General features: G+C 64.1%; 47 protein-coding genes and 1 pseudogene (1 of these 48 cut by a window edge). 27 read left to right on the top strand and 21 right to left on the bottom strand.

Annotation, left to right across the window (positions count from 1 at the left end; all coding sequences use genetic code 11):
- Positions 1 to 1,779: the 3' portion of an acetyl-CoA hydrolase/transferase C-terminal domain-containing protein gene (locus OCX61_RS26545; RefSeq protein WP_261942036.1), read on the top strand. The gene continues 78 nt to the left of window position 1, outside the view; 1,779 of the gene's 1,857 nt are visible here — the last part of the coding sequence; its start codon lies beyond the left edge, outside the window; its stop codon occupies positions 1,777 to 1,779.
- Between the two features lie 114 nt (positions 1,780 to 1,893).
- On the opposite strand, the gene OCX61_RS26540 is transcribed toward OCX61_RS26545, so the two are convergent.
- Together OCX61_RS26540 and rep are read right to left on the bottom strand one after the other, a co-directional pair.
- The gene (locus OCX61_RS26540; RefSeq protein WP_003253535.1) at positions 1,894 to 2,466 is read right to left on the bottom strand and encodes a xanthine phosphoribosyltransferase; all 573 of its coding nucleotides are present in this window, start codon (positions 2,464 to 2,466) and stop codon (positions 1,894 to 1,896) included.
- Between the two features lie 65 nt (positions 2,467 to 2,531).
- Positions 2,532 to 4,541 (bottom strand): DNA helicase Rep, encoded by a 2,010-nt coding sequence (gene rep / locus OCX61_RS26535; protein WP_027917001.1) that lies wholly within the window; start codon positions 4,539 to 4,541, stop codon positions 2,532 to 2,534.
- Between the two features lie 299 nt (positions 4,542 to 4,840).
- Between rep and OCX61_RS26530 the strand changes: the two genes are divergently transcribed.
- On the top strand, positions 4,841 to 6,508 hold the full coding sequence (locus OCX61_RS26530; protein WP_261942035.1) for a putative bifunctional diguanylate cyclase/phosphodiesterase: 1,668 nt from the start codon (positions 4,841 to 4,843) through the stop codon (positions 6,506 to 6,508).
- A gap of 79 nt (positions 6,509 to 6,587) precedes the next feature.
- On the opposite strand, the gene OCX61_RS26525 is transcribed toward OCX61_RS26530, so the two are convergent.
- On the bottom strand, positions 6,588 to 7,970 hold the full coding sequence (locus OCX61_RS26525) for a NorM family multidrug efflux MATE transporter (protein ID WP_261942034.1): 1,383 nt from the start codon (positions 7,968 to 7,970) through the stop codon (positions 6,588 to 6,590).
- Positions 7,971 to 8,125: 155 nt separating this feature from the next.
- Between OCX61_RS26525 and OCX61_RS26520 the strand changes: the two genes are divergently transcribed.
- The 3 genes and pseudogenes from OCX61_RS26520 to OCX61_RS27455 all read left to right on the top strand — a co-directional run bounded on the left by OCX61_RS26520 (position 8,126) and on the right by OCX61_RS27455 (position 11,230).
- Positions 8,126 to 9,052 (top strand): LysR substrate-binding domain-containing protein, encoded by a 927-nt coding sequence (locus tag OCX61_RS26520; protein WP_261942033.1) that lies wholly within the window; start codon positions 8,126 to 8,128, stop codon positions 9,050 to 9,052.
- 279 nt (positions 9,053 to 9,331) lie between these two features.
- A pseudogene (locus OCX61_RS27460) lies at positions 9,332 to 10,327 on the top strand (Cache 3/Cache 2 fusion domain-containing protein); the annotation flags it as partial.
- Positions 10,328 to 10,369: 42 nt separating this feature from the next.
- A complete protein-coding gene (locus OCX61_RS27455) occupies positions 10,370 to 11,230 on the top strand; it encodes a methyl-accepting chemotaxis protein (protein ID WP_410011127.1) in 861 nt (286 codons plus the stop codon).
- Between the two features lie 135 nt (positions 11,231 to 11,365).
- Here OCX61_RS27455 and hglS read toward each other — a convergent pair whose 3' ends face one another.
- Positions 11,366 to 12,751, bottom strand: a complete 1,386-nt coding sequence (gene hglS, locus OCX61_RS26510) for a 2-oxoadipate dioxygenase/decarboxylase HglS (protein WP_261942031.1) — start codon at positions 12,749 to 12,751, stop codon at positions 11,366 to 11,368.
- 220 nt (positions 12,752 to 12,971) lie between these two features.
- Positions 12,972 to 13,862: a LysR family transcriptional regulator gene (locus tag OCX61_RS26505; protein WP_261942030.1), complete on the bottom strand. Its 891-nt coding sequence runs from the start codon at positions 13,860 to 13,862 to the stop codon at positions 12,972 to 12,974.
- A 136-nt stretch (positions 13,863 to 13,998) separates the two neighbouring features.
- On the opposite strand from OCX61_RS26505, the gene amaB reads away from it, so the two are divergent.
- Positions 13,999 to 15,489, top strand: a complete 1,491-nt coding sequence (gene amaB / locus OCX61_RS26500) for an L-piperidine-6-carboxylate dehydrogenase (RefSeq protein ID WP_315973263.1) — start codon at positions 13,999 to 14,001, stop codon at positions 15,487 to 15,489.
- 161 nt (positions 15,490 to 15,650) lie between these two features.
- On the top strand, positions 15,651 to 16,937 hold the full coding sequence (gene amaA / locus OCX61_RS26495) for an L-pipecolate oxidase (protein WP_261942029.1): 1,287 nt from the start codon (positions 15,651 to 15,653) through the stop codon (positions 16,935 to 16,937).
- A gap of 108 nt (positions 16,938 to 17,045) precedes the next feature.
- On the opposite strand, the gene OCX61_RS26490 is transcribed toward amaA, so the two are convergent.
- Entirely contained in the window at positions 17,046 to 18,473 is a 1,428-nt protein-coding gene (locus OCX61_RS26490) for a mechanosensitive ion channel family protein (RefSeq protein ID WP_261942028.1), read from the bottom strand.
- A 220-nt stretch (positions 18,474 to 18,693) separates the two neighbouring features.
- Here OCX61_RS26490 and ycaC (OCX61_RS26485) point away from each other — a divergent pair, with 220 nt between their 5' ends.
- From ycaC (OCX61_RS26485) to OCX61_RS26470, 4 genes are all read left to right on the top strand, one after another.
- Positions 18,694 to 19,323, top strand: coding sequence for an isochorismate family cysteine hydrolase YcaC (gene ycaC, locus OCX61_RS26485; protein ID WP_261942027.1), 630 nt, complete (start codon positions 18,694 to 18,696; stop codon positions 19,321 to 19,323).
- Positions 19,324 to 19,437: 114 nt separating this feature from the next.
- Positions 19,438 to 20,004 (top strand): antibiotic biosynthesis monooxygenase, encoded by a 567-nt coding sequence (locus tag OCX61_RS26480; protein ID WP_261942026.1) that lies wholly within the window; start codon positions 19,438 to 19,440, stop codon positions 20,002 to 20,004.
- A 39-nt stretch (positions 20,005 to 20,043) separates the two neighbouring features.
- Complete coding sequence (locus OCX61_RS26475; protein ID WP_261942025.1) at positions 20,044 to 20,862, top strand: alpha/beta fold hydrolase; 819 nt, start codon at positions 20,044 to 20,046, stop codon at positions 20,860 to 20,862.
- A gap of 350 nt (positions 20,863 to 21,212) precedes the next feature.
- Positions 21,213 to 23,054: an amidohydrolase gene (locus OCX61_RS26470; protein ID WP_261944369.1), complete on the top strand. Its 1,842-nt coding sequence runs from the start codon at positions 21,213 to 21,215 to the stop codon at positions 23,052 to 23,054.
- A 103-nt stretch (positions 23,055 to 23,157) separates the two neighbouring features.
- Here OCX61_RS26470 and OCX61_RS26465 read toward each other — a convergent pair whose 3' ends face one another.
- The 3 genes from OCX61_RS26465 to OCX61_RS26455 form a co-directional block, all read right to left on the bottom strand.
- A complete protein-coding gene (locus OCX61_RS26465) occupies positions 23,158 to 24,756 on the bottom strand; it encodes an MFS transporter (protein WP_261942024.1) in 1,599 nt (532 codons plus the stop codon).
- Position 24,757: 1 nt separating this feature from the next.
- Positions 24,758 to 26,020 (bottom strand): OprD family porin, encoded by a 1,263-nt coding sequence (locus OCX61_RS26460; protein ID WP_261942023.1) that lies wholly within the window; start codon positions 26,018 to 26,020, stop codon positions 24,758 to 24,760.
- Between the two features lie 80 nt (positions 26,021 to 26,100).
- Positions 26,101 to 26,958, bottom strand: coding sequence for a LysR family transcriptional regulator (locus OCX61_RS26455; RefSeq protein ID WP_261942022.1), 858 nt, complete (start codon positions 26,956 to 26,958; stop codon positions 26,101 to 26,103).
- Between the two features lie 129 nt (positions 26,959 to 27,087).
- Between OCX61_RS26455 and OCX61_RS26450 the strand changes: the two genes are divergently transcribed.
- Positions 27,088 to 28,284, top strand: coding sequence for a YbfB/YjiJ family MFS transporter (locus tag OCX61_RS26450; protein ID WP_261942021.1), 1,197 nt, complete (start codon positions 27,088 to 27,090; stop codon positions 28,282 to 28,284).
- Here the strand turns inward: OCX61_RS26450 and OCX61_RS26445 are convergent.
- Positions 28,245 to 29,156 carry a LysR substrate-binding domain-containing protein gene (locus OCX61_RS26445; RefSeq protein ID WP_085676447.1) on the bottom strand — a complete coding sequence of 304 codons (912 nt, stop codon included), beginning with the start codon at positions 29,154 to 29,156 and terminating at the stop codon, positions 28,245 to 28,247. The two genes, OCX61_RS26450 and OCX61_RS26445, sit on opposite strands and share 40 nt — an antisense overlap.
- 221 nt (positions 29,157 to 29,377) lie before the next feature.
- Between OCX61_RS26445 and ycaC (OCX61_RS26440) the strand changes: the two genes are divergently transcribed.
- Positions 29,378 to 30,007, top strand: a complete 630-nt coding sequence (ycaC, locus tag OCX61_RS26440; protein WP_060485146.1) for an isochorismate family cysteine hydrolase YcaC — start codon at positions 29,378 to 29,380, stop codon at positions 30,005 to 30,007.
- Between the two features lie 637 nt (positions 30,008 to 30,644).
- Here ycaC (OCX61_RS26440) and OCX61_RS26435 read toward each other — a convergent pair.
- Both OCX61_RS26435 and OCX61_RS26430 read right to left on the bottom strand, forming a co-directional pair.
- Positions 30,645 to 32,432, bottom strand: a complete 1,788-nt coding sequence (locus tag OCX61_RS26435; RefSeq protein ID WP_261942020.1) for a monovalent cation:proton antiporter-2 (CPA2) family protein — start codon at positions 32,430 to 32,432, stop codon at positions 30,645 to 30,647.
- 124 nt (positions 32,433 to 32,556) lie between these two features.
- Positions 32,557 to 33,531, bottom strand: coding sequence for a GlxA family transcriptional regulator (locus OCX61_RS26430; protein WP_261942019.1), 975 nt, complete (start codon positions 33,529 to 33,531; stop codon positions 32,557 to 32,559).
- 180 nt (positions 33,532 to 33,711) lie between these two features.
- Between OCX61_RS26430 and OCX61_RS26425 the strand changes: the two genes are divergently transcribed.
- Both OCX61_RS26425 and ycaC (OCX61_RS26420) read left to right on the top strand, forming a co-directional pair.
- The gene (locus tag OCX61_RS26425; protein ID WP_261942018.1) at positions 33,712 to 34,074 is read left to right on the top strand and encodes a helix-turn-helix domain-containing protein; all 363 of its coding nucleotides are present in this window, start codon (positions 33,712 to 33,714) and stop codon (positions 34,072 to 34,074) included.
- 85 nt (positions 34,075 to 34,159) lie between these two features.
- Positions 34,160 to 34,783 (top strand): isochorismate family cysteine hydrolase YcaC, encoded by a 624-nt coding sequence (gene ycaC, locus OCX61_RS26420; protein ID WP_261942017.1) that lies wholly within the window; start codon positions 34,160 to 34,162, stop codon positions 34,781 to 34,783.
- Between the two features lie 130 nt (positions 34,784 to 34,913).
- Here ycaC (OCX61_RS26420) and OCX61_RS26415 read toward each other — a convergent pair whose 3' ends face one another.
- Positions 34,914 to 39,962: a trifunctional serine/threonine-protein kinase/ATP-binding protein/sensor histidine kinase gene (locus OCX61_RS26415; RefSeq protein ID WP_261942016.1), complete on the bottom strand. Its 5,049-nt coding sequence runs from the start codon at positions 39,960 to 39,962 to the stop codon at positions 34,914 to 34,916.
- Positions 39,963 to 40,202: 240 nt separating this feature from the next.
- Here OCX61_RS26415 and OCX61_RS26410 point away from each other — a divergent pair, with 240 nt between their 5' ends.
- The 3 genes from OCX61_RS26410 to OCX61_RS26400 all read left to right on the top strand — a co-directional run bounded on the left by OCX61_RS26410 (position 40,203) and on the right by OCX61_RS26400 (position 42,047).
- Positions 40,203 to 41,183 carry a response regulator gene (locus OCX61_RS26410; protein WP_261942015.1) on the top strand — a complete coding sequence of 327 codons (981 nt, stop codon included), beginning with the start codon at positions 40,203 to 40,205 and terminating at the stop codon, positions 41,181 to 41,183.
- Entirely contained in the window at positions 41,180 to 41,545 is a 366-nt protein-coding gene (locus OCX61_RS26405; RefSeq protein ID WP_261942014.1) for a response regulator transcription factor, read from the top strand. Before OCX61_RS26410 ends, OCX61_RS26405 begins: the two co-directional genes overlap by 4 nt.
- A gap of 73 nt (positions 41,546 to 41,618) precedes the next feature.
- Complete coding sequence (locus tag OCX61_RS26400) at positions 41,619 to 42,047, top strand: DoxX family protein (RefSeq protein ID WP_261942013.1); 429 nt, start codon at positions 41,619 to 41,621, stop codon at positions 42,045 to 42,047.
- A gap of 135 nt (positions 42,048 to 42,182) precedes the next feature.
- Here OCX61_RS26400 and OCX61_RS26395 read toward each other — a convergent pair whose 3' ends face one another.
- Positions 42,183 to 43,673, bottom strand: coding sequence for a YifB family Mg chelatase-like AAA ATPase (locus OCX61_RS26395; RefSeq protein ID WP_261942012.1), 1,491 nt, complete (start codon positions 43,671 to 43,673; stop codon positions 42,183 to 42,185).
- Between the two features lie 253 nt (positions 43,674 to 43,926).
- On the opposite strand from OCX61_RS26395, the gene OCX61_RS26390 reads away from it, so the two are divergent.
- Positions 43,927 to 45,939: a DUF4034 domain-containing protein gene (locus OCX61_RS26390; protein ID WP_261942011.1), complete on the top strand. Its 2,013-nt coding sequence runs from the start codon at positions 43,927 to 43,929 to the stop codon at positions 45,937 to 45,939.
- Positions 45,940 to 46,007: 68 nt separating this feature from the next.
- On the opposite strand, the gene OCX61_RS26385 is transcribed toward OCX61_RS26390, so the two are convergent.
- A complete protein-coding gene (locus OCX61_RS26385; protein WP_008091866.1) occupies positions 46,008 to 46,271 on the bottom strand; it encodes an accessory factor UbiK family protein in 264 nt (87 codons plus the stop codon).
- Positions 46,272 to 46,646: 375 nt separating this feature from the next.
- On the opposite strand from OCX61_RS26385, the gene glnK reads away from it, so the two are divergent.
- The 5 genes from glnK (at position 46,647) to OCX61_RS26360 (ending at position 50,406) form a co-directional block, all read left to right on the top strand.
- Positions 46,647 to 46,985, top strand: coding sequence for a P-II family nitrogen regulator (gene glnK / locus OCX61_RS26380; protein WP_002555808.1), 339 nt, complete (start codon positions 46,647 to 46,649; stop codon positions 46,983 to 46,985).
- 47 nt (positions 46,986 to 47,032) lie between these two features.
- The gene (locus OCX61_RS26375; RefSeq protein ID WP_261942010.1) at positions 47,033 to 48,367 is read left to right on the top strand and encodes an ammonium transporter; all 1,335 of its coding nucleotides are present in this window, start codon (positions 47,033 to 47,035) and stop codon (positions 48,365 to 48,367) included.
- 427 nt (positions 48,368 to 48,794) lie between these two features.
- Positions 48,795 to 49,124 (top strand): dormancy-specific transcriptional regulator SutA, encoded by a 330-nt coding sequence (gene sutA / locus OCX61_RS26370; protein ID WP_261942009.1) that lies wholly within the window; start codon positions 48,795 to 48,797, stop codon positions 49,122 to 49,124.
- Between the two features lie 149 nt (positions 49,125 to 49,273).
- Positions 49,274 to 49,948, top strand: coding sequence for a hypothetical protein (locus OCX61_RS26365; RefSeq protein ID WP_261942008.1), 675 nt, complete (start codon positions 49,274 to 49,276; stop codon positions 49,946 to 49,948).
- On the top strand, positions 49,945 to 50,406 hold the full coding sequence (locus OCX61_RS26360; protein ID WP_261942007.1) for a hypothetical protein: 462 nt from the start codon (positions 49,945 to 49,947) through the stop codon (positions 50,404 to 50,406). The genes OCX61_RS26365 and OCX61_RS26360 overlap by 4 nt, the downstream gene beginning before the upstream one ends.
- A 78-nt stretch (positions 50,407 to 50,484) precedes the next feature.
- Here OCX61_RS26360 and OCX61_RS26355 read toward each other — a convergent pair whose 3' ends face one another.
- From OCX61_RS26355 to lptM, 6 genes are read right to left on the bottom strand one after another with little or no spacing between them, the layout of a single operon-like run.
- The gene (locus OCX61_RS26355; protein ID WP_261942006.1) at positions 50,485 to 51,180 is read right to left on the bottom strand and encodes an HAD family hydrolase; all 696 of its coding nucleotides are present in this window, start codon (positions 51,178 to 51,180) and stop codon (positions 50,485 to 50,487) included.
- The gene (xerC, locus tag OCX61_RS26350; protein ID WP_261942005.1) at positions 51,177 to 52,076 is read right to left on the bottom strand and encodes a tyrosine recombinase XerC; all 900 of its coding nucleotides are present in this window, start codon (positions 52,074 to 52,076) and stop codon (positions 51,177 to 51,179) included. The genes OCX61_RS26355 and xerC overlap by 4 nt, the downstream gene beginning before the upstream one ends.
- Positions 52,076 to 52,780: a DUF484 family protein gene (locus tag OCX61_RS26345; RefSeq protein ID WP_261942004.1), complete on the bottom strand. Its 705-nt coding sequence runs from the start codon at positions 52,778 to 52,780 to the stop codon at positions 52,076 to 52,078. Before OCX61_RS26345 ends, xerC begins: the two co-directional genes overlap by 1 nt.
- Positions 52,781 to 52,793: 13 nt before the next feature.
- Positions 52,794 to 53,624, bottom strand: coding sequence for a diaminopimelate epimerase (dapF, locus tag OCX61_RS26340; protein ID WP_261942003.1), 831 nt, complete (start codon positions 53,622 to 53,624; stop codon positions 52,794 to 52,796).
- Positions 53,625 to 53,628: 4 nt separating this feature from the next.
- Positions 53,629 to 54,876: a diaminopimelate decarboxylase gene (gene lysA, locus OCX61_RS26335; protein ID WP_261942002.1), complete on the bottom strand. Its 1,248-nt coding sequence runs from the start codon at positions 54,874 to 54,876 to the stop codon at positions 53,629 to 53,631.
- Between the two features lie 9 nt (positions 54,877 to 54,885).
- Positions 54,886 to 55,095, bottom strand: coding sequence for an LPS translocon maturation chaperone LptM (gene lptM, locus OCX61_RS26330; protein ID WP_261942001.1), 210 nt, complete (start codon positions 55,093 to 55,095; stop codon positions 54,886 to 54,888).
- Between the two features lie 218 nt (positions 55,096 to 55,313).
- Between lptM and cyaY the strand changes: the two genes are divergently transcribed.
- The 3 genes from cyaY to rnk all read left to right on the top strand — a co-directional run bounded on the left by cyaY (position 55,314) and on the right by rnk (position 56,403).
- The gene (gene cyaY / locus OCX61_RS26325; RefSeq protein ID WP_261942000.1) at positions 55,314 to 55,646 is read left to right on the top strand and encodes an iron donor protein CyaY; all 333 of its coding nucleotides are present in this window, start codon (positions 55,314 to 55,316) and stop codon (positions 55,644 to 55,646) included.
- A 1-nt stretch (position 55,647) separates the two neighbouring features.
- Entirely contained in the window at positions 55,648 to 55,860 is a 213-nt protein-coding gene (locus tag OCX61_RS26320; protein ID WP_261941999.1) for a DUF1289 domain-containing protein, read from the top strand.
- Positions 55,861 to 55,992: 132 nt separating this feature from the next.
- On the top strand, positions 55,993 to 56,403 hold the full coding sequence (gene rnk / locus OCX61_RS26315) for a nucleoside diphosphate kinase regulator (protein ID WP_261941998.1): 411 nt from the start codon (positions 55,993 to 55,995) through the stop codon (positions 56,401 to 56,403).
- Positions 56,404 to 56,498: the final 95 nt, after the last annotated feature.

The following is a 56,498-nucleotide window of genomic DNA, read 5'->3' as shown; positions in this document are numbered from 1 at the left end:
CTGGGCCTGGGCAAGCCCAACGCCTTCGTCAACGCGCTTTACGAGCGCGTGCGCGGGCTGCCCGAGCGACGGTTGACGATCTACACCGCGTTGTCGCTTGGCCGCCCACCCCTGGGCGACGGCCTGCAACGGCGTTTCCTCGAGCCCTTCGTCGAGCGCGTGTTCGCCGACTACGAAGAACTCACCTACCTCGCCGACCTGCGCAACGACCGCCTGCCGCCGAACATCCGCGTCGAGCAGTTCTTCATGCAGCCCGGCAGCCTGCTGCACAGCGAAACCGCGCAGCAGGACTACATCAGCAGCAACTACAGCCACGCCGCGCGCGACATCAACGCCAAGGGGCTGAACCTGGTTGCCCAGCTGGTCGCGGCCACGCCGGAGAAGCCCGTCCACCTCAGCCTGGCCTGCAACCCCGACATCACCCTCGACCTGCAGCCGATGATCGCCAAGCGGCGTGCGGCAGGTGAAACCATCCTCATGCTCGGCCAGGTTCATACCGAACTGCCCTACATGCCGGGCGATGCGGAGTTGCCGATCGATGCGTTCGACCTGTTGATCGACGAAGCGGAGCAGCGCCGGCTGTTCTCTACCCCGAACATGCCGGTCAGCACCCAGGACCACTGCATCGGTTTGCACGCAAGTTCACTGGTGCGTGACGGTGGCACCCTGCAGATCGGCATCGGTGCCATGGGCGATGCGCTGGCGGCGGCATTGCTGGCGCGCCAGGGCGACAACCCAGGTTACCGCGCCTTGCTCGACGAACTGGACGTCAGCCCGTGGCAGGCGCTGATCGAGCGAGAGGGGGGCCTGGACGCCTTCGCCCAGGGCCTGTACGGCTGCAGCGAGATGTTCGTCAACGGCCTGTTGGCGCTGGCCGAGGCGGGTGTGGTGCGGCGCCCGGCGGACGAGCAGGGTGTGCTGGTGCATGGCGGCTTTTTTCTCGGCCCGCAGGCGTTCTACCAGCGTTTGCGCGAGATGCCGCTGGAGCAGCGCGCCCGTTTCTCGATGACCCGTATCAGCTTCATCAACGAACTGTACGGCCAGGAAGACCTCAAGCGCCGCCAGCGCCGCGATGCGCGCTTCGTCAACACGGTGTTCGGCATGACCCTGCTCGGTGCCGGGGTGGCCGATCAGCTGGAAGACGGCCGGGTGCTCAGCGGGGTAGGCGGGCAGTACAACTTCGTGGCCCAGGGCCATGCGCTTGAAGGCGGGCGCTCGATCCTGCTGCTGCGCAGCTGGCGCGAGGCGGGCGGGGAGGTTTCATCAAACCTGTTCTGGCGCTATGGCCACTGCACCATCCCGCGGCACCTGCGCGATATCGTGGTGACCGAGTACGGTATTGCCGACCTGCGGGGGCAGACCGACAGCGAAGTGATTGCGCGGTTGCTGGCGGTGAGCGATTCGCGGTTCCAGCAGGAGCTGATCGAGCAGGCAAAAGAGGCGGGCAAGCTGGCCAGGGATTTTCAGCTGGACGCGCGATTTACCGACAATACGCCACAGCGGTTGGAGGCGATCAGGGTTCGGCATGCGCGCTTGTTCCCGGAGTATCCGCTGGGAACGGACTTCACGGCTGAAGAGCGGGACTTGTTGCGGGCGCTGAACTGGTTGAAGAGCAAGTTCAAGCTGAGTGAGGTGCTGGAGCTGGGCAAGGCGGCATTGGAGGCGCCGGGGCCGCAGGGGTATGAGGCGCATCTGGCGCGGATGCAGCTGGATCGACCGCAGGGGCTCAGGGAAGAGCTGTACCAGCGCTTGCTGCTGGCGGGATTATCAGAAACCTGACAGATAGATGCTGGGGCCATTCGCGGGCAAGCCCGCTCCCACAGGAACTGCACAGCTTTCAAAACCTGTGCGGTACCTGTGGGAGCGGGCTTGCCCGCGAAGCAGGCGACGCGGTCACTCGATGAACGAAACCACACCACCTTCCAGCGACTTCACCCGGGCCAGCGATTCAACGCGGTAGCCCTGGCTGTCCAGCTCGGCACGGCCGCCCTGGAACGACTTCTCGATGACGATACCCAGGCCGGCAACGGTGGCGCCGGCTTGCTTGATGATCGAGATCAGTGCCTGCGACGCCTTGCCGTTGGCCAGGAAGTCGTCGATCACCAGCACGCGATCGCTGCTGTTGAGGTGGCGCGGCGAGATGGCCACGGTGTTCTCGGTCTGCTTGGTGAAGGAGTACACCGAGGCAGTCAGCAGGTTTTCGGTCAGGGTCAGCGACTGGTGCTTGCGCGCGAAGATTACCGGTACGCCCAGCTTCAGGCCGGTCATCACCGCCGGGGCAATGCCCGAGGCTTCGATGGTGACGATCTTGGTCACGCCGGCATCGGCGAACAGCCGGGCGAACTCGTCACCGATCAGCTGCATCAGCGCCGGGTCGATCTGGTGGTTGAGAAACGCGTCGACTTTGAGTACCTGGTCGGAAAGCACGATGCCTTCTTCGCGAATCTTCTGATGCAGTGCTTCCACTGTGGTATTCCTCGATGTAACAAAGGTGGCCGCTGAAAGCGGCAGATTTAAAGGATAAGGGTTGATCAGCGTTTGAGCATTGCCCGGATGTCGGCCAGGGCGTTGTTGCCGCGCGCGGCCTTCACCTCGACCGGCGCGTCGTCCAGGCCTTCCCAGGCCAGGTCGTCGGGTGGCAGTTCGTCGAGGAACCGGCTTGGCGTGCAGTCGATGATCTCGCCGTACTGCTTGCGCTTGGCGGCGAAGGTGAAGGCCAGGGTCTGGCGAGCGCGGGTGATGCCCACGTAGGCCAGGCGGCGCTCCTCTTCGATGGTGTCGGCCTCGATGCTGGAGCGGTGGGGGAGGATCTCCTCCTCCATGCCCATGATGAACACGTACGGGAATTCCAGGCCCTTGGAGGCGTGCAGGGTCATCATCTGCACACCTTCGGCGTTTTCTTCCTCTTCCTGCTGGCGCTCGAGCATGTCGCGCAGTACCAGCTTGCCGATGGCATCCTCGATGGTCATGTCACCCTCTTCATCCTTCTCGAGGGTGTTCTTCAGCGCTTCGACCAGGAACCAGACGTTGCTGATACGGAACTCTGCCGCCTTGTCGCTGGCGGTCTGCTGGCGGATCCAGTTCTCGTAGTCGATGTCGCGGATCATCTCGTGCAGCGCGGCGATCGGGTCCTCCAGGGCAACCTTGTGGCGTACCCCGTCGAGCCAGTGCTTGAAGCGCTGCAGGCGCTCGGTGTAGCGGGCATCCAGGTGCTCGCCCAAGCCCAGCTCCTCGCTGGCGGCGTACATCGAGATACCGCGCTCGGTGGAATAGTTGCCGAGCTTTTCCAGGGTGGTCGAGCCGATCTCGCGGCGCGGCACGTTGATCACCCGCAGGTAGGCGTTGTCGTCATCCGGGTTCACCAGCAGGCGCAGGTAGGCCATGAGGTCCTTGACCTCCTGGCGGCCGAAGAAGCTGTTGCCGCCCGACAGGCGATACGGCACCTGGTGGTGCTGCAACTTCAGTTCGATCAGCTTGGCCTGGTAGTTGCCGCGGTAGAGGATGGCGAAGTCGCTGTACGGGCGGTTGGTGCGCAGGTGCAAGGTGAGGATTTCCATGGCCACGCGTTCGGCCTCGGCTTCCTCGTTCTTGCAGCGGATCACGCGGATCTCGTCGCCCACACCCATCTCGCTCCACAGCTGCTTTTCGAAAGCGTGCGGGTTGTTGGCGATCAGCACGTTGGCGCAGCGCAGGATGCGGCTGGTGGAGCGGTAGTTCTGTTCGAGCATGACGATCTTCAGGGAGGGGTAGTCCTCCTTGAGCAGCATCAGGTTCTCTGGGCGCGCGCCACGCCAGGCGTAGATCGACTGGTCGTCATCGCCCACCACGGTGAACTGGTTGCGCATGCCGATCAGCATCTTCACCAGCAGGTACTGGCTGGCGTTGGTGTCCTGGTATTCGTCCACCAGCAGGTAGCGCACGCGGTTCTGCCAGCGTTCGAGCACGTCGGGGTGCTCCTGGAACAGCTTGACCGGCAGCAGGATCAGGTCGTCGAAGTCCACCGCGTTGAACGCCTTGAGCGTGCGCTGGTAGTGGGTGTAGACGATGGCGGCGGTCTGCTCGCGCGGGTTGCGCGCCTTTTCCAGGGCTTCGGCGGGCAGGATCAGGTCGTTTTTCCAGGCACCGATCATGTTCTTGATCTCGTCGATGCCGTCGTCGCCGGAGTATTCCTTCTGCATGATGTCCGACAGCAGCGCCTTGATGTCGGATTCGTCGAAGATCGAGAAGCCCGGCTTGTAGCCCAGGCGCTCGTGCTCCTTGCGGATGATGTTCAGGCCCAGGTTGTGGAACGTGCACACCGTCAGGCCGCGGCCTTCCCCCGGGCGCAGCAGGGTGGCGACCCGCTCCTTCATCTCGCGGGCGGCCTTGTTGGTGAAGGTCATCGCCACGATGTACTGGGCACGGATGCCGCAGTTCTGGATGAGGTGGGCAATCTTGCGTGTGATCACGCTGGTCTTGCCCGAGCCAGCACCGGCGAGCACCAATAGAGGGCCGCCGACGTAGTCACGGGCTTCCTGTTGCCGGGGATTGAGTCGGGACATGCTAGAAACCGGGGGTCACCAGAAAATAGCCGCGCATTCTAACAGGCATGGGCCACTTGTGGCGCGACCGTCTGACGTTTGAGTCAGACTTTTGTTCGGGGATAAGCATTAGTGAAACTAATGCTATTCATGGAAAAAATCGTAATTGCCGGTTTGACGACTTTCCCGCAGGATGCACGTCAAAATGCGACGGGAGGCACTGCGGGCAAAGGATATGTCTAAAAGTGAAAATCATTTTCATTTATGCAGTAGCATGTCCGCCATCCAACGCTAGACCTTTCAAGCTTTAAGGAGCCCGCTTGTCCACGCCTGTCGAACCTTTGCGTTTGCTGCTGTTGGCTGATGAGCCGGAATGGGCCGCCTTACTACGCGAATGCCTGCTGCCGCTGGACGGTACCGCAGCTTTGCTGACCGCGCCGAACTGGGCGGCGGTCGATACCCTGTTCAGCCATGACCGCCAGGCCGTGGTACTGGCCACGCCGGCATTGCAGCCAGCGCCCGGGCGCTGCGAACTGCCGACCATCCTGTTGCTCGACCACGAACCCGATACGCCGCCAACCGGCGTCAGTGACTGGCTGGTGCGCGACCAGCTCAATGCCGATACCCTGCGCCGCTCGTTGCGCCATGTGCGCGAGCGCGGTGTGCTGGTGGCCACCTTGCAGCGCCTGGCCGAGCAAGACCCACTGACCGGCATCGCCAACCGCCAGGGCTTTCAGGCCCTGCTGACCACGCGCCTGGCCGAGAACGAAGGCCGCGGCGTGGCTCTTGGTCATCTGGACCTGGACAACTTCCGCCACGTCAACGATGCCCTTGGCCACCAGTGCGGCGACCGCCTGATCCTGCAGGTGGTGTCGCGCCTCAAGCAGCAGCTGGAAGCCGGTGACCAGCTGGCGCGCCTGGGCAGCGACGAGTTCGCCCTGCTGATCGACACGCGCCGCGACGCCAACCGCGCCGAATGGATCGCCGAACGCATCGTCGAGGCCCTGGGCGAGCCCTACTGGATCGACGGCGAAAGCCTGTTGCTCGGCTGCAGCCTGGGCCTGGCCCATGCCCGCGCCCAGGGCGGGCCCGACCCGCTGATGTGGCATGCGCATATCGCCATGCGCCAGGCCAAGGGCAGCCAGGGCTGCACTTTCCATGTGTTCAATGAGCGCATCAACCGCAATGCGCGCAGCCTGGCCGATCTGGAAAGCGAGCTGCGCCGGGCGCTGCGTCGCGATGAACTGGAGCTGCACTACCAGCCGCGCTTGAACCTTGCCGATGGGCGCATCGTCGGCCTCGAGGCCCTGGTGCGCTGGCGCCATGCCGAGCGCGGCCTGCTGCCGCCCAGCGAGTTCGTGCCGCTGGCCGAACAGAGCGGGCTGATCGTGCCACTGGGTTACTGGGTTATTTCCCGTGCCCTGCGCGACATGCAGGCATTGCGCGAGCAGGGGCTTGCGCCGCTGCACATGGCGGTGAACCTGAGCTTCCGCCAGTTCCAGGACAGCCAGTTGCTGGCCACCCTGAGCCGGCTGATCATCGAGCATGGTGTGGATGCCCGTTGGCTGGAATTCGAACTGACCGAAACGGCGGTGATGCGCCGCAACGAGCTGGTGCGTCAGACCATGGATGCCCTGGGTCGCCTGGGTGTGCGTTTTTCGCTGGATGACTTTGGGACCGGCTTCTCGTCCTTTGTGCACCTGAACAGCCTGCCGATCACCTTGCTCAAGGTCGACCGCAGCTTCGTTGCCGAGATGGAGATGCGCGAAGAGAACCGCAAGCTGGTGCACGCCATGATCAACCTGGCGCACAACCTCAACCTGGAAGTGGTGGCCGAGGGCGTCGAGAGCCCGGAACAGATGGCTTTGCTGCGCGGCTTTGGCTGTGACCAGGTGCAAGGGTTCCTGGTCAGCAAGCCGCTGCCGGTGGGGGAGTTGATCGACTATCTGCTGCAGGCGTCCAATCGCCCCGTGGTTGCCGCCCTCTAGGCCCCTTCGCGGGTAAACCCGCTCCTACAGGTTCATACGATCCCTGTAGGAGCGGGTTTACCCGCGAAAGGGCCTCCAGTCAGGCCGATACAGTAGCGCCAACCCCGGCCTTGCCCAGCAACCGCTTCATCCGCCACTCGAAGCCAAGGGTCAGCGCCACTGCCGCACAGGCCAGCCCCAGTGCCAACCCCCACCAGACGCCCACGGCCCCGCCCCCCAGGGTAAAGGTGAACAGCCAGGCACTCGGCGCGCCCACCAGCCAGTAGCAGCACAGCCCGATCAGGAAGGTGGTCTTGGCGTCCTTCAAGCCACGGATCGAGCCCATGGCGATGGTCTGCATGCCATCGAACAGTTCAAACCATGCCGCCACCATCAGCAGTTGCACTGCCAACTGATAGATCGCGGTAAAACCGGGGTCATTCCGGTCGATGAACAGCCCCACCAGCGCCTCCGGCAGCAGCAGGAACAACGCCGCAAAGGCAAACATGATCGTCGCCCCAAAGCCGATCCCCACGCGCCCGGCACTGCGTGCCGCCAGCAGGTTGCCGGCGCCGTAGTACAGGCCCACACGCATGGTCACCGCATACGACAGCCCGGTCGGCACCATGAACGCGGTGGAGACGATCTGCAGGGCAATCTGGTGCGCCGCCAGTTGCGTGCTGCCCAGCACGCCCATGCACAGCGCGGCGAAAGCGAACAGCCCGACTTCCACCATGTAAGTGCCGCCAATCGGCAGGCCCAGCCGCCACAGCTCGCGCAGGGCTGGTAGCGAAGGGCGCGACAGCCCTTTGCGCAATGGATAGTCGGCATAGGCCGAGTGCCAGCGGATGTACAGCGCCAAGGCGATGGCCATGCCCATCGACACCACTGCAGTGACCAGGCCAATGCCCATCAGGCCCAGCTTGGGCAGGCCGAACATGCCTTCGATCAGGGCGACGTTGAACAGGTAGTTGAGCACCGTGCCGACCAGGCTGATGACCATCACCGGGGTCGAACGCCCCAGCGCACTGGTGAAGCCGCGCAGGGCCATGAAGGTCAGGTAGCCGGGCAGGGCCAGTGGTAGCAGGGTGAGGAATTCGGCTGCCGATTCGACGTTCTCCGGCTGCTGACCAAACATCAACAGCACCGGTTTCAGGTTCCACAGCACCAGTGCCGCCAGCAGCGCCAGGCCCCAGGCCAGCCACAGGCCGTTCTGCGCCAGGCGAGTAGCGCCCACGATGTCATTGGCACCCTTGCGAATCGCCACCAGGGTGCCGACAGCGGCGATCACGCCCAGGCAAAAGATCGACACGAACGAATAGCTCGCCGCGCCCAGGCCACCCCCAGCCAGGGCCTGCGGGCTGATGCGGGCCATCATCAGGGTGTCGGTCAGCACCATCAGCATGTGCGCCAACTGCGAGGCGATCAGCGGCCCGGCCAGGCGCAGCAGTGCCTTGAGTTCTTTAGTGGGCGCGACATGCATGGGTTAGTCCTTGTGCCTGATCCTGTGAGCGAGGGACGATTCTGAGGCTTCGGTCAACTTTGCACAAAAGGATAAAAACGATGGTTGGCATGAGTTGAACTCATGCATATATGATTCTGTGCATTCCTTGCCCACCCCCCGGATAACAGGTGCCTATGTCTCGCCAGCTGCCTCCCCTGTATGCACTGCGCGCATTCGAAGCGGCTGCGCGGCTGAGCTCGTTCACCCGCGCCGGTGAAGAGCTGTCGATCACCCAGAGCGCGGTCAGCCGGCATATCCGCACCTTGGAAGAGCACTTCGCCTGCCGCCTGTTCGTGCGCAGTGGCCGCAGCCTGCAGCTGACCGAGGCGGCGCGGGTGCTGCTGCCCGGCGTGCGTGAAGGCTTTGCTGCGCTGGAGCGGGCCTGCGATACCTTGCGCGGGGAAGATGACATTCTGCGCATGAAAGCGCCGTCGACCCTGACCATGCGCTGGCTGCTGGCGCGGCTCAGCCAATTTCGCCACTTGCAGCCGGGCAATGAGGTGCAGCTGACCAGTGCCTGGATGGACGTCGACCATGTGGACTTCAACCAGGAACCCTTCGATTGCGCGGTGCTGCTTAGTGACGGGGTGTTCCCGGCGGACTGGGAGGTGCGCCGGCTGTTTTCCGAGCTGTTGATCCCGGTGGGGGCGCCGGACCTGCTGAAGGACGGGCCGTGGGACGAGCGGCGGCTGGCCGGTATCGAGCTGCTGCACCCCACCCCCGACAAGCGTGACTGGCGCGAATGGCTGGAACGCATGGGGCTCAGCGACAAGGTGTCGCTCAAGGGTGGGCAGGTGTTCGATACCTTGGAGCTGGGCATGATCGCGGCAGCGCGGGGCTATGGCATCTCGATGGGCGACCTGCTGATGGTCGCCGAGGATGTGGCCCAGGGGCGCTTGAGTTTGCCTTGGCCGACGGCGGTGCCCAGTGGCATGGATTATTACCTGGTGTGGCCACGGACCCGGCCGGGCGGGGAGCGGTTGCGGCGCTTGAGTGTGTTTTTGCAAGAGGAAGCGGCGGCGGTGGACTTGCCCGCTGTGCAGATCCTGCCGGCCCTTTGACTGCCTCGACTGGCCTCTTCGCGGGGCAAGCCCGCTCCCACAGGATATGCGCATGTCTCAAGTCTGGCTGAGCACTTGTGGGAGCGGGCTTGCCCCGCGAAAGGGCCAGCACAGGAAAAAGAAAACGTTTGCGAATATCCCGGTCCGACACTCAAGTATTCGAGCGCGACGCCGATCTACTGGCACCAGCGTCCCGGAAGAGGGCGCGCTTTCCCGTCGATATCAAGCGGGTGGTCAGCGTGATCAGGACGATACCGGCCTCTTGCCAGGAGCTTCTACATGTCTCAACCGCGTGCCCGAATTGCCTCGCAACTCGGTGTCGCCCTCGCCATCGTGCTGGCGCTGGTGATTTCCGGCAGTACCTTGTTCGCCCTGCGTGCGCTGGACGACGCCAACCTCGCCACCCGCCAGGCCCATCTGGCCAGCGAAGCACGGCTGCTGGCCGACCAGCTCGATACGTTCCACGGTTCGCTCAAGGACAATACCCAGCGGCTGAGCGGCCTGTTCGAGCGCCGTTTCGCCTCGGGCCTGTCGTTGCATGCCGGCGAGACCGTGCAGGTCGCAGGCCAGAGCACGCCCGCCCTGTATCTGGGTGATCGACTGCTGAACAACGATTTCCAGGTGGTCGACGAATTCCAGCAGATGACTGCCGGCATCGCGACCCTGTTCGTACGCAGTGGCGATGACTTCGTGCGCATCAGCACCAACCTGAAGAAGCAGGACGGCACGCGCGCCATCGGCACCCAGCTCGACCGCCAGCACCCGGCCTACACCAAGCTGCTGGCCGGGCAGATGTACGTCGGCCGCGCCGTGCTGTTCGAGCGCAACTACATGACCCGCTACGTGCCGGTGCGCGACAGCAACGACCGGGTGATCGCGGTGCTGTTTGTCGGCTTTGACTACACCGACGCGCAGAACGCCCAGTTCGCCAACCTCAAGCGCTTCCGCATCGGCGCCACCGGTTCCCTGGCCATTCGCGATGAGCAGGGCCAATGGCTGGTGCCGCCGGCCAATGCCGACCAGGACCTGTTCAGTGCCAGTGCACCTTTCACCGAAGGCCCTTGGACCGTGGTTGCCAGCATGCCCAAGGCTGAAATCCGCGAGGTGACCTGGAGCGTCGGCCTGCGCCTGGCCATCGGCAGCCTGCTGGCGATGCTGCTGGCAGTGGCTGCCACCCTGTGGCTGCTGCGCCGCAAGCTGCGCCCGCTGGACGACCTGGTGCGCCAGGCCGAAGCACTGGGTGCCGGCGACCTGAATGCGCGCCTGAGCGTGACCAGCCATGACGAGATTGGCCAACTGGCGCGCAGCTTCAACCAGATGGGCGAGGCGTTGTCGACCATGGTCGAGCACATCCGCAGTGCCTCCGAGCAGGTCAGCAGCCGCGCGCGCTCGCTGTCCGGGCTGTCTGCCGGTGCCTGTGAAGGCATGGACCAGCAGTCCGGCGAGATCACCAGCATGGCCGGTGCGGTGGAAGAGTTCAGCGCAACCTCGATGAATATCGCCGACAACATGGCCGGGACTGAGCGCATGGCCCGCGACAACGCGCAGCAGACCCGCATCGGCCGCAATGCCATGGACGAAGCGTCCAGCTCGTTGCGCCAGATTGCCGAAGCGCTGGGTGGTACCGCCACGGTGATGGACAGCCTGGGCGCACGCTCGCAGGAGATCGGCGGCATCATCAGTGTGATCACCGCGATTGCCGAACAGACCAACCTGCTGGCGCTGAACGCCGCCATCGAGGCGGCCCGTGCCGGTGAGCAGGGCCGTGGCTTTGCCGTGGTCGCGGATGAAGTACGTGGGCTGGCGGCGCGCACGCGCCAGGCGACCGATGAAATTTCCGGGATGATCAACAACATCCAGCAGCAGACCGGGCACGCCATCAATACCCTGGAGCAGGGCAACCAGCTGATGCAGGAAGGGCTGGCGCGCAACGACAAAGTCGCCGAAGCGTTGGCGCGTATCGATGAGCAGAGCCGTGCGGCGGGTGAGCAGTTTGCCGTGATCAGCACGGCGACCCAGGAGCAGAGCAGCACCGCGACAGTGCTCAGCCGCAACCTGCAAAGCATTGCCCAGGCCAACAGCGAACAGCGTGATGTGGCCAATGAACTGGCCTTTACCGCGCGGGAGCTGGAAGGGCTGGCGGCGCAGCTGCGCCAGGAAGTGGACCGCTTCCGCTGAGACCGCATGGGGCCGCTTTGCGGCCCATTCGCGGGTAAACCCGCTCCCACAGGGTTACGACAGGCCCGAGGCCAGCGCTGTACCTGTAGGAGCGGGTTTACCCGCGAACGGGGCGCAAAGCGCCCCCGCTGTGTGTTACATCGAACCCAGGTCCAGCGCCTGGGCACAGGCCTGCAACGAGCGCCGCTCGCTCTGCGCATACAGCGCCAGCTCATCCTGCACCTGCAGCCCCAGCGCCGCTTCAAACGCTTCGCGGTTGGCATTGCTGCCATATTCGGCCTGGCCTTCATCCCCCAGGTTCGACTGGAAGATCCCCGCCGCACTCACCGGCAGGAAGTCCTCGTACACCAGCGCCTCGAAGTGCACATGGCCGGCCGCGATCAGGCCTTCCAGCGTGGTCGGGCGATCCGCTTGCCCACGCGCTGCCAGGCCCTTCTCGGTAGCGAAGTAGCGGAAGTACGCCAACCCTTGCTCGCGCATCTGCGCCAGGTCATCCGGAAACTCGCTGAAGCTTTCCTGCAGCAGGGCCATGTAGCGCTCGGCGTTGGCCTCGGCCGGCGCGCCACCCAAGGCGGCGCGGGTGGCGTCGAGCAGCCTGTCGTACAGCTGGCGGCCCTTCGGTGTCAGTGCCGCGCCGCGCTGTTCGATCTCGCCGAAGCGTGCGGTGTGGCTGCCCTGGTGGTCGCTGAACGCAACCTTCTCCTGCAATGCCTTGAAGCTGGTCTGGCGCAGCAGGATCGGGTGGCGGCGGGTGGGCGGGCCTTCGACCACGGCTTTCGGCGGGATGCCCTTGGCCGGCATGCCGACCTGGATCGCGTCGATGTCCAGGGTGCGTGGGGTCAGGTGGTTGATATGCGGGCCTTTGAAGGCCACCACATCGGCGATCAGGCGGTGCTGGTCGTGCAGTTGCTGGTACTGCTCGGCAGTGACCGTGGCGTCCTGGTGCCAGCGGAAGGTGTGCAGGGCTTCGCGGACGAACTCGTCGGCATCGGCGGCGTTCAGGCCGCCATCATGCTCGGATTGGGCAATCAGTTCGAGTGCGCGCGAGGTAAAGATCTTGCGCTTGGCCAGAATCTCCTGGGCCAGCTCACGCAGTTGCAGGTTGTCGATCAGCTCCAGGCGCAGCAACGAGGTGAACACGCGGAACGGGCTGACATGCAGCGACTGCTCATGCACGGCGCGGAACGCGGTGGAATGCACCGGCACACCGGCCGAGCTGAGATCGTAGTAGCCGACCGGCGCCATGCCCATCACCGCGAACAGGCGAGCGATGGTCGCCAGCTCTTCGGCAGTACCGACGCGGATGGCGCCGTGGCGCTCCTGGTCCAGGCGCTCGATCTCGCCGGTCCAGCGCAGGGCCTCGGCCACCTTGGGCTGCTCGGCCATGACCCGCTGGTTGATTTCGCTCACCAGCTCCAGCAGCGTGCCGTACAGCGGCACTTCCTGTTTGTACATGAGCGACATGGCGGCAGAGAACTGCGCGCGGATGCTGTCGGGGCTGACGAAATCGTGGGCGGGCATCGCTAGCTTCCTGGTTAGGTTTGGACGCTTACATGAAAGCTGGGAATGCACTTGCCTCACAAGCGAAAAAAAGTGAGCCAGTCATTCCATTTCTGATCGACCTCGAGGGCCCTTTCGCGGGCAAGCCCGCTCCCACAGGGATTAGGTACAGTTTGAACCTTGCGCAGTACTTGTGGGAGCTGGCTTGCCGGCGATGGGCCGCAAAGCGGCCCCGGCAATCTCAAGGCTGAAGCTGCTGGCGAATCCATTCCACCAATGCCCTGACTTTAGGCACCTCCGCCGCATGCTCGGCAAAGGCCAGGTAATGCTTACCGGCACTGGGCATCGCATGGTTCCAGGCAATCATCAGGCTGCCCTCGGCCAGCTCTTTCGCCACCAGGTACTGCGGCACCAACGCCACCCCGCAGCCGGCCTGCGCCGCACTCAACGCCATGTAGAACGTATCGAACCGCGGCCCGTGATAGGCGCTGACACTGTGCAACCCCAGCTCCAGGAACCACTCATGCCAAGCCTCCGGCCGCGAGGTGCTCTGCAGCAGCACCATGTCCGCCAACTCACCCGCACCCCCCAGCTCACGCCCGGCCAGCAGCTCCGGCGCGCACACCGGCACCACCTCTTCGCCGAACAGCTCGACACAGGTGGCCCCCGGCCAGGTGCCTTGGCCATAGAAGAACACCACATCCGCCGAGCCTTGCAGCAAGGCGAACGGTTCCATCTCGTTGCGGATGTCGAGGTGGATATTCGCGTGGCGTTTGCCAAAGCCCTTGAGGTGCGGGATCAGCCAGCGCACGCCAAAACTCGGTTGAGTGGCTACCTTCAATACCTCGGTCTGCTCGCCGTAGGTGAGTACGTAGCGGCTCGACATGTCGACCTGGGTGAGGATCTTGTTGACCTCGGCCAGGTACAGACTGCCAGCGGGTGTGAGTTGCAGGCGCCTGCGGATACGCAGGAACAGGTGGTGGCGCAGCATCTCTTCCAGCTGCGCCACCTGCTTGCTGACCGCACTCTGGGTCAGGTGCAGCTCTTCGGCGGCACGGGTGAAGCTCAGGTGGCGTGCTGCAGCTTCGAAGCACTGCAGGGCGGTCATGGAGGGCACCAGGCGTTTGGACATAGCGGTCTCTGCGGCTCAAATCATTACCTGACGGAATGATATGCGGAATAAAGGTCGTTTGTTGCACCGGTGTGATCGGATTAATACTGATCCACATCATTTTTCCACCCCATCACCCGATGTAGGAGAAGCACAAATGGTTGCTGGATTGCTCGAGCGCCTTGGCGTTGCCGCCGAGGCTTACACCCAGGGCGACTACCCTGTTCACACGCCGATCGACGGCAGCCAGATCGCCTCGGTGAAATTGCTCGGCAAGGCCGAGACCATCGCCCGCATCGATCAGGCCCAGAGCGCCTTCGAAGCCTGGCGCAGTGTGCCGGCCCCGCGCCGTGGCGAGCTGGTGCGCCTGTTTGGTGAAGTACTGCGTGCGCACAAGGCCGACCTCGGCGAGCTGGTCTCGATCGAAGCCGGCAAGATCACCCAGGAAGGCCTGGGCGAAGTGCAGGAAATGATCGACATCTGCGATTTCGCCGTTGGCCTGTCGCGCCAGCTGTACGGCCTGACCATCGCTTCCGAGCGCCCGGGCCACCACATGCGTGAAACCTGGCACCCGCTGGGCGTGGTCGGCGTGATCAGCGCCTTCAACTTCCCGGTGGCCGTCTGGGCCTGGAACACTGCGCTGGCCCTGGTGGCCGGTAACTCGGTGGTGTGGAAGCCGTCCGAGAAGACCCCGCTGACCGCCCTGGCTTGCCAGGCGCTGTTCGAAAAAGCCCTGAAGGCCTTCGGTGACGCCCCAGCAGGCCTGGCGCAACTGGTGATCGGCGGCCGTGAAGCCGGCGAAGCCATGGTCGACGACCCACGTGTACCGCTGGTCAGCGCCACCGGCAGCACCCGCATGGGCCGTGAAGTCGGCCCACGTGTTGCGGCCCGCTTCGGTCGCAGCATCCTCGAGCTGGGTGGCAACAACGCCATGATCCTGGCCCCGAGCGCTGACCTCGACCTGGCCGTGCGCGGCATTCTGTTCTCCGCTGTCGGCACTGCCGGCCAGCGTTGCACGACCCTGCGTCGCCTGATCGTGCACCGCTCGATCAAGGACGAAGTGGTTGCCCGCGTCAAAGCCGCCTACGGCAAAGTGCGCATCGGTGACCCACGCAAGGACAACCTGGTCGGCCCGCTGATCGACAAGCAGTCGTTCGACGCCATGCAAGGTGCGCTGGCCAAGGCCCGCGACGAGGGTGGTCAGGTATTCGGTGGTGAGCGTCAGCTGGCCGACCAGTACCCGAACGCCTACTACGTCACGCCGGCCATCGCCGAGATGCCTGGGCAAAGCGATGTGGTGCGCCACGAAACCTTCGCACCGATCCTCTACGTGCTGGCCTATGACGACTTCGAAGAGGCCCTGCGCCTGAACAACGAAGTGCCACAAGGCCTGTCGTCGTGCATCTTCACCACCGACATTCGCGAGGCCGAGCGCTTCCAGAGTGCTTCGGGCAGCGACTGCGGCATCGCCAACGTCAACATCGGCACCAGTGGCGCCGAGATCGGCGGGGCGTTTGGTGGCGAGAAGGAGACTGGCGGTGGTCGTGAGTCCGGTTCCGATGCCTGGAAAGGCTACATGCGTCGCCAGACCAACACCGTGAACTACTCGCGCGAGCTGCCGCTGGCGCAGGGTATCGTGTTCGACTGATGCTGTATGGCCGGGGGCTGTGCCCCCGGTTCGCGGGTCAAGCCCGCTCCCACAGGTACATCACAGATTTTGAACACTGTGGAGTACCTGTGGGAGCGGGCTTGACCCGCGAATGGGCCGCAAGGCGGCCCCAAACAAGAATAAATTGCTGGAGCCGGGCCATGTCCGAACTGCGTCAAGAGTGCTTGTGGGAATTCGTCAGCAAACCGAGCGTGGCCGCCCAGGCCCTGGCCGGTGAACACAAGGCCGATGTCTGCGTGATCGGCGGCGGCATCACCGGCCTGTCGGCGGCCATCCACCTGCTCGAACAGGGCAAGTCGGTGATCTTGCTGGAGGCCTGGAAGATCGGCCACGGCGGCTCCGGGCGCAACGTCGGGCTGGTCAACGCCGGCACCTGGATCCGCCCCGATGATGTCGAGGCGACCCTCGGCCAGAAGCAGGGCAGCCGCCTGAACAAGGTGCTTGGCGAAGCCCCGGCGCAAGTGTTCGCCATGATCGAACGCCTGGGCATCGACTGCCAGGCCCAGCACAAAGGCACGTTGCACATGGCGCACAACGCCACCGGTATCGCCGACCTCGAGGCCCGCCACGAGCAATGGCGCCGCCGCGGTGCCGACGTCGAGCTGCTGACCGGCGCCCAGTGCCAGGAATACTGCGGTACCGACAAGATTTCCGCCGCGCTGCTCGACCGCCGCGCCGGCACCATCAACCCGATGGGCTACACCCAGGGCCTGGCCGCCGCCGTGGTGCGCCTGGGCGGCAAGCTGTTCCAGCAATCCTCGGTCGAAGGCCTGGAGCGCGATGGCGATGGCTGGCGGGTGAAGACCGCACGCGGCTCGGTGCGCGCCGACAAGGTGGTGATCTCCACCGGCGCCTACACCGAAGGCGACTGGAGCAACCTGCAGAAGCAGTTCTTCCGTGGCTATTACTACCAGGTGGCGTCCAAGCCGCTGCATGGCGCGGCCGCCGACAAGGTGCTGCCGCACGGCCAAGGCTCGTGGGACACGCGCACGGTGCTCAGCAGCATCCGCCGCGACGATCAGGGCCGCCTGCTGCTGGGCAGCCTTGGCCGGGTCGACAACAAGCCGGCCTGGTTCGTGCGCAGCTGGGCCGACCGGATCCAGAGCCATTACTACCCGGAGCTGGGCAAGGTCGAGTGGGAAATGCACTGGACTGGCTGCATCGACTTTACCCCTGACCACCTGATGCGGCTGTTCGAGCCAGCGCCGGGGCTGGTGGCGGTGACGGGCTATAACGGCCGAGGCAACACCACCGGGACCGTGATTGGCCGGGCGTTTGCCGAATTCCTGCTGAAGGGGGAGGCGGACAGCCTGCCAATTCCGTTCTCGCCGATGAAGGGCGTGAGTGCGCCTTCGCTGCGCACGGCGTTCTATGAGTCCGGTTTCTCGCTGTACCACGCGGGGCAATGCTTGAGGGTTGTGTTGTAAGCACCGGCCTCTTCGCGGGCAAGCCCGCTCCCACAGTGATTGCGCAAGGCCTGAGAGTTGCGCAGTACCTGTGGGAGCGGGTTCACCCACGAAGGGGCCGGCACAGGCTTACTTGTGCAGCCAGCTGAGGAAGCCACCTTTCTTGATCGAAACCGGCTTCTGCAGCAACAGCGACTCTCGGCTCTGCCGGCGGAACCGCTGCAACTTGCTCAACGCCGTCTGCACCTCTCCACGCTGCTCCAGGCAGCTCTTCACCTGTGCCTTTTCTATGCGGTACAGCACACAGCTGGTCAAGGTACGGAACTCGGCCATCGAGTCGTCTTCGTCGATGATCCCCTCGATCCCCAGCACCTCACCTGGCCCCATGCGCCCGGCCTCCAGCAGCTTGTCGCCATCACGCACCGACGCCGAAACCACACCGCTGCCAATCACCAGCAAATGATCGGACTGTTCGCCCACGCCGAGGATCACCTGGTCGGCCAGGTATTCCACAGCGGTCATGCGCTGGCTCAAGGCATCCCGCTCTTCGTCACTCAGCGAGCGGAACACCCGCACCTCGTCCAGCACTTCGCGCTGGCGGCTGCGTGGCGGCATGGCCAGGTCGACGTTCCACATCACCCCGCTGGCTTCCAGGTGGCGGTGCGCCAGGTCGAACAACTGGTTGCGAGCATCGGTCTTGCCGCCCATGTCAGCGATGAATCCGCTGGCTTCGTACTCCACCGACTCCAGCGTCGAGGTCTTCACCGTGACCTTGGGCTTGGGTGAGGCGAGGATCGCGCTGGTGCCCTGCAGGGCTTTCTCCAGGGCATCGAAAACCCGTTTGGGGCGAACCTTGGCTGGCACCACCACGCAAATCGACACGCCGTTCACATCGGCCGGGCGGCTGTGATTGAGCAGCCGTGCCTTGGCCGCCACTGAGTTGGGGATCACCGCCAGGCTGCCACTGCCGGTGAGCAGGCGCGTGGCGCGCCAGTCGATGTCCAGCACCTTGCCCTCGGTGCCATCGATGGAGATCGAATCGCCAATCTGATAGGGCCGCGTGGTGTTCAGCACGATGCCGCTGAACACGTCGGCCAGGGTGCTCTGCAGTGCCAGGCCGATGACGATGGCCATCACCCCGGAAGTGGCCAGCAGGCCCTTTACCGGCAGTTGCAATACATACCCCGCAGCGGCGACCACGGCAGCGAGGAAGATCAGCGCCCCCAGTACATCCTGCAACAGGCGCCCGCCATGGCTGCCACGGGCCACCAGCAGCAGGCCGAACACCACGGTCACCGTGCGCGCGCCGAACAGCCACCAGCCGATCGCCAGCACTGTGGCGATCAGGTTGCGTGATACATCGTCGGGCCACGGTGGCGGCTGCAGCGGGCTCATGCCGGCGGCCACCAGCACCGAGCTGAACAGCAGGAAGATCACCAGTCGCGCGCCAATGCGCCAGGCCCGGCGCTGAATCGGGATCAACTGCCAGAGCACGAGGTCGAGCAGGATCAGGGCGGTACCGAGCAACAACGGGGACGACTGGATGAACGCCAGCATGGAAGTCTCGGGAGTGAGGGGAGGGCTGTGCGTAGTAATAGAGCAGCTTGCTCAGGCAAGCAATGAGGCCAGCAAATCCACTGCCAATAGATCGTTCCTTTAATGGAACGCTAAAGCCAAAAACCACTAACTACCGCTCCAAAGGTGTTGGTTTTAATCTTCTCCCATCAACGCGAAACACCCAACTTACTGAAAATCAAAACCCTTAGGAGCTACCGCCATGACCCACTTCAAATACAACCGCCTGAACAAAGACGACGCCGCTGTTCTGCTGGTGGACCACCAGGCAGGTCTGCTGTCCCTGGTCCGCGACATCGAGCCTGACGCCTTCAAGAACAACGTGCTGGCCCTGGCTGACCTGGCCAAGTTCTTCAACCTGCCGACCATCCTCACCACCAGCTTCGAGCAAGGCCCCAACGGCCCGCTGGTGCCGGAGTTGAAAGCGCTGTTCCCGGATGCCCCGTACATCGCCCGCCCAGGCCAGATCAACGCCTGGGACAACGAAGACTTCGTCAAGGCCGTGAAGGCCACTGGCAAGAAGCAGCTGATCATCGCCGGTGTGGTGACCGAGGTTTGCGTAGCCTTCCCGGCGCTGGCGGCCCTGGAAGAAGAATTCGAAGTGTTCGTGGTGACCGATGCTTCCGGCACCTTCAACGAAATGACCCGTGATGCTGCCCATGACCGCATGAGCCGGGCTGGCGCGCAACTGATGACCTGGTTTGGCGTGGCCTGTGAGCTGCACCGCGACTGGCGCAACGACATCGAAGGGCTGGCCGCCCTGTGCTCCAACCACATCCCGGACTACCGCAACCTGATGACCAGCTACAACGCTTTCAACGCCAACAAGTAAGCCGAGCGCCGGGCACCGACAGTCGGTGCCCGGTGAGGGCAGCACACCTATCCAATCCACCGCCCGTCCGCCGTTGCACAGTGGATGCGGGCAAGCTCATCCCAAGGAACGCCGATGAACACCGCACGCCAAGACAACCGCAACGTGGTGACCCTGGTCATCCAGCACAAGGCCCGCGCCGAGTCGCTGGCGGCCTACGAAGCGTGGCTCAAGCGCACGGTCAGCGCCGCGCGCCGCCAGCCGGGGCACCTGGACGTCAACGTTATTCGCCCTGACGAAGGCGGGCTGCACTTCACCACCGTGGTGCGCTTCGCTGACGCCAGCTTGCTGCAGGCCTGGGTCAACTCGGCCGAACGCCAGGCGTTGGTCAATGAAGTACTGCCATTGCTCGAAGGTGGTGATCACACCCAGGTGCACGATGACCCGGAGTTCTGGTTCACCCCGCCAAGCACCAACGCGGCGCAACCACCGCGCTGGAAGCAGGCGCTGCTCACCTACCTGGTGATCTGCCCGATGACCATGATCATCCCGCAGTTGCTGGCGCCGTTGTTCGCGCGCTTCCCGCAACTGGCCGGGCCGATCAGCGGCAACCTCATCGTCAACCTGTTCGTCATCCTGCCCGTGGTGTTCTACATCATGCCTTGGGTAACCCGCCGCTGCGCCAACTGGCTGCGCGGCTGAGCCACGCCTTCACCTTCAGACTTTCAAGGAGATATCGACATGACCACTCTCGTGACCCGCGACGGCACTTCGATCTATTACAAGGACTGGGGCAGCGGCAAACCGGTGCTGTTCAGCCACGGCTGGCCACTGGACGCCGACATGTGGGACTCGCAGATGGAGTTCCTGGCCAGCCGCGGCTACCGCGCCATCGCGTTTGACCGCCGTGGTTTCGGCCGTTCGAGCCAGCCGTGGACCGGCTACGATTACGACACCTTCGCCGACGACATCGCCCAGCTCATCGAGCACCTCGACCTGCATGACGTGACCTTGGTGGGCTTCTCGATGGGTGGCGGTGATGTCAGCCGCTACATCGCCCGCCACGGCAGTGAGCGGGTGGCCGGGCTGGTGCTGCTGGGGGCGGTGACGCCGGTGTTCGGCAAGCGCGCCGACAACCCTGAAGGTGTCGACCTGTCGGTGTTCGAGGGCATCCGCGCTGGCCTGCGTGCCGATCGTGCACAGTTCATCGCCGATTTCGCAGCGCCGTTCTATGGCATCAACCATGGGCAGCAGGTGTCCCAGGGCGTGCAGACTCAGACCCTGAACATCGCCCTGATGGCGTCGATCAAGGGCACCCTGGATTGCGTGACCGCGTTCTCGGAGACCGACTTCCGTCCGGACATGGCCAAGATCGATGTGCCGACCTTGGTGATCCATGGTGACGACGATCAGATCGTGCCCTTCGAGACCACCGGCAAGCAGGCGGCGGAGCTGATTCGTGGGGCTGAGCTGAAGGTGTATGCCGGCGCGCCGCACGGGTTCGCGGTGACCCATGCCCAGCAACTGAACGAGGACTTGCTGGCGTTCCTGCAGAAGTAATTGTGGAAGGCATTCGCGGGTAAACCCGCTCCCACAGGGAAAGCAGTAACTGTGGGAGCGGGTTCACCCGCGAAGAGGCCGGCCATGGCTGCATAAAACCTGAACAGGGCTAACCTTCTAGCTCACCGCACATCCATCCAAGCCCTGACCCTGCGTCAACCGGCATGCTCCACAGTTGCGCCTGCCGCCGCCCCCAGACGGAGAAGACCATGTCCCAGGACCGCAACGACAAGACCCGTCGCCAGTTCCTCGCCACCAGCACCGTGCTCGGTGCCGCCGGCGCCCTCTGGTCCGCATTGCCCTTTACCGGCCAAGCCGGTTCCGCCCACGCATCCACCCAAGGAGGTTCCATGACCGCCGACCTGATTCTGTTCAACGGCAAACTGCACACCGTTGACCGCGAAAAGCCCACCGCCACCGCCGTCGCCATCAAGGATGGCCGTTTCATCGCCGTGGGCAATGACGCCGAGGCCATGGCCCACAAGGGCAGCGCCACGCAGATCATCGACCTCAAGCAGCGCACGGTGATCCCCGGCCTGAACGACTCGCACCTGCACCTGATCCGCGGCGGCCTGAACTACAACCTGGAGCTGCGCTGGGAAGGCGTGCCGTCGGTGGCCGATGCCCTGCGCATGCTCAAGGACCAGGCAGCGCGTACACCGACCCCGCAGTGGGTGCGTGTGGTCGGTGGCTGGAACGAATTCCAGTTCGCCGAAAAACGCATGCCGACCCTGGAAGAAATCAACCAGGCCGCGCCCGACACCCCGGTGTTCCTGCTGCACTTGTATGACCGCGCGCTGCTCAACCGCGCCGCGCTCAAGGCCGTCGGCTACACCAAGGACACACCGAACCCGCCGGGTGGCGAGATCCAGCGTGACAAGTTCGGCAACCCGACCGGCATGCTGATCGCCCGCCCCAACGCGATGATCCTCTACGCCACCCTGGCCAAGGGGCCGAAGCTGCCACTGGAATACCAGGTCAACTCCACCCGCCAGTTCATGCGTGAGCTGAACCGCCTGGGCCTGACCAGCGCCATCGATGCCGGCGGCGGCTACCAGAACTTCCCGGACGACTACCAGGTGATCCAGGAACTGGCCGACAACAACCAGCTGACCGTGCGCATCGCCTACAACCTGTTCACCCAGAAGCCCAAGGAAGAGCTCGACGACTTCCGCAAGTGGACGTCCAGCGTCAAGCTGCACAGCGGCACCGACTTCCTGCGCCACAACGGCGCTGGCGAGATGCTGGTGTTCTCCGCCGCCGACTTCGAGGACTTCCTCGAGCCGCGCCCGGACCTGCCGCAGACCATGGAAGAAGAGCTGGAGCCCGTGGTGCGCCACCTGGTCGAGCAGCGCTGGCCGTTCCGCCTGCATGCCACCTACAACGAATCGATCACGCGCATGCTCGACGTGTTCGAGAAGGTCAACCGCGACATCCCGTTCAACGGCCTGCCGTGGTTCTTCGACCATGCCGAAACCATCACCCCGCAGAACATCGAGCGCGTGCGTGCGCTGGGCGGCGGCATCGCCATCCAGGACCGCATGGCCTTCCAGGGTGAGTACTTCGTCGACCGCTACGGCGCCAAGGCGGCCGAGCAGACCCCGCCGATCAAGCGCATGCTGGAGATGGGCGTGCCGGTCGGCGCCGGTACCGACGCTACCCGCGTGTCCAGCTACAACCCGTGGACTTCGCTGTACTGGCTGGTCAGCGGCAAGACCGTCGGCGGTATGGCGCTGTACCCGGAAGGCCTGAGCCGCGACACCGCGCTGCAGCTGTTCACCCAGGGCAGCGCCTGGTTCTCCAGCGAGCAGGGCAAGAAGGGCCAGATCAAGGTGGGCCAGCTGGCCGACCTGGCGGCACTGTCGCTGGACTTCTTCAGCGTCGATGAAGAGGCGATCAAAGGCATCGAGTCGGTGCTGACGATCGTTGACGGCAAGGTGGTGTACGGCGCGGCTGAATTCGACAAGCTTGGCCCAGCACAGGTGCCGGTGCTGCCGGAGTGGTCGCCAGTGACCAAGGTGCCGGGGCACTGGCGTGTAGGCACGCCGTCGCTGGCAGCCGCCGTGCACCAGTGCAGCGGGCCATGCGGGGTGCATGCGCACAGCCATGAAAAGGCGCGGCATTCGAGCGTACCGGTGAATGACTACCAGGGCTTCTGGGGCGCGCTGGGTTGCTCGTGCTTCGCGTTCTAAGCTGAGCTGATGTGAAAGGGGGCCAGTTATTGGCCCCCTTTTTCGTTCCTTCAGTGCTGGCCTCTTCGCGGGCTTGCCCGCGAAGAGGCCGGTAAGGCCTGCATCAATGGTGTGCCTTGTGTTCAACGCCAGCCAACAGGTGGCGGATCTTCACCTCGACCCCGTCGGTCTGCAGCATTCTGACGCGCGCCTCGATCTTGAGCTCCCCCCGGGTCACCCGATGGTGATGCCGCAAATGCTCCAGCCAAGACTCCTCGAAGAAGAACTCCAGCCATAGCGCAGGATCTGCACTGTCCCGCATCAACCCCCACGAAAGTGCGCCATTGCGCTTGCGCATCGCCTCCAGCTCCCGCGCCGCCTGCTGGAATGCCTCGGCCTTGGCCGGCTCGATGTGGTACTCCACGGTGACCATTACCGGCCCGCTTTCCTTGTCCATGTCATCGCTGAGCACCGGCACCGGCCAGTGCAGCGACGGCGTCAGTTCCTCGGCTTCGGTCTCCGGCAAGGTGACCTTGCAGGTCAGCAAGGTGCCCAGCGCCAGGCCACCTGCGGCCAGCAACAGGCTCAGGGTAATCGATGCATGGCTGGCCAGCGTGCCCCACAGCAAGCCGCCGCTGGCCATGGCGCCGAAGAAGAACAGGATGTACACCGACAACGCCCGCGCCCGTACCCAGGCCGGTACCGAGGTCTGCGCCGCTACCTGCAGGTTGGACAACACCGCGATCCACGCCGCGCCACTGAGCAGCATCGCCGGCAACAGCGCATAGAAGTTGCGCACTAGCGCCAGGGCCAGCAGGAACAGGGCATACACCAGGCTGGCGAGCAGCACCAGGCGGTCGCGGCTGATGCGCTCGCGCAGGCGCGGCAGCAGCGTGGCGCCGGCCACCGCGCCGATGCCGATGGCCGCCAGCAGCAGGCCGAAGTCGGCCGCGCTGCCGTGCATCTGACCGCGCACGATCAGTGGCAGCAACGAGGTCCCGGCGCTGGCGCAGAAGAAGAATGCCAACGCCCGCAACAGCACGGCCTGCAAGGGTTTGGCACTGCGTGCGAAGCGCAGGCCGGTGCGCATGGCAGCGACGAAGCGCTCGGCCGGCAGCAGCGGCTCCTTCACCTCACGCTGCCACAGGAACAGCACCAGGATAACGCCGGCGAAGGACGCGGCATTGAGGGCAAAGGTCAGCCACGGGCCGACCATGCTCACCACCACACCGGCCAGCGCCGGGCCGATGGCGCGCGACACGTTGATGCCGACGCTGGAAATGGCCACCGCGTTGGCCAGGTCCTGCTTGCCCACCAGCTCCGGCGTCAGCGCGCTCCAGGCCGGCATCATCAACGCCGTGCCGATGCCCAGCGCCAGGGTCAGCACCAGCAGCAGGGTGACGTTCATCAGGCCGAGCAGGGTCAGTGTGGCGAGCACCACGGCTACCGATGACATCCACAATTGCACCAGCAGCAGGTAGCGGCGCTTGTCGACGATATCCGCCGCTGCGCCGGCCGGCAGGGCGAGGAAGAACATCGGCAGCGAGCCGGCCACCTGGATCAGCGCCACATGCAGCGGGTTGGCCGACAGGGTGGTCATCAGCCAGCCGGCGCCCACCTCGTGCATCCAGGTGCCGATGTTGGAGGCGATGGTGGCGATCCACAGCATGCGGAAGGTGGTGTTGCGCAACGGGCTCCAGGCGCCTGAAGGGGAATTGCTCATGTCAGAAGCTGCCTTTGAGGGGGTATTCGATGATCAGGTAGAGGCGGTCGATGTCATCGCCGGCCTGGGCCTGGTTGGCGCGGTGGCTGACGTGTGAGAACGACAGGCTGAGGTCCTTGGCGGCACCGGACTGGACCACGTATTTCAGGTCGACGTCGCGCTCCCAGTGCTTGCCGCCCTGGCCGTACTGGTTCACATAGGCTCCGCTGGACGGGGCGTGACTGCCATCGATACCGCGGCCGCTGACGTAGCGGCCCATCAGGCTCAGGCCAGGCACGCCGAGGGTGGCGAAGTTGAGGTCGTAGCGCAGTTGCCAGGAGCGCTCGCCGGGGCCGTTGAAGTCGGCGTACTTGATCGAGTTGGCCAGGTAGATGGAGTCGCCGCCGACGAAGTCGAACGGCGTGTCGCCCTCGACCTTCTGGTACGCCAGGGTCAGGGCCTGAGCGCCGAAGCTGTACTTGCCCAGCAGGCTGTAGGCGAGGGTGTCGATCGCCCCGGCGCTGGCATTGCCGGTGTCGCGGGTCTTGTAGAGATTGCCGTCCAGGCGCCAATTGCCTTCTGCCAGGTTCAGGTTGAGGTAGGCCTGGCGCCAGGTGTCCTCCAGCTGCCCGGCGTACAATGCGCCGCCGAAGGGGCCGTGCGGCGCAAAGGTGGCGCCGGCCAGGCTGATGGCGCGGTTGCGGGTGGTGGCGCCGTAGCCGCTGAAATCGTCGTGGGTGGAGCTGTTGTCCTGGTTGTTGAAGGCCGTGAAGCGCCCGGCCTGCAGGCGCCAGTCAGGCAGGTCGGTATTGTCCACGAACCAGCCGGTGGCGTACTCCGGATGCAGGCGCTTGTCGGCGGTGTCGAACACCGGGGTTTCGACGGTCATTTCACCGTAACGCAGCTGGGTGTTGCCCAGGCGTAGCTTGAGCGCGGCGCCGGCGCTGGAGTAGTCGGACTCGGCGCGGCCATCGCTGTCGCGGGGCAGCAAGCCGGTGCCGGCATGGCCGCGGCCGCCGTCGAGCTTGAGGCCGAGGAAGCCATGGGCGTCGAGGCCGACACCGACCGTGCCTTCGGTGAAGCCCGAGCGGACCTCGCCGATGAAGCCCTGGGCCCATTCCTGGCGGTAGTTCTGGCCGCTGGCGGAGGGCGAGCGGAAGTCGCTGTGCAGGAAATAGTTGCGGCTGAGCAGCGACCAGCCGGGATCTTCTGCCTGGCTGAGTGCCGGGCAGAGGGCGAGGGTGGCGAGCAGGGCGCGGCCTGGTCCGGGGTTGGCGCGGATCATGGGGCCTCCAAGGGGGATGATCCGGGACTGTGGAGCAAGGATAGGCCAGCGGTCTTGTAAGGGTGTGCTGGAACGGGCAGCTAGAGGCTGAACGCCTTGGCGATCGCATCGATCACCACCCGCACCCGCGCCGTATGGCGGACATCCTGATGGGTCACCAGCCAGATGTCGTAAGGCCTGCCTTGCGCCCACACTTGCTGCAAGCCCGCACGTGCGCCCATCGGCACCGGCAGTTCACCCAGCCCGATGCCACTGGCCAGTGCTTGGCGCACCATCAGCCCCGAGGTGCAAGTCATGGCGATGCGCCCTTTGGCGATCGGTTCGCCGGCCAGTGTCACCTCCTTGCCGCTGTCCAGATAAGGCTGGTAGATCACCAGTTCGTGCCCGGCAAACGCACCACCGGGCACCGGCTCGCCAAAGTGCTGGAGGTACGTATGCGAGGCGAACAGTGCGGTTTGCCAGCGCGCCAGGCTCCGCACCACCAGTTCAGGGTTGTCCGGCTTGTGCGTACGTACGGCGATATCTGCCTCGCGCTGGCTGAGGTTGAGCATCTGCGTGGACGCGTGCAATTGCACCTCGATCCCAGGGTGTTCCTGGCGCAACCGAGCCACGGCTGGGATGATGAAGTCCGACGCGAAGGCGTCGGTACTGGTCACTCTCACCACCCCGCTCAGGCGGTCATCCAGTCCAAGAATCTGCCGCTGCAGGCCGGCGGCGGCAGATTCCATCGCCAAGGCAGCCCGCATGGCCACTTCGCCGGCGCTGGTTAGGGAGTAACCGCTGGAGGTCCGCAGGAACAGCGTGGCATGCAGCGCGCCCTCCAGCGATGCGAGCCGGCGACCCACCGTGGCCTGGTCCACGCCCAGGCGGCGTGCGGCGCCGCGCAGGGTTTGCTCGCGGCACAATGCAAGAAACACGCGGGTGTCGTCCCAGTTCATCGAAGTCGTCCTCGGTGATGCGAAAATGCAGGGCTGGTATGTAAACTCGCTGCGTTATTTCATCGTTCGGCGAATTTATGCTTTCCCCATCACCATCATCAAGCGCCGTTCACGGGGCAGGGGAAAATCATGAACAATTCGATACGTGCACCCTGGTTGCCGATTTGGGCTGGGCTATGTGCCAGCCTGGTCGGGATCGGCCTGGCACGGTTTGCTTATACACCGCTGATTCCGGCACTGATCGGTGCTCACTGGTTCGCCAGTTCAGCAGTGGTCTATCTGGGGGCGGCGAACCTGGCCGGCTACCTGATCGGCGCCCTGATTGGCAGGCCGCTGGCTGCCCGGTGGTCGAGCGCCATGGCGCTGCGCGGCATGATGGTGCTGGTGAGCCTGACATTCCTGGCGTGTGCCTGGCCGTTGTCGGTGAGCTGGTTCTTTGCCTGGCGCCTGCTGTCGGGCGTGGCAGGTGGTGTGATCATGGTGCTGGTGGCCAGCGCAATATTGCCCCATGTCACTGCCTCGCGACGCGGCCTGGCCAGCGGGGCCATCTTCCTGGGCCTGGGCCTGGGCGTTGCGGCTTCTGCGAGTCTGGTGCCATGGTTGCTGGATAAAGGCCTGCAGCAGACCTGGCTGGGGCTGTCCGCGTTGTCGCTGCTGCTGACCGTTACCAGCTGGGCAGGCTGGCCCGTTGAACTTGAACATTCGTCGGTGCCCCCCGCACGGCGGCAGGCGGCGGTTTCACCCGCAATTCTCGTGCTGTTTGGGCAATACGCGTTGATGGCCACGGCGCTGGTGGCGCCCATGATGTTTCTGGTCGATTACATCAGCCGCGGGCTGGGCGCGGGCAACCACGCTGGTGCTGTCATATGGGGGCTCTATGGCCTGGGCGCGATTGCCGGACCGGTACTGTATGGGTTGTTGGCCGATCACCTCGGTGCCCGTGCCGGCATTCGTCTGGTGCTGCTGGCACAACTGGGTGCGCTCGGGATCTTGCTGAGCAGTCACGACCTGCGCCTGCTGGGTGTCGCCGCACTGCTGATCGGCTCCTTCCCCCCGGGCATCGTGCCATTGGCGCTTGCCAGGGTGCATCAGCTGGTGGACGGCCATGACCGGCAGAATGCGACCTGGAGCCGTGCGACAGTTTCGTTCGCCAGTTTTCAGGCCATTGCCGGCTACGCATACTCGGCGTTGTTCGCCGCCACGGATGGCCACTACGCTGTGCTGTTCGCGGTGGCGGCCGGGGCGGTGTTGCTGGCGCTGCTGGTCGACCTGCTGCTCAAGGAGCCTCAGGCCATGTCGCTGATGGCGAACTCTTCGGCCAGGTGATCGATCAGCGCACGCACCGAAGGCAGCAACCCGCGCCGCGACGGGAAGATCGCATGCACGATGCCGCAACGCGGGTGCCAGTCAGGAATCAGCTCGACCAATCGCCCCGCCGCCAGGTCTTCACGCACCGCCACCCGCGGCAAGTGCGCAATGCCCACGCCGGCCACCACGAAGTGGCGCAGGGCGAACAGGTCATCGGTGACCATGCGCGGCGTATGCGGGATGACGATGCTGCGGCTGTTGTCCTCGCCCTGGAACAGCTCCCACTGGTACTCCCGCTGGGCGCTGCCCCAGTGCAGGCTCGGCAGCGTGCCGAGCAACTGCGGGTCAAAGCCCTTCGGCAGTTGTTCCAGGTACTGCGGCTGGCCGACCAGGCACTGGGTGCTGTTGCTCAGCACCTTCATCACCATGTCGGTGTTTTCCAATGGCGGGAAGCGTACCCGCAGGGCGATATCGAAGCCCTCGTGCAGCAGGTCGACGCGGCGGTTGGTGCTCTCGATGAACAGCTCCACCTGCGGGTACTTGAGCATGTAGCGGGTCAGCATCGGCCCGACCCAGGAATTGAGCAGGGTGGTCGGGCAGCTGATGCGCACCAGCCCGCGCGGTTCGCTGCGGTTGCGCTCGATGATCTCTGCCGCACCCTCGGCTTCCACGCGCATGGCCAGGCAACGGTTGTAGTAGGCCTGGCCGATCTCGGTCAGCGAGCAGTGGCGGCTGGTGCGGTGCAGCAGGCGCACGCCGAGGCGGTCCTCAAGGTCGGCGATGCGCCGGCTGAGCTTCGACTTGGGCATGTCCAGCGCCCGGCCGGCAGGTGCGAAGCCACCGTGTTCCACGACTTGGGTGAAGTAGTAGAGGGAGTTGAGGTCTTCCAATGATCGGTCTCCGGGTATTCGGTTGCCTGTGCCGGCCCTTTCGCGGCTAAAGCCGCTCCTACAGGGAACGCGCAGGCCCTACAAATCCATCGTTCACAAAACGGAACGCTAAAGCCAAATTCTGCTATCTACCGCCGTAAAGGTGATGATTTTAATCTGTGCCCATCAACACGAAACACCCCGGATTGCTGAAAAATTCATAAACCTTAGGAGCACAGACCATGAGCAAATTCACCTACAACCGCCTGAACAAAGATGACGCCGCTGTCCTGCTGGTCGACCACCAGGCTGGCTTGTTGTCCCTGGTCCGCGACATCGAGCCGGACAAGTTCAAGAACAACGTGCTGGCCCTGGCCGACCTGGCCAAGTTCTTCAACCTGCCGACCATCCTCACCACCAGCTTCGAGCAAGGCCCCAATGGCCCGCTGGTGCCGGAGTTGAAAGCGCTGTTCCCGGATGCCCCGTACATCGCCCGCCCAGGCCAGATCAACGCCTGGGACAACGAAGACTTCGTCAAGGCGGTGAAAGCGACTGGCAAGAAGCAACTGATCATCGCCGGCGTGGTGACCGAGGTTTGTGTAGCCTTCCCGGCGCTGGCGGCCCTGGAAGAAGAGTTTGAAGTGTTCGTGGTGACCGACGCTTCCGGCACCTTCAACGAAATGACCCGTGATGCTGCCCATGACCGCATGAGCCGGGCTGGCGCGCAACTGATGACCTGGTTTGGCGTGGCCTGTGAACTGCACCGCGACTGGCGCAACGACATTGAAGGGCTGGCGGCGCTGTGTTCCAACCATATTCCGGACTACCGTAACCTGATGACCAGCTATAACGCGCTGACGGCTGGTAAGTAACAGCTAGGATTTCTGGTTCAAAGGCCGACCCCGATTGCGGGGTCGGCTTTTTTTGTTTGTGTGATGGTTGTGATGTGCCTGTCTTGATGGGGTGTCAGGGCTGCAATGTGCCCGCCTTGAGGTTTACTGCGCCTGTGAGATCGAGCGCCGCCCGCGCGGCGCATCGCGAGCTGCGCTCGCTCCTACGTTTGTTTTCGGCCAGTAACGCCTGTGACATGTGCACGCGACCGCCTTGTTTGTACGACGCGATATCGAGTCAGGCGCCAAGGCGTTCGCGCGCCAATCCCCTAGGAATGATTGGCCCGAAACAAACGTAGGAGCGAGCGCAGCTCGCGATGCGCCGCGCGGGCGGCGCTCGATCTCACAGGCGCCACAGTCATAAAGGCATGTGTCTGGTAGCCCCGGCCCCCTTTATTCTGCCAGGCACTTCACAAGCTTTACTCAACATGCTACGGAGACTCGGACCCAACTGCGCAGTTGGCGAAAATGCTCGATTATCCACAAGACCAACTGGCCGCCGTGCTCAGCGGCCATGCGCCAATCTCACTCGAACTGGCACAAAAACTCGAGGCTGCCGGCCTGGGCGCTGCCCGCCAGTACCTGGCCGAGCAGGCCCCTACGATCAGTGGCAATGGCGTTAATCCGCATCCGATTCAAACAACCGGGCCAACTCCACCCGCGCCTCTTTGGCCGTCTGCATCACCTTGGCCCGGTCATCGCGCACAAGCCCCTGGGCTTCCAGCACTTCCTCGTCATGCTGGGCAAACCGCTCGATCCGGTCCGCTGCCTGCTCGTCGCTCAAGCCCAGCCCGACCAACGCCCGGCGGGTCATCTCCAGGCTGGAGTAGAACGTCTCGCGGATCGGTTCGGCGCCCACATCCGCCAGCTTGTGCACATGCTGGCGGTTACGTGCCCGGGCCAGCACTTTCAGGTGCGGGTACTGGCGTTTCACCCGTTCAGCGGTATGGATCGCGGCTTCAGGGTCATCGATGGTGATGATGAAGTATTCCGCCTCACCCACTTTGGCCGCATGCAGTACCTCGGGGCGCAGCGGGTCGCCGTAGAACACCGGCACCTGTTCGAACATGCGCGTCATTTCGATGGTGTCCACCGAGGTTTCCAGGGCAATGAACGGAATCTTCTGCGCCCGCAGGATGCGCGCGACGATCTGGCCCATGCGGCCCATGCCGACGATCACCACCCGCGGCGTGCCGGCGTCGATGGTCTTGTACTGCTCGGGCACTTCTCGCACCGGTTGCGGGCGCTTGAGTGCGCGGGCGCAGCCGAGCATCAGCAGCGGGGTAATGGCCATCGACAGGGTGATGGTCATCAGCAGCAGGTCATAGGTCTGAGTGTCGAACAGCCCCTGGTCCTTGCCCAGCTTGAACACCACGAAGGCGAACTCACCGCCGGCCGCGAGCACCATGCCCAGGCGCAGCGCACTGGCGCTGTTCAGGCCCCCGGCCAGGCGGCCGACGCCGATCAGCAACACCAGCTTCACCGCCACCAGCAGCAGGGTCAGGCCCAGCAGCACCAGTGGCATTTGCAGCAGCAGGCTCAGGTTGGCGCCCATGCCGACGCTGATGAAGAACAGCCCCAGCAGCAGGCCCTTGAACGGTTCGATCTGCGACTCAAGCTCGTGGCGGTACTCCGAGTCGGCCAGCAGCAGGCCGGCAAGGAAAGCACCCAGGGCCATGGAAATGCCGGCTTCCTCCATCAGCCAGGCGGTACCGATCACCACCAGCAGCGCGGTGGCAGTAGACACTTCCGGCAGGCCGGTGCGGGCCACGGTGCGGAACACCGGGCGCAGCAGGTAGCGGCCACCGATGATGACCACGGCGATGCTGGCGAACACCTTCAGGCCGTGTTGCAGGCTGTCGCCGTGGCTGGTGTCCGGGCCGCTGGCGGCCAGCAGCGGGACCAGGGCGATCAGCGGGATTGCGGCGATGTCCTGGAACAACAGAATGGCGAACGCCAGGCGGCCATGGGGCGCGTTGAGCTGCTTGCTTTCGGCCAGGCTCTGCAGGCCGAGGGCGGTGGACGACAGCGCCAGGCCGAGGCCGAGCACGATGGCCGCCGGCAACGACTGGCCGAAGCCGAACAGGGCGATGCCACCGATCACCGCGCCGGTCAGCAAGACCTGTGCGGTGCCGACGCCGAACACCGACTTGCGCATCAGCCACAAGCGCTTGGGCGACAGTTCCAGGCCGATGATGAACAGCAAAAGGACCACGCCCAGTTCGGAAATGTGCGCGACGCTTTCGGTGTCGCGGATCAGGCCCAGGGCCTGCGGGCCGATGGCCACGCCCGCGAGCAGGTAACCGATCACGGCCCCCAGTTGCAGGCGCTTGGCCAGTGGGACGGCGACGACCGCGGCGAGCAGGAAGATCACCGCGGTTTGCAGAAGGCTGCCTTCGTGTGGCATTGGCTCGTACTCCATGAGCTGCCGGGGCAGCGTTTGAACAGTTTGGCGGACAATTCTGGAGGTTGGTCATGACGCAGACAATCTGCTGCCGGGAAGAAACATTGTCCCGATTGAGTTGACAGGCTCACCCGCCGCCAAACTGCGCCCGATACTGCGCCGGTGTCATGCCGATCCGCTCGCAGAACACTTTCCTCATATGCCGGTCACTGCCAAACCCGCAGCGGGCCGCGACCACTTTCAACGGCAGCTCGGCGCATTCGAGCAGTTTGCGCGCCTGGTCGATCCGCGCATTCTGCAGGTACTGCAACGGCGTGATGCCGACCTCGCGCTGAAAGGTCCGAGCAAAGTTGCGCGCGCTCATGGCCACCAGGTCGGCCATCTTCTGCACGGTGAACGCCTGGTCGATATGGTCGACGATATACGCCTGCACCCGGGCAATCGGCGAGCCATCCCGCGGCACCGCTGCCAGCAGTGGCCCATAAGGTGTCTGCCCGCCCTGGCGGTGGCGCGCCACCAGCAGCACCTTGGCGACTTCCAGGGCCAGGGCCTTGCCGTGGTCCTCGGCGATGACGGCCAGCGCCAGGTCGATGCCCGCCGTGATGCCGCCGGATGTGATCAGGTCGCGGTCCATCACATAGATCTGCTCGGTCTCGACCTTGGCTTCGGGAAACGCCTGTGCCAGGCGCTCTACGTAGTTCCAGTGGGTGGTGCAGCGATAGCCGCCCAGCAACCCGGCGCGCCCCAGCAGAAACACCCCGGTGCAGATTGCGCCGAAGCGTCTGGCGCCGCGCACGGCCTCAGGCAGCCAGCGTTCCACTTGCGGCAGGGCGACGTCATAGGCCCCTGGCCCGCCTGGCACCAGCAGCAGGTCGACACTGTCCGGCAGTTCCACCAGGCTCAGGTCGGCAACCACCCGCAGGCCGCACGAGCCGCGAATCGGGCTCTGGTCTTCGGCCACCGTGAGCAGCCGGTAGTGTTTATCTTCAGGCAAGAAGCGGTTGGCAATGGCAAAGGCGTCCATTGGCCCGGTCACATCCAGCAATAGCACATCGTTGAACAGCACCATGGCCACGGTGCGTCGTGCGTGATTTTCCTGCATACCTCTATCGCCTTTGATACCGGCCGCCAGCAGCGGCCTGAAGCTGAATACGAAACGCATCTTAAGGTATCGGCAAAAGGGGCAGGGCCAGCAGTGCACGTTTAAGAACAATTCAGGTCTGGCTCAGGACTTTGTCATGTGCCGGCGGCGAGACTTGCTGCATTGAACAGGAGAGTCGCCATGCACCCCGGGACGCCCCAAGAGCCACTGCCAACCCCTGGCGCGCTGACGCCCGCACGGTTGCGCCAGGCCAAGGAACTGATGCTGCGCAGCTCGCTGTCGATCATCGAGATCGCCGGCGTGTGCAACCTCACCCGCAGCCATTTCTCCCGCGCCTTCAAGGTCAACACTGGCCTCTCGCCCCAGGCCTGGCGCCTGCTGGCGCGCATGGAAAAGGCCAAGCGCCTGCTCGCCACCGAGGCCCCGATCACCCACGTCAGCCTGGAATGCGGATTCTGCGACCAGGCCCATTTCACCCGTGCCTTCAGCCGCCTGGTCGGCCAGCCGCCCAAGGCCTGGCGCCAGGCGCAAGCGCATCCTTAAGCCGGCGCTATCCGCCGGTATAACCCCTCGGGATAAGCCCTTTATTGAGCCCCGGCCCGATTTCCCAACCCAAGGAGTCACCCCCATGAGCCAACCCGATTACAAGCGCCTGAACAAAGACGACGCCGTGGTGCTGCTGGTCGACCACCAGACCGGCCTGATCTCGCTGGTACAGGACTTCTCGCCCAACGAGTTCAAGAACAACGTTCTGGCCCTGGGCGACCTGGCTAAGTTCTTCGGCCTGCCGACCATTCTCACCACCAGCTTCGAGCAAGGCCCCAACGGCCCACTGGTGCCAGAGCTGAAAGAGATGTTCCCGGACGCGCCGTACATTGCCCGCCCAGGCCAGATCAACGCCTGGGACAACGAAGACTTCGTCAAGGCGATCAAGGCCACCGGCCGCAAGCAGCTGATCATCGCTGGCGTGGTGACCGATGTGTGCGTGGCGTTCCCGACCCTGTCGGCGCTGGCTGAGGGCTTTGAAGTGTTCGTGGTGACCGATGCTTCGGGCACCTTCAACGAGACCGTGCAGCAGGCGGCCTGGGTGCGCATGACCCAGGCGGGTGCGCAGATGATGAACTGGTTCTCGGTGGCCTGCGAGCTGCACCGTGACTGGCGCAACGACATCGAAGGGCTGGGCAACCTGCTCTCGCAGCGGATTCCCAACTACCGCAACCTGATGAACAGCTATGCGGCGCTGAGCCGTTGATGTAAGCCCGTGCTGGCCTCTTCGCGGGCAAGTCGGGGCGCCGAACCGCCGCTCCCACAGCTACATCACTGGCTTCATGCCAGTGTTATCCCTGTGGGAGCGGGTTTACCCGCGAAGAGGCCAGTACAGGCTAAGCATTGCTCAAAGGCAACGTGAAGCGAATCCGGCAACCGCCGAACTCCGATACCTGAGCCTGCAACTGCCCGCCATGGGCTTGCGCCACCGAACTGCAGATCGCCAGCCCCATCCCCAGCCCAGCGTCCTTGGTGGTATGGAACGCGTCAAATACCCGTTCCCGCTCATCCTCCGCAATACCGGGCCCGTTGTCGTCCACGCAGATCTCGACCACATTCCCGGCAACTACAGACGCAATCCGCAACACCCCATCACTGCGATACCCCGACAGCGCCTCCAGCGCATTGGTGATCAGGTTGAATACCAGTTGCTGCAACTGCACCGGATCGGCCATCACGCTTACCCCGGCCTGCAGCCGCGTCTGCACGTCGACCAGGTACTTGGCAGCATCGGCCGAGGTCAGGCGCAGCACCTCGCGAATCAGCTCGTCGACCTTGACCGGCTTGAGCTGCATCGGCGACTGCTTGGCCAGCGAGCGGAGTGCGCGGACGATGTTGGCGGCACGTTCGCTGTCATTGCGGATATCTTCAAGGCCAGCAATCGCCTCTTCCAGGTTGGGCTCCGCGCGCTTGAGCCAGCGCAGGCTGGCCGCGGCGTTGGAGGCGATGCCCAGCAGTGGCTGGCTGATCTCGTGGGCGATGGACGCCGACAACTCGTTCATCACCTGCAGGTGCGCGCTGCGTGCAAGTTCGGCACGTGATCGGCGCAGCTCCGCTTCCATCTGGGCACGGGCCTGGTTGTCTTCGGCCAGGCGTGTATAGAACTTGGCCGTCTGCAGCGATACCGCCGCCTGCGAGGCGAGGATCTCCAGCATGGCCAGGCGCTGGCTGCCGAACAGGTTCGGGACCAGGCGGTTTTCCAGATACACCAGGCCGATCAGCACACCCTGAATCACCAGCGGCAGGCACAGCACCGAACGTGCATTCCGGGCGTGCAGTTCCTGGCGGAAGGCCTCGGGGCAATCGCTCAGGGCATCATTGAGCACCAGTGGTTTCTTGGTGCGCATGGTGGCGTTGATGATCGACAGCGGCGCCTGGGTCAGGAACCTCTGGCAGTTGTCCATGCTCACGTGCAGCCCGGCATCGTCGATGTAGGCGAGGGCGGCCATCTGGAACTCGGCGCCACTGACGATCAGCAGCGCGCCGTGGTCAGCACCGGAATGCTGGGTGAGGTGACCCATCAGCGTCTCGATCAAGCCTTCGAGCAGCACTTCCTCGGACAACGCCCGGGCGGCCTCGATGCCGGCCTCCAGGTCCAGCCTGGCCTGCTGGGTGGAGCGCGAGGTCTCCTGGACGGGTTGCGTGCGCAAGAACGGGTGCAGGGCCTCCAGCTGGTGCACCTTGCCGGTCGCCCCCCATATATGAAAGCAGTCGCGGGCAATGCGCAGGTGCAGGTTGGCACCGGAAATCAGGCCGCTGGGGATGCACACCTCGGCCAGTTGTTCGTGGGCCAGGGCCTGCTCGTGGATGAAGCCGGCGGCGGTGGCGGCGATCTGCGCCTGGTCGAAGCAACGAATGGCCGCCAGGCCGTCGCCTTCGAGCTTGGCGATCACACCTTCGATCAGCAGCAGCTTGTTGCGGAAAGTCACCGGGTTGAAGCCGGCCCAGCGGCCGAAGCGCTCGCGCAGGGCCTGCAGTTCGGCCAGCTTGTCGGCAAGGCTGCCGGGGGCTTCCGGGCTGCCGAGAGCAAGGCCGCGGAACAGGTGATAATCCGCCAGGTTGATGTGCGCAGGTGCCGACCAGGCGCTTTCACCGGCGGCGCCAAGGCTGTGCATGGCTTGCGGGATATTGCCCAGGTAGAAGGCTGACATGCCGCTGAACAGGTGCTGGAAGAACAACGTGGTGGGTGAGTTCACCCGTGTGGACGAGGCCGTGCAGGGTGCACCGCTCAGGCTGGCGACAAACCCCTGTTGGGCGTGCAGGATCTGTTCGATATCGCTGTAGCCATAACCGCGTACGGTAGCCAGGCCCTGCGCCACTTCCTCGGCCACTTCCGGCAGATAGCGGCCCATGAACAGCGAGTCGGAAACCAGGTGGTTGCAGGCATAGCAGGCCATGGCCAGGTCACCGCTCACGCGCGTCGAGTCGACCGCTTCCAGCGCCGTGCGGCGGGCGAATTCCATGGGCGAGGTCCATGCGCTGACCTGGTCCAGGGCCAGCAGGGCGCTGGTGAGGTCGGCCTCGAAGCCGTGCCGCTCGATCAGCTTGAGCGCGGCCAGGCAGCAGGCGTGGCCGTCATGGTAGCTACCGAAGCGTTCAGCGATCATTACCCCGTACCAGGCCAGGCCGTAGGTGCTGCCCGGGGCGACACCGTGCAGCAGCGACAGCTCCATGAGCTTGGCCAGGTGCAGAAAGCCGATATCGTCCTGCACGAAAAACGACGACGACAGGGTGGCCAGCAGGGCAATGGCAACTGTCACTTCCTCCGAGTCGGTGCGTGGCAGCGACGCCAGACAATGTCGGCCCTTCTGTTCGATCAGGGCGTGGACATGGGCATGGCTGGCTTCTACCTGCTGCGGGTCGTCGCCGCGGGCCAGGCTGATGCCCAGCAGTTCAAGGCCGGCGACGGCGCTGGTGATGGCGGCCTGGTAATCGCAACGCAAGGTATGCAGGCGTGCCTGCAGTCGGCATACCCGTGCCCGCTCCAGCGTCGAGCGCGCGCGCTGGAGGCATTCCATGAGGCGGCCTTCGGCATCGGCCATGCGCGCCAGTTGCATGTCGCATTCCGCCGCCATGCAGGCGATGGCAAAGGCATGTGTGGCTTGGCTTTGCAGCGTTGCGTCGTGGCGCAGCAGCTGTTCGCACGTTTGCAGGTAGGCGGCGGCTTGATCATAGGCGCCGTTGTCACGGGCGCGCAGCGCCGCATCGCGCAAAAGCTGCAGGAAGACATCACTTTCATCCGCTGCAAACCCGCGTGGGCTGGCGCGTTGCAGTTGATTGGCGACCTCGAATACGAGCGCTTGCAAGTCGTTGGGCCAAGCCTGAAGCATGGCCTGAGCAATGCTTGCATGCAGCTGGGCGCGATCACGCACAGGCGTGAGTTGGTAGGCGGCCTCCATCACCCGGTCATGGGCGAAGCCCAGGCCCTTATGCCCCGGTAGCAGGAAACCCGCGTCAATCATGGCCTTCAACGGCTCGCCCGGCTGCGGTGCAAGCAAGTGATGAAGCAGGCGTTCATCGCAGCGGCTGCCCGCCGCGCTGGCGATTCTCAGCACATCGCGTTGGGGTTCCGGCAGGCGTGCCAGGCGGTGGATCATCAAATCGGCGACATTATCGGAATACCGGTGCCGGGCTACGGCCTTCAAGCACCACGACCAGCGCATGGCCTGGGTATCGAAGGTGAACAGCCGGTCCTCGACCATGGCCCTGAGGATCTGGTTGATGAAGAACGGGTTACCCGCGGTCTTGTCGAGGACCCGTTCGGCAACTGGCAATGCCTCGTCAGCGCTGACGTGGTAGCGCTCGCCGATCAGTTCGGCGACTGCGCCCACGGTCAGTGGGCGCAGGTTAAGCGTGACCTTGCGCAAATGCTCAGGCACGGCAAGTCGCGTGCCGGTGGATGGCGCATCATTGCGCCGGGCGAAGATCAGCAACAGGTTGTCGGGTCCCTGGGCAAGCAACTGTGCCAATAGCTGCCGGGACGCGTCGTCGGCCCACTGCAGGTCGTCGAAACACAATACCAGCGGGTGGCCGGGGTGGCTGAACGCTTGCAGGAATTCGACGATGGTCCGCTGTTCTTTCTGCAGCGCCAGGCGCGTGGGCTTTTCCGGCAGGTCGGGCAGGGGGCCGAGGATCAGGTGCAGGTCCGCTGCCAGTTTGCCGAGCAGCCGACCGTGGCCTTTGATGCGCTGCAGGATCTTGCGGCGCAGGGTGTCCAGGTCCTGGCTGTTCTTGGCCAGCAGCTGGGTGGTCAGCGAACCGAGGATTTCGACCCACGGTGCATAGGGCACTGCCTGTTCCAGGCTCTTGCACTTGCCGACCGCCCAGAAGCCTTCGGCATGGGTTTTGAGCGCGGTCTCGACCAGGCTGGACTTGCCCATGCCTGCAGCGCCGTTGATGAACAGCACCTGGGGCTTGCTGTCGCGACGCATGGCTTTGAGCATCAGGCCGATGAGCTTCAGTTCTGCACTGCGGCCATAAAGGCGCTCGCGGCTGGACGAAACCGGGTCGGCGCAGCCGGGCTCGAAGGGTGCGATGGTCTTGCTGGTGGCCCATTGCCGTTGGCAGTGGGCGAGGTCCACGGCCAGGGCGCGGGCACTCTGGTAGCGGGCGTCTGGCTCCTTGGCCAGTGCCTTGCCCAGGATCCGGCTCAGCGGCTGTGGTACCTGGCTGTCGACCTCACAGGCCGTGCGTGGTTGAACGCCGGCATGCAGCTGGCGCCAGTGCTGGGTATCGCGCCCGGCCAGCGGCAGTTCGCCCAGCAGCAGTTGGTAGAGGATCGCGCCCAAGGCATAGATATCGCTGCGCCGGTCGCTGCTGCTGCCGTGGGGGCAGATCTGCTCCGGCGCCAGATAGGCCCAGTTGCCGAGCGCGCTGCCCTGAGCACTGACCAGCTCTGGGGTGTCGGCGCGAAAATGGCCCAGCCGCACCCGCTGGTTCGGCTGCAGGCACACATGTTGTGGTTGCAGCGCACCGTGCAGCACATTGTGTTCGTGGGCCAGGGCCAGGGCGTTGGCGGCGTTTACCGCGATGTCGAGAAATGGCTCCAGGTCGATCGGGCCGTGGCTGATCAAGTCGGCTATGGAGCGGCCGGCCGGGTACACCAGCAACGGCCCCTCGGCGGAGCGGACGAAGGCCGTAGGGATCACTGCCCACTGTGGGTCCAGCTGCAGGCGATAGTCACGTTCCAGGCGCTGGCAGGCCGCAGGTGCCTCGACCGGTGCGCGCACGGCGATCCAGGCCTGGCGGGAGGCAGGGTCATGCAGGCGGAAGTAGCTGAGTTCGCCTTCCTGGCCCAGCTGCATGATGTCGCAACGATTCAGCCAGTCTTCGTCGATCGACTGGTCAAAATCGATGGGCCTTTGGGCGAGGCGTTCATCGAGCATCTAGCTCCCCCTGCTAACGACATCCAGACGCCCGAGTATACGCAGCGGGCCCAGTACGGATGCGGCTTGCAGCGGGCTTGGCAGGAACGGGCACGCTGTTGTCCGTTATCAATCCCTGGTGGCCGGTGGGCACTTGTATAGTGCTGAGACCAACCTATCCCTCGGGATAATTGTCCGATCGCGTTCGCTGGCCTAGGCTGCCCGGGGCTGCGCAAACGCCCGTTCCCGCACGAGGAAACCATGATCCGAATAGGCAATGCCCAGGTGTCGCTGGAGCGGCGAGAAGCCTTTCTCGACGGCAAGCCGATCCCGTTGGGCGGGCGTGCGTTCGAGGTGCTGGCCACGCTGATCCGGGCCAACGGCCGGGTGGTTGGCAAGGATGAGCTGTTCAGCCAGGTGTGGGCCGGCACGGTGGTCGAGGACAACAACCTGCAGGTGCAGGTTTCGCTGCTGCGCAAGGCCTTCGGCAATCGCGGCTTGATCCAGACCGTGGCGCGCCGGGGCTATCGCCTGGCTGTCGAAGTCAGCCTCGACTTGCCTTGCCGGGCACTGGGCCAGTCGCCGCTGTGTGCCGGGGTCGATTGCGCTGAAGCGGACGATGAGCGTGCCAACGTGCCCGTGCTGGTGGTGGATGATGACCCTTCGGTGCGCAAGGCACTGGGCCGTCTGTTGCGCTCGCAGGACATTCCACACCAGTTGTTCGCCAGTGCCGAGGAGCTGTTCGACGCACGCCTGGAAACCCCCTGTGCTTGCCTGCTGCTGGACATGCATCTGCCCGAAACCAGCGGCCTTGAGGTGCAGGCTGCGCTGGCTCGGTTGGCGCTGCCCTGGCCAATCGTGTTCATGACCGGTTTCGGCACTATCCCCATGACGGTCCAGGCGATGCGCGCCGGGGCCGTGGAGTTTCTGACCAAGCCTTTCGACGAAGACCAGCTGTTGGCGCTGCTGGAGTCGGTGCGCGCCCGTGCCGTGAGCGAAGGGCGCAAATGGCGCCATGCGCGTCAGGTCGAGGAAAAGTACCAGCGCCTGACCCAGCGCGAACGCCAGGTGTTCTCGCTGGTGGCTGGCGGCCTGTCGCACAAGCAGATCGCCAGGGAAATCGGCACCAGTGAGGTGACCACCAAGGTGCACAAGAAAAACATCATGAACAAGATGCAATCCCGCTCGCTGCTGGAGCTGGTGGCCATGCACAACGTCATCGAGGCCCGGTCCGGCGCATGAGCAGAGCGGTGTGCATCGTCGATGATGATGCTTCGGTGCGCAAAAGCCTGGCCAACCTGTTGCGTTCGGCAGGCTTCGAGACCTTGGTGTTCGCGGCGGGGGATGTATTCCTGGGCTCGGCCCTGGTGCCTGAGGCAGGGTGCGTGTTGCTTGACCTGAGGATGCCGGGGTTGAACGGGTTGGACGTGCAACGCGAGCTGGCACGGCGGGGTTGGCGCTTGCCGGTGATCTGCATGTCGGCGCACTGGGACGATGGTGCAGTCCAGGCGGCGCTGGGCAATGGCGCGCAGGCGTGCCTGGGCAAGCCGTTTTCTGAGGAGGCGTTGCTCAAGGTGGTCGAAGAGGCATTGGCAGGTTATTGAGCACACCTGAGCAAGCATTTGCCGCGCAATCGGGCAATGCTCGTCGGATTGATAGAACCGCGAGACCTTTGCCATGCGACGCTTGAAGATCGTTTTCGACCCCCAATCGCCGACGCTGACTGCCTGCGGCCTGCTGTTCATGCGTGTGATGGCTGCGCTGCTGCTGTTTTTTATCCATGGCTTGCCCAAGCTGCTGGACTGGAGCGGGGAGTTGCAGCGCATCGAAGATCCTTTTGGACTGGGGGCGCCGCTGACCTTGGGCCTGGCGTTGTTTGCCGAGGTCGTCTGCCCGCTGTTGCTGCTACTGGGCGTGGCAGCGCGGCTGGCCTGCCTGCCGGTGCTGGCGGTATTGCTGGTGGCGCTGCTGGTGGTGCATCCGGACTGGTCGCTGGAGCAGGGGCAGTTTGCCTGGTTGCTGGTGGCGCTTTATGGCGGGTTGGCATTGACCGGGCCTGGGCGGTATTCGGTCTCTGGGTTGATTGGTAGAAACAAGGTTGCCTGATGAATCTTGGGGCCGCTTTGCGGCCCATCGCCGGCAAGCGCGGCTCCCACAGGTACTGCACCGACCTGAAGGCTTGCACAAAACCTTGTGGGAGCCGCGCTTGCCGGCGATGGGCTGCAAAGCAGCCCCAAAGATCTAACTGCTCCCCGGCCGGTACTGTAAGGCCTCGGCCAGATGCCCTCGGCTGATCGCCTGGCTGCCTTGCAGATCTGCCAATGTGCGTGCAACTTTCAGCAGCCGATGCGCTGCCCGCAAAGAAAGGCTCAGCCGCTCACAGGCAGTCTCAAGCCACGCCTGGTCGGCCGCTGCCAGCTGACAATGGCTGCGCAACCCCTCCAGGTTCAGAAACGCATTGGCACAGCCTTGCCGCCGCTGCTGCACTTCACGCGCCTCGGCCACCGTGGCAGCCACATCGGCGCTGGTCTCACCACTGGGCTGGTTGTTCAGCGTGGTGGTTTCACGGGCCACGGTCAGGTGCAAGTCAATGCGGTCCAGCAAGGGGCCAGACAGTTTGTTGCGATACCGCGCGATCTGTTCGGTACTGCAACGGCAGCGGCCGGTGGGGTCGCCCAGGTAGCCGCAAGGGCAGGGGTTCATCGCCGCCACCAGCTGAAAACGCGCCGGGAACCGCACCTTGTCGCGCGCCCGCGCAATCACGATCTCGCCCGATTCCAGCGGCTCGCGCAGCACTTCCAGCACCCGCCTTTCAAACTCTGGCAGCTCATCGAGAAACAGCACGCCGTGGTGCGCAAGGGTAATTTCGCCAGGCTGCGGCCGGCTGCCGCCACCCACCAGTGCCGGCCCCGAGGCCGAATGGTGGGGGTGGCGGAAAGGCCGCTGGGGCCAGCTGCTCAGCGGCGCATGACCACTGACCGACTGGATCGCCGCCACTTCCAGCGCTTCGTGCTCGTCCAGTGGCGGCAGCAGGCCGGGAAGGCGGCTGGCAAGTAACGTCTTGCCTGTGCCGGGAGGCCCGGTGAACAACAGGTTATGCGCCCCTGCCGCGGCCAGCAGCAGCGCCCGCTTGGCCGCAACCTGGCCCTGCACCTCGCTCAGGTCCGGGTAAGGCTGCTGTTGCAGGACCAGGCCATTGGCGGAAAAAGGCGGCAGCGGTACTTGCCCGTTAAGGTGTGCCACCAACTCCAGCAGGTGCCCCACTGCATACACCACAAGCCCGCCAGCCAGGCTGGCCTCTTCGGCATTCTCCCGTGGCACCACCAGCGCCCGGCCAGCCTCGCGCGCCGCCAGCGCCGCCGGCAATACCCCCTGCACCGGGCGCAACTTGCCTGACAGTGCCAGCTCGCCCAGGCACTCCATTTCCGCCAGGGCTGGCAACGGCACCTGGCCATCGGCGGCCAGGATGCCCAGGGCGATGGCCAGGTCATAACGCCCGCCGTCCTTGGGCAGGTCGGCAGGGGCGAGGTTCTGGGTGATGCGCCGCTGTGGGTAATTCAGCCCGGAATTGACGATGGCGCTGCGTACACGGTCCTTGCTCTCCTTGACCGTGGTTTCCGGCAGGCCGACCAGGGTGAGATGGGGCAGGCCGTTGGCCAGGTGGGTTTCGACGCTGACCGCCGGGGCCTGCACGCCGACCTGGGCGCGGCTATGGACGAGGGCGAGGGACATGGACGCTCCGTTGTCACTGGATATAGAGCCGCTTCCTGCGGCTTGTCGAAGCCTAGTGAGTTTCGGCAAGGCAGGCGCAAGAAAAATGCGACTTTGTTTTGCATACCAGTTTTTTACCTGCCTTTTCACATGATCTGACAACTTCTGGATCCAATATCTTTGCGAAGAGCCCGGCTATGGCTTAGTGTTCAAGAGCGACTGTTGTTGCCATTGGATGGCAGCACAACCCTGAAATGGACTTAAGGTACTGCCCGTGCAAACGCTCATTCGCACCCGCCAGCAGATCCGAGAACGGGTGCAGGCCAATGAATTCGCTGAACTCAACCGCTTGTTCGATGCGCTCCAGGCGCAGTGGCGGCAGGCGCCTCCCGGTGAGTGTCCCGCCTACCTTGAGGCTGTGCAGGGCTACATGCTCGATTGCGACATGCAGGGCGCCAAGGCCCTGACGCAAACCCTCAAAAACTGGATCGACGCCTGCCCCAAGGCCTATCACCCGCAGGTGGTGATGGGGTTTCACTGCTTCAGCCACGCCTGCCAGATCCGTGGGCAGGTTGGCTCCCATGACGTTTCCGAAGAACGCTGGCTGGCTGCCGAACAGGCCTGCGAAAAGGGCGCGGCGCATTTCCTGCGGGCCATGGAGCGCTGCGAGCAACCGGTTGCCGCAGTGATCGGCATGCTGCACATCAGCGCGTACTTGCGCGAACCCGGCTGGTTGGTCGAACTGTTCGCAGGCCAGGTGGCGCGCTATCGGCCCAGCGCACATGCCGATGTGGAAGTGCAGGAGGCCGCTGCGCCGCTATTGGTCAGATGCGGCCTGACCCCCTTGCAGACGCTGCCGCAAACATTGCCTGCAGGGTTGAGCGCGCGTTTGCATGAGCAGGGCGAAAGTGCCTGGGATTATTGGCTGCGCCATGCGCTGGCGTGGTTTCCCGGCTGCTTCGAGGCGATCGAGGCCTATGCCACTTACCTGACCCCACGCTGGGGCGGCAGCGATCAGGCGGTCGACGCCCTGGCCAGTGGCCCGCTGTGCCACGGTTGGCCCGAAGCACAGCGCAATGCGATTCGCTGGCTGGCCCTGGAAGACACCTTCTGGCTGCCGCATGCCAAGCAACTGCCACAGGTCGCGAGCTGGCAAGGAACCTTTGCCCAATGGGCCCAGCGCGAACTCAGGCCCAAGGAACGCGCTACGCTGCTGGCCCGGCGTGGCGCCTTGCGGCGCTATTCGATGCATGATTACGACGGAGCGATGCGCGACTTTGTCGACAGTGTCGCGCTCTACCCTGACCATGGCTTTGTTCCGGCCATTGGCGAGCCTTTCCATAGCCTTGTGTGCCTGGTGCTGTTCCACGAGGCTGAGGACGATTCGCAGGTATTGCGCACCGTCATCGAGCGGCTGTCCGACGACCATCGCCAGGCGGCGGCCTGTGCACTGCGGGCTGCGGGGCATCAGTTCGGGCTTTGGGGCTTTGGGCGGTCTGCCGAGCAGGCAAGCACGTGGTTGCATTTGGCGGTCAGGCGCCAGTGCGGGCGCGAGGGGCAGGGCTTCGAGGTGCTCGATGTGCCGCGCCTGCTCTGGGCGGCCAACCTGCATGAGGCCGCGCATTTCCTGTATGAGGGCTGTGCGGAGCTGAATCTGCCGGATGCTGCCATCGCGCTGTACGATCTGCATCGCGGCTGGCTGGACAACACCCCCGAGCAGTATCTGAGTGGCAAGATGGCCGAGCACTGGCTGCTGCGCGCGGCGGAGTCTGGCCACCCGCTGGCCAAGTTCGACCTGGCCCGCCAGCGGATGAGCCTCCCGCAAGGGCTGGAAGACCGAAAGGCGGTGCTGGCGGTGAAGCGGTTGTTGCTCGATGTCCTGAACCATCCACACATCCATGCCAAGGCGCAATTGCAGCTGGGCATCCTGCTACGCCAGCACGGTGATGCGCGAGAGCGTGTCGAAGCGGTCGACTATCTGCAGGGGCTGGCCGAGCACCCTGATGCCTGGATTGCAGCGCGTGCCTGTGCGGAGCTCGGGCTGGCCTGGATGCAGGGGTATGGTACGCGCAAACAGAGCCGCTTCGCGGCAATCGAATGGGCCAATCGCGCGGTTGCGTTGCAGCCGAGCGATCCGCTCATCGAAGCAATACAGGCCGAGATCCGCAACTCCCACAGCCGGGTGAAAACGTTGTTCACCGTGTGTGGGGCAGCGTTATTTCGTGGCACCCTGCAGGCCTGCGAGCTACCGCCCAAGGCCGTTGGTCAGCACAGGGCTTCGGCCTGATTGAAGTCAGGGCAGCCACGGCTTTCATGGATTGGCGCCGGGGGTGAAATGTGACGCCTTATCGATTGTTATTCCTGTGCTGCTGGCGCCATCCGCGCTTCCAGCTCGGCGACTTGCTTCTCCAGGGCCTCAAGCCGGGCGCGGGTGCGCGCCAGCACGACCATCTGGCTGTCGAATTCTTCACGGCTGACCAGGTCCAGCTTGCTGAAGGCGCCTTGCATCAGCACCTTGAACTGGCTTTCCAGTTCGGCGCGAGGCTGCGCGGTATCGCTGCTGAACAGGCGCGAGGCCTGGTCGCTCAGGGCGTCGAGAAGGGCTTTGGGCGCGAGCATGTCGGGCTGTCCACTGATGCTGAGAAATGGCCCGCAGTGTAACACGGGGCAAAGCCGTGCCATCGACCCCAATGGTTGCACATTTTTCGAGCAACTCGCCGGGCTCGAATGCACCGAAGTTGTGCATGTTTTCCATGCTGGCGACTGGCCAATCCCGACTGATTCACATAACTCGCTGTTTTCCGGTGGTTTAGCGGAACTGGCAAGGTTTCTGCAAAGACCTGTACGAGCCATGCACTGATGCAGTTCCTTGTGACCAGGCAGTGCGCACGCGGAGCCGGATGCCGACGACGCGTTACAAAGCCAACCGCTGCGCTTAGACTTGAGACGGGTTTGTTTTCCTGGGGCAAGTCCACCAAATCGGGAGAGAGTTTCATGAAGCTAGTCACAGCCATCATCAAGCCGTTCAAGCTGGACGACGTGCGCGAGTCGCTGTCGGAAATCGGCGTGCAGGGCATTACCGTCACCGAAGTCAAAGGTTTCGGCCGGCAGAAGGGCCACACCGAGCTGTATCGCGGCGCGGAGTACGTGGTCGACTTCCTGCCCAAAGTGAAGATCGACGTCGCCATCGACGACAAGGACCTTGATCGAGTGATCGAAGCCATCACCAAGGCGGCCAACACCGGCAAGATCGGTGACGGCAAGATCTTCGTGGTGAATCTGGAGCAGGCGATCCGCATCCGTACCGGCGAAACCGATACCGACGCGATCTAAGCGCCGAAAAAAGCCTCACCAAACCCAACGCCCCAGGAGAAAACAACATGACTCTGCGTAAGATCGCAGGGCTAGGAGCCCTATTGTCCCTCGTAATGCCCGGGCTTGCCCTGGCAGAGGAAGCAGCTGCCCCAGCGCTGAACTCCGGCGACACCGCCTGGATGCTCACCTCGACAGCGCTGGTGCTGTTCATGACCATTCCGGGCCTGGCCCTGTTCTACGGCGGCATGGTGCGTTCCAAGAACGTGCTGTCGGTGATGATGCAGTGCTTCGCCATCACTGGCCTGATCAGCATTCTCTGGGTCATTTACGGCTACAGCATGGCCTTCGATACCACCGGTATGGAAAAGGGCGTGCTCAACTTCAATTCCTTCGTAGGCGGGTTCTCCAAGGCGTTCCTCAGCGGCGTCACGCCTGCGAATCTGACCTCGGCCACCGCACTGTTCCCTGAAGCGGTGTTCATCACCTTCCAGATGACCTTTGCCATCATCACCCCGGCGCTGATCGTCGGTGCCTTTGCCGAACGCATGAAGTTCTCGGCGATGCTGGTGTTCATGGGCATCTGGTTCACCCTGGTCTACGCACCGATCGCCCACATGGTCTGGAGCGGTGACGGCGCGCTGCTGTGGGACTGGGGCGTGCTCGACTTCGCTGGCGGCACTGTGGTGCATATCAACGCTGGTATCGCTGGCCTGGTCTGCTGCCTGGTCATGGGCAAGCGCAAAGGTTACCCGACCACCCCGATGGCCCCGCACAACCTGGGCTATACCCTGATGGGCGCGGCCATGCTGTGGATCGGCTGGTTCGGCTTCAATGCCGGCTCCGCCGCCGCCGCCAACGGCACTGCCGGCATGGCCATGCTGGTGACCCAGATCGCCACCGCCGCCGCTGCGCTGGGCTGGATGTTCGCCGAGTGGATCGGCCACGGCAAACCGAGCGCCCTGGGCATCGCCTCGGGTGTGGTCGCCGGCCTGGTCGCCATCACGCCGGCTGCCGGTACCGTGGGCCCGATGGGCGCCCTGGTGATCGGCCTGGCCTCGGGCGTGATCTGCTACTTCTGCGCCACCACTCTCAAGCGCAAGCTGGGCTATGACGACTCCCTCGACGCTTTCGGCGTGCACGGTATTGGCGGCATCATCGGTGCCATCCTCACTGGTGTGTTCGCGGCACCGGCCCTGGGCGGCTTCGGCGCGGTCACCGACATCGGCGCCCAGGTCTGGGTCCAGGCCAAGGGTGTGATTTTCACCGTGGTCTACACCGCCATCGTCACCTACGTGATCCTCAAGGTGCTGGATGTGGTGATGGGCCTGCGGGTCAACGAAGAAGAAGAGTCGGTCGGCCTCGACCTGGCTCAGCACAACGAACGCGGCTACAACCTGTAACCGCGACGCTGGAAAAACTTGCCCGGTTCGCCGGGCATTTTTTTGCCTGTTTTTTACCTTTTCCCGCAGAGCAAACGGTTTATCTCTCACGTTCGCGACGTAGGCCAAAAACTTACAAGTCTCAGGGCATTTATGGAGCTTTGCTTTTTCCACGAGCGCGCTAGAATGCGCGCCGAAGGGTGTTTGATGAGCAGTCCACACGCTTCGCCAGCCTTTGCTAGGCTTGCCAATAGCGAGTGGCCAGCAGGGCTCTAGAATCTTGTCAGGTCCTGCCAGGAGCAGGGCCTGCCAGGTCCGCCTCCCAACAGGAGTGCCGACCCAAGGGCAGTGGCCAATCCACGGCCAGTTGAATTTTCACCGGTGACGGCCGGTCTACGGCTGCACCGGTCTATAACTAACCTGCTTTTCGCAAGTCATGAGGTAGAACATGAGCGACGACGATCTGGAAAATGATGACCTCGAAGTAGGCGACGAAGACGAAACCGATGACGGCCTTGAAGCGGCCGCCGATGATGTTGCCGAAGACGCTGGCGATGACGACAGCAGCCCGGCTCCCGCTGCCAAGGGCAAATCCAAGGCGGCTGTCTCGGTAGACGAGATGCCGAGCATGGAAGCCAAGCAGAAGGAACGTGACGCCTTGGCCAAGGCCATGGAAGAGTTCCTCGCCCGCGGTGGCAAGGTGCAGGAAGTCGAGGCCAACGTGGTCGCCGACCCGCCCAAGAAGCCGGACAACAAGTACGGCAGCCGCCCTATCTGAGTGGCTGGATGCAAAAGAGCCCGCCGTCGCTGCGGGCTTTTTTGTGGGCGCTGAGTAAGTAATGGAAATTTCCTACATTAGAAAAAGACGCGTCTGCTAGATGTTTTTTGCGCCGCCGGGCAAGCATCGTGCTTCAGCCTGGAGGATTTATGGACAAATTGGTTCGTCGTTGTGAACTGCGCAAGGAAGACCTCCCGAAAGTGGAGGACCCTTTCTTTGCTGAGTCAAAGGTAAAGCGTGCTCTGCAGTGCGGAGGGTATCTACGCGGAGAGGTTGAATTTCTGAGGGATTGTGGCATCACTCTCGTGCAGCAGCTCTCTGAGCAAGATCTTGAGATAGCACTAAAAGAAATTAGAAGCGGCCGTTGGTTGTTTTTGACCAGCGAGCCTTTCAGGCCCATGAGGTTAGATGGCCAAATAGGAGCGACACAGTGCTTTCCTGGCTCTGATTATCTGGATCGGCAGGCTGAAAGGAAAAAAGGTCCGGGTAAGTGGCGCACTATCGACATCGATTATGACGGGTTGAAAAATACATTCGCCATGCTGCAGAACCGCCTTGGCTCGCTAGGTGACGAGGGTCGTATCTTCGGCTCGGAAGGAAAGGATTATGACAACACCTCCCGTGTCGTGACCCAGCAGTGGGTTCCCCTCGATAGTCATGATGATCATCTGGTATCACGATCTGTCGTTCACCGCTACGGCGAATTACGGGCTATCACACAACGCTACTTTGAAGGAGAGGATAAGTGGCAGGTCAGTGGTAAGTCTTGGCATTGGCAGCCAGTTCTTCCTTTTGAAACCTACGAACACCGGGAAAAGAAATGAAGCCCGGAGGACGAAAAACGGAGCGTTGGGCATTGCGATTATGGGGTGGGCTGGATGCCCTTTCTTTGCTCCTCTACGTCGTGGCCAGCATACGACGTGGGCATCTGCCTTTCGTTACTGATCTGCATAACCTGCTGAGCTTTCTGGATGAGCAAGGTTTCGTCACCAGTGTGCTGGTGGTCATGAATTTGGTGCTGCAAGTTTCGATCATTCTCAGTGCCGTGCTTTTGCTTGGTGGCAGAACGGCTGGTGTGTATCTGGGGCTTGCGCAAATTCCCTTGAGGCTGCTCTTCGCTACGCCGTCGCTCTCTGTACTGTTGATCTGGGCCAGTCTTGTACCTGATTATGACCCGTGGTTGATGCTTGGTCTGATAGGGATTTCAGAGCTGAGCAAGGGAGGTACGTCATGGTGGTGGCTGCGTCGCCAGCGATCGCATCACCGGGCAGCCGGCAGTTGAACAGTCTAGCCCGCTGTCGCTGCGGGCTTTTTTGTGCCTGGGGGATTTGGGTTGCCTGTGCCCGCGAAGCGGCCCCTCTCAGCGCCAGCGTGCGAGGACGTCGGGTAGCTGAGAGAGGCGCTGTATTTCGGCATCCGGCGCCTGATCACCAGCCCAGGCCTTGCCCTGCGGATTGAACCATACCGCTCGCAACCCGGCCCGCTGGGCTCCGGCGATGTCGTCGCCCGGGTGGTCGCCGACATGCACCGCTGCACTGGCTTCAACCTCACCCCGCTTGAGGGCCTCCATGAACGGTGCCGGGTCGGGCTTGCCGATGCCCAGGTCCTCCGCACACAGGGCAAAACGGAAGTAATCCGCCAGCCCCAGGCGGCGGATATCGGCGTTGCCGTTGGTGACCACGCCCAGGGTGTAGTGATGGCGCAGGATCTCCAGCACCGGCTGCACCTCGGGGAACACCTCGATCTGGTGGCGGGCATGCAGGAACACTTCAAAACCTTCGTTGGCAAGCTCCTGCGCCTGTTTTTCGCTGTAGCCGACTTCCTCCAGGGCGTGGAACAGTACACGCCGGCGCAGGGCGCTGATGCGGTGCTTGAGGCCCGGTTCGGCCTGCACCAGGCGTTCGCGTATGGCGAACAGGTGCTCCACCGGCACGCCGCCGAGGATGGGTGCGTTGGCTTCGAGCCAGTCGCGCAGCACGACCTCGGCACTGGCAATCACGGGCGCGGTGTCCCACAGGGTGTCGTCGAGGTCGAAGGTGATCAGCTTGATGCTCATGAGTCTGTGCCTTTGCTGCGTTTGGCCCGAGGGTGGGCGCTGTCGTACACCGCGGCCAGGTGCTGGAAGTCCAGGTGGGTGTAGATCTGCGTGGTGCTGATGTCGGCATGGCCGAGCATTTCCTGCACCGCGCGCAGGTCCTGGGACGATTCCAATACATGGCTGGCGAAGGAATGGCGAAGCATGTGCGGATGCAGGTGCTGGCCCAGCTCGCGCTCGCCAGCGGTCTTGACCCGCAGCTGGATGGCCCGCGGGCTCATGCGGTTGCCTTGGCGGGTGATGAACACCGCGCTGTCACGCGGGCCGCCGATGCCGCGCAGTTTGAACCAGGCCTGCAAGGCTTCACGGGCCTTGCGGCCGACCGGTAGCACGCGGGTCTTGCTGCCCTTGCCGATCACCTGCACCAGGCCAGCAGCCAGGTCGAGCTGCTCGAGGTCGAGGTTGTTCAGCTCGGACAGGCGCAGGCCAGAGGAGTAGAAGAGTTCGAGGATGGCTTGATCGCGGCGGGCGATGAAATTGTCGTCGACACCGCCATCGAGCAATTGCAGGGCGCGGTCGGTGTCCAGCACCTTGGGCAGCCGGCGTTCGCCCTTGGGCGCGCTCAGGCCGCTGGCCGGGTCGTGCTGGCACAGGCCTTCGCGGTTGAGGTAGCGGTACAGGCCGCGCACTGCCGACAGCAGCCGCGCCAGGCTGCGCGACGACTGGCCATGATGGTGCAGGCGGGCGATCAGCTGGCGCAGCTGCTGGATCTGCAGCTCAGCCCAGCCAGCGATGCCTTGGCTGTTGCAGTATTCGATGACCTTGTCGAGGTCGCGGCGGTAGGCCAGCAGGGTGTGTTCCGACACCTGGCGCTCGTTGCGCAGGTGTGCGCAATAAGCCTCCAGCTGGCGTTCCATCAGCGCACCGGACGCAGGGTCTGGGTCACGCGCGGCACCACGCGGCCGAGCACTTCGGCGATATAGCCGAGGAACAAGGTACCGACGCTGCTCTTGTAGTGCTGCGGGTCACGGCTGCCGATCGCCAGCACGCCATGCAGCCCCTGGTATTCCAAGGCTGCAACCGCACTGGAGCCGACTTCCTGCTGCTGCTCCTTGCCGAACAGGAAGGCCAGTTCGTGCTCGCGCAGGTTGCCGCTGATGGTCTTGCCGCCGCCAAGCAGGCCGCCGATGGCTTGCTGGGCTTCGGCATTGCTCACCCAGCGGCCGACGGGCGCGGCGTTGTCGCCGAACAGGATCAGGCTGACGAAAGGCACCTGGAACTCCTGGCGCAGGCTGTCTTCGACGGCCATCACCACTTCTTCCAGGCTGCCGGCATCGAGCAGGTCGAGGATCAGCCGACGGGTCTTGTCAAACAGCCGGTCGTTGTCACGGGCCACGTCCATCAGTTGCGACAGGCGATGGCGCATCTCGATGTTGCGGTCGCGCAGCAGCTTGAGCTGGCGTTCCACCAGCGACACGCTGTCGCCGCGCTGGTGGGGGATGCGTTGCTCGATCAGCAGCTCGTCGTGCTCGGCGAAGAAGGTGGGGTGGGCGCGCAGGTAGGCGACCACCGCTTCGGCGTCGAGCTCATCGGGCTGCTGGGATACTGGCTGATCGGTCATGGCGGTTACTCGCTTAGAGACGAACCTGTCCTTCGAAGACGCGTACGGCTGGGCCAGTCATCAGCACAGGCTTGCCGGGGCCGGCCCATTCGATGTTAAGGCGGCCACCCGGCAGGTCGAGGGTCACCGGAGAGTCCATCCAGCCCTGGCTGATGGCGGCCACGGCTGCGGCGCAGGCACCGGTGCCGCAGGCCTGGGTCTCGCCGGCGCCACGTTCCCATACCCGCAGGTTGGCGCGATGGCGGTCGATGACCTGGAGGAAACCGGCATTCACCCGCTGCGGGAAGCGCGGGTGGTTTTCGATTTTCGGGCCCAGCTCATGGACCGGCGCGGTGTGCACGTCATCGACGCGCAGCACGGCATGCGGGTTGCCCATGGACACGGCGGCAATCGAATGCACCTGGCCGTCGACTTCCAGCGAGTAGTTCAACGCCTGTTCGTCGGCAATGAACGGGATTTCTGCCGGGACGAAGCGCGGCGGGCCCATGTCGACACACACCTGGCCGTCGTTCTGCACGTCCAGTTCGATGATGCCGCCCTTGGTCTCCACGCGGATGCGCTTCTTCGCGGTCAGGCGCTTGTCCAGCACGAAGCGGGCGAAGCAGCGCGCACCGTTGCCGCACTGCTCGACCTCGGAACCGTCGGCGTTGAAGATCCGGTAGCGGAAGTCCACTTCCGGATTGCTCGGCGCCTCGACGATCAGCAGTTGGTCGAAGCCGATACCGGTGTGGCGGTCACCCCATTGCTTGGCGTGCTTGGGCTGGATGTGTGCGTGCTGGCTGACCAGGTCGAGGACCATGAAGTCGTTGCCCAGCCCATGCATCTTGGTAAAGCGCAGCAGCATGGGGTCACTCCGGCAGCAGGCTTTCGCCAGCGTACAGTTCGGCGATGGTCTCGCGGCGGCGGACTTCGAAAGCCTGGTCGCCGTCGACCAGGATTTCCGCGCAACGGCCACGGGTGTTGTAGTTCGAGCTCATGACAAAACCATAGGCGCCCGCCGACTGCACGGCCAGCAGGTCACCCTCGGCCAGGTTCAGCACGCGGTCCTTGGCGAGGAAGTCGCCGGTTTCGCAGATCGGCCCGACCAGGTCGTAGGCACGGCCTTCGCCAGCACGCGGGGCGACTGCGCTGACACCCATCCAGGCCTGGTACAGGGCCGGGCGGATCAGGTCGTTCATCGCCGCGTCGATGATGGCGAAGTCCTTGTGTTCGGTGTGCTTGAGGTATTCCACGCGGGTCAGCAGGGCGCCGGCGTTGGCCACGATGTAGCGGCCAGGCTCGAACACCAGGGCCAGGTCGCGGGTGCCGACACGCTCGCGGATGGCCTTGATGTAGTCGGCCACCAGCGGCGGCTCTTCGTCGCGATAGCGCACGCCAACACCGCCGCCCAGGTCCAGGTGGCGCAGGTGGATGCCGCACTCGGCCAGGCGGTCGACCAGGGCCAGCAGGCGGTCGAGGGCATCGAGGAACGGGGCGACGGTGGTCAGCTGCGAGCCGATGTGGCAGTCGACACCGACCACGTCCAGGTTCGGCAGCTGCGCGGCGCGCACGTAGATGGCTTCGGCGTCGGCGATGGCGATGCCGAACTTGTTCTCTTTGAGGCCGGTGGAGATGTACGGGTGGGTGCCGGCATCGACGTCCGGGTTCACGCGCAGCGAGATCGGGGCAATCTTGCCCATCTCGGCGGCCACCACTTGCAGGCGTTCGAGCTCGTCGGTGGATTCGACGTTGAAGCAGTGCACGCCGACTTCCAGGGCGCGGCGCATGTCTTCGCGGGTTTTGCCGACGCCGGAGAACACCACGCGATCGGCCCGCCCGCCCGCGGCCAGCACACGCTCCAGCTCACCGCCGGAAACGATGTCGAAGCCCGCGCCCAGGCGCGCCAGAACGTTCAGCACGCCGAGGTTGGAGTTGGCCTTGACGGCGAAGCAGACCAGGTGCTCGGTGCCTTGCAGGGCATCGGTGTAGCTGCGGTACTGGGCTTCGATATGAGCGCGCGAGTACACGTAGGTCGGGGTACCGAAACGTTCGGCGATGGCCGAGAGGGCCACGCCTTCCGCGAACAGTTCACCGTCGCGGTAGTTGAAAGCGTTCATCTGATTTCCTTACTGCGCAGGCGTCTGCTCGGGCTGGATTGGCTGCTCTTCTTGCGGCTGGACCGCAGGCGCGTGCTGGTGCTGGTGCTGGTGCGACTTTTTCGGGCCTTTGCCGTCCTTGCCGTCTTCTGGCAGGTACAGGGGGCCCTTCTGACCGCAGGCCGAAACAAGGCAGGCAACCGCGACCAGCGCCGCGAGCGAGGAAATCAGGCGCTTCATGGGTGAAATCCTTTGAAATATGCAGTATTGCGCCCGAGTATACCGAGCGACCGGCGGATTGCCTATGCAAGAGCCGGTCCGTCGGGCGGGCTATGCTTAAGTGCTCTCGCCGCAGCTATGGGGCCAGTGCCGGGAGCGGCTAAACCTTTGCATTCATGGCCCGGCGCCCGTATCTTGCCCGGCTTGCCCGTAAAGCAGCCAATTTCGAGGTTCCTGCAATGAGTTTGAGCGAAGCGCGTTTCCATGATCTGGTCGACGCGACCCAACAGGCCCTGGAAGACCTGTTCGACGAGAGCGGCCTGGACCTGGACATGGAAAACTCCGGCGGCGTGCTGACCGTCAAGTTCGAAGGCGGCGCCCAGCTGATCTTCAGCCGCCAGGAGCCGCTGCGCCAGCTGTGGCTGGCCGACCGATCCGGCGGCTTCCACTTCGACTACGACGAAGAAAGCGGCAAGTGGGTGTGCGAGAAGAGCGAAGAGCTGCTTGGCGAAATGCTCGAGCGCATCGTCTGGGAACGGGCCGGCGAGAAGCTGGACTTTGACGAAATCTGACATGACCAGCCAGACGCGGCCGCCCAAGCCGCTGTACAGCAACGTCAGCCCGGCGGTGCCATCACCCTGCATCAGCGTCTGCCGGCTGGATGAGCAGCGGGTGTGCACCGGCTGCCACCGGCATGTCGAGCACATCCGCGAATGGCGCTCAGCCGACGACGAACGGCGCCGGCAGATCTGCCGCGAAGCCGAGGCCCTGCGCGCGCGGGCTTGAGTATTTGCCCGGCTGTGGTAGTGTCGGGTTAAGCGTCGGTGACGCAAAAGCATTCACAAACCCCGCCCTTGGGCGGGGTTTTGCTTTATCTGCCTGCAGGAAACCGCCTGTTCAAAGGAGTCTGACTGGATCATGAGCACCAAGCCTTCCCTCATCCTCACTCGATTGGACGTACAGCGTCTCGAGCGCCTGATCGACAGCCTCGATGAAAGCACGCCGGGTGTGCTTGCCTTGCAGGAGGAGCTGGACCGTGCCGGTCAGGTGGTCGGTCACGAGGAAGTGCCGGCCGGCGTGGTGACCATGAACTCGCGCGTGCATTGCCGTGAGCAAGCCAGTGGCAAGGACTACCACCTGACCCTGGTGTACCCGAAGGATGCAGGGGGCGAGGGCAAGGTCTCGATACTCGCACCGATCGGCTGCGCGCTGCTGGGCTTGTCGGTGGGTGAGCAGATCGACTGGCCGGCACCGGGGGGCAAGACCCTGAAGCTGAAGTTGCTGGAAGTCGAATACCAGCCAGAAGCGGCTGGCGATTTCGACCTCTGAAATCCCCGGGACCGCTTCGCGGCCCATCGCCGGCAAGCGCGGCTCCCACAGGTATGGTGCACGGCTTGGGTTAATGCGATCGGTGTGGGAGCTGG

The organism is Pseudomonas sp. LRP2-20, from assembly GCF_024349685.1.
In the GTDB taxonomy this organism is placed as follows: Bacteria; Pseudomonadota; Gammaproteobacteria; order Pseudomonadales; family Pseudomonadaceae; genus Aquipseudomonas.
Note: the sequence above shows the minus strand (reverse complement) of the source record. Positions and strands in the feature narration are given on the sequence as shown.

Excerpts from the sequence above, each read along its gene's own strand:
- hglS (WP_261942031.1), bottom strand. The coding sequence starts at position 12,751 with ATGCCCGCCCACGATTTCGTCAGCCCCGACAGCATCCGCGCGCAGTTC.
- OCX61_RS26465 (WP_261942024.1), bottom strand. The coding sequence starts at position 24,756 with ATGAGCAATTCCCCTTCAGGCGCCTGGAGCCCGTTGCGCAACACCACC.
- OCX61_RS27455 (WP_410011127.1), top strand. The coding sequence starts at position 10,370 with ATGGGCGAGGCGTTGTCGACCATGGTCGAGCACATCCGCAGTGCCTCC.
- OCX61_RS26400 (WP_261942013.1), top strand. The coding sequence starts at position 41,619 with ATGCGACGCTTGAAGATCGTTTTCGACCCCCAATCGCCGACGCTGACT.
- OCX61_RS26430 (WP_261942019.1), bottom strand. The coding sequence starts at position 33,531 with ATGCAGGAAAATCACGCACGACGCACCGTGGCCATGGTGCTGTTCAAC.
- ycaC (WP_060485146.1), top strand. The coding sequence starts at position 29,378 with ATGAGCAAATTCACCTACAACCGCCTGAACAAAGATGACGCCGCTGTC.
- cyaY (WP_261942000.1), top strand. The coding sequence starts at position 55,314 with ATGAGTTTGAGCGAAGCGCGTTTCCATGATCTGGTCGACGCGACCCAA.
- OCX61_RS26490 (WP_261942028.1), bottom strand. The coding sequence starts at position 18,473 with ATGCTGGCGTTCATCCAGTCGTCCCCGTTGTTGCTCGGTACCGCCCTG.
- OCX61_RS26410 (WP_261942015.1), top strand. The coding sequence starts at position 40,203 with ATGATCCGAATAGGCAATGCCCAGGTGTCGCTGGAGCGGCGAGAAGCC.
- ycaC (WP_261942027.1), top strand. The coding sequence starts at position 18,694 with ATGACCCACTTCAAATACAACCGCCTGAACAAAGACGACGCCGCTGTT.
- OCX61_RS26385 (WP_008091866.1), bottom strand. The coding sequence starts at position 46,271 with ATGCTCGCGCCCAAAGCCCTTCTCGACGCCCTGAGCGACCAGGCCTCG.
- OCX61_RS26375 (WP_261942010.1), top strand. The coding sequence starts at position 47,033 with ATGACTCTGCGTAAGATCGCAGGGCTAGGAGCCCTATTGTCCCTCGTA.
- OCX61_RS26520 (WP_261942033.1), top strand. The coding sequence starts at position 8,126 with ATGTCTCGCCAGCTGCCTCCCCTGTATGCACTGCGCGCATTCGAAGCG.
- OCX61_RS26395 (WP_261942012.1), bottom strand. The coding sequence starts at position 43,673 with ATGTCCCTCGCCCTCGTCCATAGCCGCGCCCAGGTCGGCGTGCAGGCC.
- xerC (WP_261942005.1), bottom strand. The coding sequence starts at position 52,076 with ATGGAACGCCAGCTGGAGGCTTATTGCGCACACCTGCGCAACGAGCGC.
- rep (WP_027917001.1), bottom strand. The coding sequence starts at position 4,541 with ATGTCCCGACTCAATCCCCGGCAACAGGAAGCCCGTGACTACGTCGGC.
- OCX61_RS26435 (WP_261942020.1), bottom strand. The coding sequence starts at position 32,432 with ATGCCACACGAAGGCAGCCTTCTGCAAACCGCGGTGATCTTCCTGCTC.
- OCX61_RS26365 (WP_261942008.1), top strand. The coding sequence starts at position 49,274 with ATGGACAAATTGGTTCGTCGTTGTGAACTGCGCAAGGAAGACCTCCCG.
- OCX61_RS26345 (WP_261942004.1), bottom strand. The coding sequence starts at position 52,780 with ATGACCGATCAGCCAGTATCCCAGCAGCCCGATGAGCTCGACGCCGAA.
- OCX61_RS26475 (WP_261942025.1), top strand. The coding sequence starts at position 20,044 with ATGACCACTCTCGTGACCCGCGACGGCACTTCGATCTATTACAAGGAC.
- OCX61_RS26355 (WP_261942006.1), bottom strand. The coding sequence starts at position 51,180 with ATGAGCATCAAGCTGATCACCTTCGACCTCGACGACACCCTGTGGGAC.
- amaB (WP_315973263.1), top strand. The coding sequence starts at position 13,999 with ATGGTTGCTGGATTGCTCGAGCGCCTTGGCGTTGCCGCCGAGGCTTAC.
- OCX61_RS26320 (WP_261941999.1), top strand. The coding sequence starts at position 55,648 with ATGACCAGCCAGACGCGGCCGCCCAAGCCGCTGTACAGCAACGTCAGC.
- lysA (WP_261942002.1), bottom strand. The coding sequence starts at position 54,876 with ATGAACGCTTTCAACTACCGCGACGGTGAACTGTTCGCGGAAGGCGTG.
- OCX61_RS26450 (WP_261942021.1), top strand. The coding sequence starts at position 27,088 with ATGAACAATTCGATACGTGCACCCTGGTTGCCGATTTGGGCTGGGCTA.
- OCX61_RS26480 (WP_261942026.1), top strand. The coding sequence starts at position 19,438 with ATGAACACCGCACGCCAAGACAACCGCAACGTGGTGACCCTGGTCATC.
- glnK (WP_002555808.1), top strand. The coding sequence starts at position 46,647 with ATGAAGCTAGTCACAGCCATCATCAAGCCGTTCAAGCTGGACGACGTG.
- OCX61_RS26425 (WP_261942018.1), top strand. The coding sequence starts at position 33,712 with ATGCACCCCGGGACGCCCCAAGAGCCACTGCCAACCCCTGGCGCGCTG.
- OCX61_RS26405 (WP_261942014.1), top strand. The coding sequence starts at position 41,180 with ATGAGCAGAGCGGTGTGCATCGTCGATGATGATGCTTCGGTGCGCAAA.
- amaA (WP_261942029.1), top strand. The coding sequence starts at position 15,651 with ATGTCCGAACTGCGTCAAGAGTGCTTGTGGGAATTCGTCAGCAAACCG.
- sutA (WP_261942009.1), top strand. The coding sequence starts at position 48,795 with ATGAGCGACGACGATCTGGAAAATGATGACCTCGAAGTAGGCGACGAA.
- OCX61_RS26470 (WP_261944369.1), top strand. The coding sequence starts at position 21,213 with ATGACCGCCGACCTGATTCTGTTCAACGGCAAACTGCACACCGTTGAC.
- dapF (WP_261942003.1), bottom strand. The coding sequence starts at position 53,624 with ATGCTGCTGCGCTTTACCAAGATGCATGGGCTGGGCAACGACTTCATG.
- OCX61_RS26455 (WP_261942022.1), bottom strand. The coding sequence starts at position 26,958 with ATGAACTGGGACGACACCCGCGTGTTTCTTGCATTGTGCCGCGAGCAA.
- lptM (WP_261942001.1), bottom strand. The coding sequence starts at position 55,095 with ATGAAGCGCCTGATTTCCTCGCTCGCGGCGCTGGTCGCGGTTGCCTGC.
- OCX61_RS26525 (WP_261942034.1), bottom strand. The coding sequence starts at position 7,970 with ATGCATGTCGCGCCCACTAAAGAACTCAAGGCACTGCTGCGCCTGGCC.
- ycaC (WP_261942017.1), top strand. The coding sequence starts at position 34,160 with ATGAGCCAACCCGATTACAAGCGCCTGAACAAAGACGACGCCGTGGTG.
- rnk (WP_261941998.1), top strand. The coding sequence starts at position 55,993 with ATGAGCACCAAGCCTTCCCTCATCCTCACTCGATTGGACGTACAGCGT.
- OCX61_RS26415 (WP_261942016.1), bottom strand. The coding sequence starts at position 39,962 with ATGCTCGATGAACGCCTCGCCCAAAGGCCCATCGATTTTGACCAGTCG.
- OCX61_RS26360 (WP_261942007.1), top strand. The coding sequence starts at position 49,945 with ATGAAGCCCGGAGGACGAAAAACGGAGCGTTGGGCATTGCGATTATGG.
- OCX61_RS26460 (WP_261942023.1), bottom strand. The coding sequence starts at position 26,020 with ATGATCCGCGCCAACCCCGGACCAGGCCGCGCCCTGCTCGCCACCCTC.
- OCX61_RS26505 (WP_261942030.1), bottom strand. The coding sequence starts at position 13,862 with ATGTCCAAACGCCTGGTGCCCTCCATGACCGCCCTGCAGTGCTTCGAA.